General features: G+C 37.4%; 66 protein-coding genes and 1 pseudogene (2 of these 67 running past the window's edge). 8 read left to right on the top strand and 59 right to left on the bottom strand.

From position 1 onward, the window contains the following. Positions 1-199, bottom strand: the beginning of a protein-coding gene (locus EM4838_RS04425; RefSeq protein ID WP_071866067.1) for an NCS2 family permease. It extends 1238 nt beyond the left edge of the window; only the first 199 of its 1437 coding nucleotides appear in the window; it begins with the start codon at positions 197-199; its stop codon lies off the left edge, out of view. 291 nt (positions 200-490) lie between these two features. Between EM4838_RS04425 and EM4838_RS04420 the strand changes: the two genes are divergently transcribed. Next, the gene (locus EM4838_RS04420; RefSeq protein ID WP_010735846.1) at positions 491-1300 is read left to right on the top strand and encodes a Cof-type HAD-IIB family hydrolase; all 810 of its coding nucleotides are present in this window, start codon (positions 491-493) and stop codon (positions 1298-1300) included. Between the two features lie 154 nt (positions 1301-1454). On the opposite strand, the gene EM4838_RS04415 is transcribed toward EM4838_RS04420, so the two are convergent. The 7 genes from EM4838_RS04415 to EM4838_RS04380 all read right to left on the bottom strand — a co-directional run bounded on the left by EM4838_RS04415 (position 1455) and on the right by EM4838_RS04380 (position 10765). Beyond that, positions 1455-3611, bottom strand: a complete 2157-nt coding sequence (locus EM4838_RS04415; RefSeq protein WP_041684181.1) for a peptidoglycan D,D-transpeptidase FtsI family protein — start codon at positions 3609-3611, stop codon at positions 1455-1457. 254 nt (positions 3612-3865) lie between these two features. After that, positions 3866-4711 carry a MurR/RpiR family transcriptional regulator gene (locus EM4838_RS04410; RefSeq protein ID WP_034688402.1) on the bottom strand — a complete coding sequence of 282 codons (846 nt, stop codon included), beginning with the start codon at positions 4709-4711 and terminating at the stop codon, positions 3866-3868. A gap of 282 nt (positions 4712-4993) precedes the next feature. After that, positions 4994-5398 carry a VOC family protein gene (locus EM4838_RS04405; protein ID WP_071866066.1) on the bottom strand — a complete coding sequence of 135 codons (405 nt, stop codon included), beginning with the start codon at positions 5396-5398 and terminating at the stop codon, positions 4994-4996. Positions 5399-5440: 42 nt separating this feature from the next. Further along, on the bottom strand, positions 5441-6244 hold the full coding sequence (locus tag EM4838_RS04400) for an AraC family transcriptional regulator (RefSeq protein WP_071866065.1): 804 nt from the start codon (positions 6242-6244) through the stop codon (positions 5441-5443). Between the two features lie 159 nt (positions 6245-6403). Next, the gene (gene thrS, locus EM4838_RS04395; protein ID WP_019723795.1) at positions 6404-8338 is read right to left on the bottom strand and encodes a threonine--tRNA ligase; all 1935 of its coding nucleotides are present in this window, start codon (positions 8336-8338) and stop codon (positions 6404-6406) included. A 325-nt stretch (positions 8339-8663) separates the two neighbouring features. Further along, positions 8664-8843 carry a 2-hydroxymuconate tautomerase gene (locus EM4838_RS04385; protein WP_002287649.1) on the bottom strand — a complete coding sequence of 60 codons (180 nt, stop codon included), beginning with the start codon at positions 8841-8843 and terminating at the stop codon, positions 8664-8666. 110 nt (positions 8844-8953) lie between these two features. Further along, on the bottom strand, positions 8954-10765 hold the full coding sequence (locus EM4838_RS04380) for a heavy metal translocating P-type ATPase (RefSeq protein WP_071866064.1): 1812 nt from the start codon (positions 10763-10765) through the stop codon (positions 8954-8956). Between the two features lie 196 nt (positions 10766-10961). Between EM4838_RS04380 and helD the strand changes: the two genes are divergently transcribed. Continuing rightward, positions 10962-13244, top strand: a complete 2283-nt coding sequence (gene helD / locus EM4838_RS04375) for an RNA polymerase recycling motor HelD (protein WP_071866063.1) — start codon at positions 10962-10964, stop codon at positions 13242-13244. Positions 13245-13442: 198 nt separating this feature from the next. Here the strand turns inward: helD and EM4838_RS04370 are convergent, their stop codons facing one another. Then, on the bottom strand, positions 13443-14081 hold the full coding sequence (locus EM4838_RS04370) for a hypothetical protein (protein ID WP_071866062.1): 639 nt from the start codon (positions 14079-14081) through the stop codon (positions 13443-13445). A gap of 768 nt (positions 14082-14849) precedes the next feature. Between EM4838_RS04370 and EM4838_RS04365 the strand changes: the two genes are divergently transcribed. The 4 genes from EM4838_RS04365 (at position 14850) to EM4838_RS04350 (ending at position 18077) form a co-directional block, all read left to right on the top strand. Beyond that, the gene (locus EM4838_RS04365) at positions 14850-15482 is read left to right on the top strand and encodes an SHOCT domain-containing protein (protein WP_081367402.1); all 633 of its coding nucleotides are present in this window, start codon (positions 14850-14852) and stop codon (positions 15480-15482) included. A gap of 94 nt (positions 15483-15576) precedes the next feature. Next, positions 15577-15882, top strand: coding sequence for a DUF5960 family protein (locus EM4838_RS04360; RefSeq protein ID WP_071866060.1), 306 nt, complete (start codon positions 15577-15579; stop codon positions 15880-15882). A gap of 480 nt (positions 15883-16362) precedes the next feature. Then, entirely contained in the window at positions 16363-16737 is a 375-nt protein-coding gene (locus EM4838_RS04355; RefSeq protein WP_071866059.1) for a hypothetical protein, read from the top strand. 47 nt (positions 16738-16784) lie between these two features. Then, positions 16785-18077: a D-serine ammonia-lyase gene (locus EM4838_RS04350; protein WP_071866058.1), complete on the top strand. Its 1293-nt coding sequence runs from the start codon at positions 16785-16787 to the stop codon at positions 18075-18077. A 125-nt stretch (positions 18078-18202) separates the two neighbouring features. On the opposite strand, the gene EM4838_RS04345 is transcribed toward EM4838_RS04350, so the two are convergent. From EM4838_RS04345 to EM4838_RS04165, 37 genes are all read right to left on the bottom strand, one after another. Next, positions 18203-18535, bottom strand: a complete 333-nt coding sequence (locus tag EM4838_RS04345; RefSeq protein WP_071866057.1) for a hypothetical protein — start codon at positions 18533-18535, stop codon at positions 18203-18205. A 1258-nt stretch (positions 18536-19793) separates the two neighbouring features. Continuing rightward, positions 19794-19940: a hypothetical protein gene (locus EM4838_RS16560; RefSeq protein ID WP_169823211.1), complete on the bottom strand. Its 147-nt coding sequence runs from the start codon at positions 19938-19940 to the stop codon at positions 19794-19796. 353 nt (positions 19941-20293) lie between these two features. Continuing rightward, positions 20294-20875, bottom strand: coding sequence for a phage holin family protein (locus EM4838_RS04335; protein ID WP_071866056.1), 582 nt, complete (start codon positions 20873-20875; stop codon positions 20294-20296). A gap of 245 nt (positions 20876-21120) precedes the next feature. Beyond that, complete coding sequence (locus tag EM4838_RS04330) at positions 21121-21939, bottom strand: DUF3037 domain-containing protein (protein ID WP_071866055.1); 819 nt, start codon at positions 21937-21939, stop codon at positions 21121-21123. 5 nt (positions 21940-21944) lie between these two features. Beyond that, a complete protein-coding gene (locus EM4838_RS04325) occupies positions 21945-22742 on the bottom strand; it encodes a HipA family kinase (RefSeq protein ID WP_071866054.1) in 798 nt (265 codons plus the stop codon). Positions 22743-22964: 222 nt separating this feature from the next. Beyond that, a complete protein-coding gene (locus EM4838_RS04320; RefSeq protein WP_071866053.1) occupies positions 22965-23858 on the bottom strand; it encodes a peptidoglycan recognition protein family protein in 894 nt (297 codons plus the stop codon). A gap of 68 nt (positions 23859-23926) precedes the next feature. Continuing rightward, entirely contained in the window at positions 23927-24184 is a 258-nt protein-coding gene (locus EM4838_RS04315) for a holin (protein WP_071866052.1), read from the bottom strand. A 1-nt stretch (position 24185) separates the two neighbouring features. Continuing rightward, positions 24186-24419 (bottom strand): hypothetical protein, encoded by a 234-nt coding sequence (locus EM4838_RS04310; protein WP_023520195.1) that lies wholly within the window; start codon positions 24417-24419, stop codon positions 24186-24188. Between the two features lie 10 nt (positions 24420-24429). Beyond that, positions 24430-24558, bottom strand: a complete 129-nt coding sequence (locus EM4838_RS04305; RefSeq protein WP_023520196.1) for an XkdX family protein — start codon at positions 24556-24558, stop codon at positions 24430-24432. After that, a complete protein-coding gene (locus EM4838_RS04300) occupies positions 24551-24898 on the bottom strand; it encodes a hypothetical protein (RefSeq protein WP_023519336.1) in 348 nt (115 codons plus the stop codon). Before EM4838_RS04300 ends, EM4838_RS04305 begins: the two co-directional genes overlap by 8 nt. A 12-nt stretch (positions 24899-24910) precedes the next feature. Further along, a complete protein-coding gene (locus EM4838_RS04295) occupies positions 24911-27073 on the bottom strand; it encodes a BppU family phage baseplate upper protein (RefSeq protein WP_157811371.1) in 2163 nt (720 codons plus the stop codon). A 24-nt stretch (positions 27074-27097) separates the two neighbouring features. Then, positions 27098-28144, bottom strand: a complete 1047-nt coding sequence (locus EM4838_RS04290) for a hypothetical protein (protein ID WP_071866050.1) — start codon at positions 28142-28144, stop codon at positions 27098-27100. Next, entirely contained in the window at positions 28144-29172 is a 1029-nt protein-coding gene (locus EM4838_RS04285) for a phage tail protein (RefSeq protein WP_071866049.1), read from the bottom strand. The genes EM4838_RS04290 and EM4838_RS04285 overlap by 1 nt, the downstream gene beginning before the upstream one ends. Before the next feature lie 8 nt (positions 29173-29180). Then, complete coding sequence (locus tag EM4838_RS04280; RefSeq protein WP_418255291.1) at positions 29181-30020, bottom strand: phage tail domain-containing protein; 840 nt, start codon at positions 30018-30020, stop codon at positions 29181-29183. Next, positions 30004-35043 (bottom strand): tape measure protein, encoded by a 5040-nt coding sequence (locus tag EM4838_RS04275; protein WP_071866047.1) that lies wholly within the window; start codon positions 35041-35043, stop codon positions 30004-30006. The genes EM4838_RS04280 and EM4838_RS04275 overlap by 17 nt, the downstream gene beginning before the upstream one ends. Beyond that, positions 35036-35605, bottom strand: a complete 570-nt coding sequence (locus EM4838_RS04270) for a Gp15 family bacteriophage protein (RefSeq protein ID WP_071866046.1) — start codon at positions 35603-35605, stop codon at positions 35036-35038. The genes EM4838_RS04275 and EM4838_RS04270 overlap by 8 nt, the downstream gene beginning before the upstream one ends. An 8-nt stretch (positions 35606-35613) precedes the next feature. Further along, positions 35614-36075 carry a hypothetical protein gene (locus tag EM4838_RS04265; protein WP_071866045.1) on the bottom strand — a complete coding sequence of 154 codons (462 nt, stop codon included), beginning with the start codon at positions 36073-36075 and terminating at the stop codon, positions 35614-35616. Positions 36076-36102: 27 nt separating this feature from the next. Beyond that, positions 36103-36264 (bottom strand): HeH/LEM domain-containing protein, encoded by a 162-nt coding sequence (locus EM4838_RS17145; RefSeq protein ID WP_081367401.1) that lies wholly within the window; start codon positions 36262-36264, stop codon positions 36103-36105. Continuing rightward, positions 36219-36695, bottom strand: coding sequence for a phage tail tube protein (locus EM4838_RS04255; protein WP_071866044.1), 477 nt, complete (start codon positions 36693-36695; stop codon positions 36219-36221). The genes EM4838_RS17145 and EM4838_RS04255 overlap by 46 nt, the downstream gene beginning before the upstream one ends. 10 nt (positions 36696-36705) lie before the next feature. Continuing rightward, complete coding sequence (locus EM4838_RS04250; RefSeq protein WP_071866043.1) at positions 36706-37083, bottom strand: minor capsid protein; 378 nt, start codon at positions 37081-37083, stop codon at positions 36706-36708. Further along, positions 37083-37445, bottom strand: coding sequence for a minor capsid protein (locus EM4838_RS04245; protein WP_157811370.1), 363 nt, complete (start codon positions 37443-37445; stop codon positions 37083-37085). Before EM4838_RS04245 ends, EM4838_RS04250 begins: the two co-directional genes overlap by 1 nt. Then, positions 37445-37780, bottom strand: a complete 336-nt coding sequence (locus EM4838_RS04240; protein ID WP_071866041.1) for a putative minor capsid protein — start codon at positions 37778-37780, stop codon at positions 37445-37447. The genes EM4838_RS04245 and EM4838_RS04240 overlap by 1 nt, the downstream gene beginning before the upstream one ends. Next, complete coding sequence (locus tag EM4838_RS04235; RefSeq protein ID WP_071866040.1) at positions 37777-38220, bottom strand: head-tail connector protein; 444 nt, start codon at positions 38218-38220, stop codon at positions 37777-37779. The genes EM4838_RS04240 and EM4838_RS04235 overlap by 4 nt, the downstream gene beginning before the upstream one ends. Positions 38221-38248: 28 nt before the next feature. Further along, entirely contained in the window at positions 38249-38434 is a 186-nt protein-coding gene (locus EM4838_RS04230; RefSeq protein WP_100917239.1) for a HeH/LEM domain-containing protein, read from the bottom strand. Beyond that, positions 38431-39318, bottom strand: a complete 888-nt coding sequence (locus EM4838_RS04225; RefSeq protein ID WP_071866039.1) for a capsid protein — start codon at positions 39316-39318, stop codon at positions 38431-38433. Before EM4838_RS04225 ends, EM4838_RS04230 begins: the two co-directional genes overlap by 4 nt. Before the next feature lie 14 nt (positions 39319-39332). After that, entirely contained in the window at positions 39333-39923 is a 591-nt protein-coding gene (locus EM4838_RS04220; protein ID WP_071866038.1) for a phage scaffolding protein, read from the bottom strand. 197 nt (positions 39924-40120) lie between these two features. Beyond that, positions 40121-41269: a phage minor capsid protein gene (locus EM4838_RS04215; RefSeq protein ID WP_071866037.1), complete on the bottom strand. Its 1149-nt coding sequence runs from the start codon at positions 41267-41269 to the stop codon at positions 40121-40123. Positions 41270-41273: 4 nt separating this feature from the next. Further along, the gene (locus EM4838_RS04210) at positions 41274-42812 is read right to left on the bottom strand and encodes a phage portal protein (protein WP_071866036.1); all 1539 of its coding nucleotides are present in this window, start codon (positions 42810-42812) and stop codon (positions 41274-41276) included. A 14-nt stretch (positions 42813-42826) separates the two neighbouring features. Then, positions 42827-44122 (bottom strand): PBSX family phage terminase large subunit, encoded by a 1296-nt coding sequence (locus EM4838_RS04205; RefSeq protein ID WP_071866035.1) that lies wholly within the window; start codon positions 44120-44122, stop codon positions 42827-42829. Continuing rightward, complete coding sequence (terS, locus tag EM4838_RS04200) at positions 44097-44993, bottom strand: phage terminase small subunit (protein ID WP_071866034.1); 897 nt, start codon at positions 44991-44993, stop codon at positions 44097-44099. Before terS ends, EM4838_RS04205 begins: the two co-directional genes overlap by 26 nt. A 46-nt stretch (positions 44994-45039) precedes the next feature. Then, the gene (locus EM4838_RS04195) at positions 45040-45747 is read right to left on the bottom strand and encodes a DUF5677 domain-containing protein (RefSeq protein WP_192923783.1); all 708 of its coding nucleotides are present in this window, start codon (positions 45745-45747) and stop codon (positions 45040-45042) included. A gap of 33 nt (positions 45748-45780) precedes the next feature. Beyond that, positions 45781-45987: a hypothetical protein gene (locus EM4838_RS04190; RefSeq protein WP_071866032.1), complete on the bottom strand. Its 207-nt coding sequence runs from the start codon at positions 45985-45987 to the stop codon at positions 45781-45783. 139 nt (positions 45988-46126) lie between these two features. Beyond that, positions 46127-47398, bottom strand: coding sequence for a site-specific DNA-methyltransferase (locus EM4838_RS04185; protein ID WP_071866031.1), 1272 nt, complete (start codon positions 47396-47398; stop codon positions 46127-46129). After that, positions 47388-47630 (bottom strand): hypothetical protein, encoded by a 243-nt coding sequence (locus EM4838_RS04180; RefSeq protein ID WP_071866030.1) that lies wholly within the window; start codon positions 47628-47630, stop codon positions 47388-47390. The genes EM4838_RS04185 and EM4838_RS04180 overlap by 11 nt, the downstream gene beginning before the upstream one ends. Beyond that, positions 47630-47809 carry a hypothetical protein gene (locus EM4838_RS04175; RefSeq protein ID WP_071866029.1) on the bottom strand — a complete coding sequence of 60 codons (180 nt, stop codon included), beginning with the start codon at positions 47807-47809 and terminating at the stop codon, positions 47630-47632. The genes EM4838_RS04180 and EM4838_RS04175 overlap by 1 nt, the downstream gene beginning before the upstream one ends. An 804-nt stretch (positions 47810-48613) precedes the next feature. Then, positions 48614-48796: a hypothetical protein gene (locus EM4838_RS04170; protein WP_071866028.1), complete on the bottom strand. Its 183-nt coding sequence runs from the start codon at positions 48794-48796 to the stop codon at positions 48614-48616. Positions 48797-49362: 566 nt separating this feature from the next. After that, complete coding sequence (locus EM4838_RS04165) at positions 49363-49830, bottom strand: ArpU family phage packaging/lysis transcriptional regulator (RefSeq protein WP_071866027.1); 468 nt, start codon at positions 49828-49830, stop codon at positions 49363-49365. Positions 49831-50136: 306 nt separating this feature from the next. Here EM4838_RS04165 and EM4838_RS17110 point away from each other — a divergent pair, with 306 nt between their 5' ends. Beyond that, positions 50137-50388, top strand: coding sequence for a hypothetical protein (locus EM4838_RS17110; RefSeq protein WP_081367400.1), 252 nt, complete (start codon positions 50137-50139; stop codon positions 50386-50388). A gap of 52 nt (positions 50389-50440) precedes the next feature. Here EM4838_RS17110 and EM4838_RS17040 read toward each other — a convergent pair whose 3' ends face one another. From EM4838_RS17040 to EM4838_RS04150, 3 genes are all read right to left on the bottom strand, one after another. Beyond that, a complete protein-coding gene (locus tag EM4838_RS17040; RefSeq protein ID WP_254905428.1) occupies positions 50441-50563 on the bottom strand; it encodes a hypothetical protein in 123 nt (40 codons plus the stop codon). Between the two features lie 195 nt (positions 50564-50758). After that, complete coding sequence (locus EM4838_RS04155; protein WP_081367399.1) at positions 50759-51166, bottom strand: DUF1642 domain-containing protein; 408 nt, start codon at positions 51164-51166, stop codon at positions 50759-50761. A gap of 410 nt (positions 51167-51576) precedes the next feature. Beyond that, on the bottom strand, positions 51577-51954 hold the full coding sequence (locus EM4838_RS04150) for a YopX family protein (RefSeq protein ID WP_071866025.1): 378 nt from the start codon (positions 51952-51954) through the stop codon (positions 51577-51579). Between the two features lie 410 nt (positions 51955-52364). Between EM4838_RS04150 and EM4838_RS04145 the strand changes: the two genes are divergently transcribed. Beyond that, positions 52365-52610 (top strand): toxin-antitoxin system, toxin component, encoded by a 246-nt coding sequence (locus EM4838_RS04145; protein WP_071866024.1) that lies wholly within the window; start codon positions 52365-52367, stop codon positions 52608-52610. A gap of 213 nt (positions 52611-52823) precedes the next feature. On the opposite strand, the pseudogene EM4838_RS04140 reads toward EM4838_RS04145, so the two are convergent. The 10 genes and pseudogenes from EM4838_RS04140 to EM4838_RS17035 all read right to left on the bottom strand — a co-directional run. Then, positions 52824-53204: pseudogene (locus tag EM4838_RS04140) on the bottom strand (nucleoside triphosphate pyrophosphohydrolase family protein). After that, on the bottom strand, positions 53201-53509 hold the full coding sequence (locus EM4838_RS16795; RefSeq protein ID WP_071866080.1) for a hypothetical protein: 309 nt from the start codon (positions 53507-53509) through the stop codon (positions 53201-53203). Before EM4838_RS16795 ends, EM4838_RS04140 begins: the two are co-directional and overlap by 4 nt. After that, a complete protein-coding gene (locus EM4838_RS04130) occupies positions 53502-53816 on the bottom strand; it encodes a hypothetical protein (RefSeq protein ID WP_071866023.1) in 315 nt (104 codons plus the stop codon). The genes EM4838_RS16795 and EM4838_RS04130 overlap by 8 nt, the downstream gene beginning before the upstream one ends. Beyond that, positions 53810-53974, bottom strand: a complete 165-nt coding sequence (locus tag EM4838_RS16555; protein WP_169823210.1) for a hypothetical protein — start codon at positions 53972-53974, stop codon at positions 53810-53812. Before EM4838_RS16555 ends, EM4838_RS04130 begins: the two co-directional genes overlap by 7 nt. Then, positions 53964-54926, bottom strand: coding sequence for a phage replisome organizer N-terminal domain-containing protein (locus EM4838_RS04125; RefSeq protein WP_071866022.1), 963 nt, complete (start codon positions 54924-54926; stop codon positions 53964-53966). The genes EM4838_RS16555 and EM4838_RS04125 overlap by 11 nt, the downstream gene beginning before the upstream one ends. A gap of 18 nt (positions 54927-54944) precedes the next feature. Then, positions 54945-55631, bottom strand: coding sequence for a putative HNHc nuclease (locus EM4838_RS04120; protein ID WP_071866021.1), 687 nt, complete (start codon positions 55629-55631; stop codon positions 54945-54947). 32 nt (positions 55632-55663) lie between these two features. Beyond that, positions 55664-56548, bottom strand: coding sequence for a DUF1351 domain-containing protein (locus EM4838_RS04115; protein ID WP_071866020.1), 885 nt, complete (start codon positions 56546-56548; stop codon positions 55664-55666). Next, the gene (locus EM4838_RS04110) at positions 56549-57229 is read right to left on the bottom strand and encodes an ERF family protein (RefSeq protein ID WP_071866019.1); all 681 of its coding nucleotides are present in this window, start codon (positions 57227-57229) and stop codon (positions 56549-56551) included. Beyond that, positions 57226-57426, bottom strand: coding sequence for a hypothetical protein (locus EM4838_RS04105; protein ID WP_071866018.1), 201 nt, complete (start codon positions 57424-57426; stop codon positions 57226-57228). Before EM4838_RS04105 ends, EM4838_RS04110 begins: the two co-directional genes overlap by 4 nt. 218 nt (positions 57427-57644) lie before the next feature. Continuing rightward, a protein-coding gene (locus tag EM4838_RS17035) for a hypothetical protein (RefSeq protein WP_257790705.1) crosses the window boundary here: on the bottom strand, positions 57645-57671 show its final stretch. It continues 99 nt past the right edge of the window; only the last 27 of its 126 coding nucleotides appear in the window; its start codon lies off the right edge, out of view; its stop codon occupies positions 57645-57647.

Below are 57671 nucleotides of genomic sequence, written 5' to 3'. Positions count from 1 at the left end.
ATAATCCCATAACTAAAGTACCGATGATCGAAGCAATGATCGTCGCTAAAAAGACTGCCTGAAATGGCATGCCAGCAGCTGACAAGATCGTCGGATTAACAAATAATATATAACTCATGGCAAAAAATGTCGTGACACCCGCCATTATTTCTGTTGGTACATTTGTATTATTTTTCTTTAGTTGGAAAAACTTTTCCATAAAAATTTCCACTCCCTGATTTTTTCTAACGGACTATATAATATGTAAAAATAAATCCAAATATAATTTTCCGTCGAACATTTATAAATTATATAGACATTTCATTCGTTTTTCAACATAAATCTTTATGAAATACCATTTTAATCTTTTAATGTTCGTGTTTAGGTTGATTTCGTTTCTTATTTTCTATTTTTGCTTCAAAGCAATTATTTTTCAGAAAGATCTGCACCTTGTTTATTCATTGAAATATGCTAGACTAAAACAAATCGTTGTTTGAAAGGAATGACAGCATTGAACAAAAAATTGATTGCGATCGACTTGGATGGAACAACGTTGAATCCTGAGTCGATCATTACTTCTAAAACCCAAGAAACATTGAGAAAAGCCATTGATGCTGGCCATCATGTCAGTATTGCAACAGGACGTCCTTATCGAATGAGTTATCAATATTATCAACAGTTAGAATTGACAACACCGATGGTCAACTTTAACGGTGCGCTTGTGCATATCCCAAACCAACAATGGGCTGGGGAGCAAGAAACATTGATCAATAAAGAGATTGTTTTTGAGATCTTAGCGCAAAAAAATCAATTGAATCTAGATTTTATTGCTGCGGAGAATCGCGACACTTTCTTTATCGATACTTTTGATTTTTTTGACGCAAAATTCTTTGCTTCACCAAATCCTAAACCAGAAAACCTACTGTCTCCACGAAATCTAACAACTAACCCTACGTCCTTATTGGTACGTACAGAAAAACAATATGCTGAACAAGTTTCTGCCGAACTAACACGTCAATTTGGGAAGCATGTCGATGTAAGGACTTGGGGTGGCCCAATGGCGATACTGGAGATTGTTTCAAAAGGGATCGAAAAAGCGAAAGGAATCCATCAAGTAGCGAATTATCTATCGATCGAACAAAAAGATGTGATTGCTTTTGGTGATGAACACAATGACTTAGAACTTCTTGAATATGCGGGCTGGGGTGTGGCAATGGCTAATGGGACTGAGCAACTAAAAGGCGTAGCCAACGATGTCACTGAGCAAACAAATGAAGAAGACGGTTTGGCGAATTACCTTGAAAAATTACTTTCATTATAAAAAATCCATCTGGGGCATTCGTCCTCTCGCACCACTTAAAACCAAATAAACAGAGGGAGCAGAAGTAAGCTCTTCGAAAATAAGGCGCCATCCACAAAATCTTTGTGGATGACGCCTTATTTCTTGAGGCTAAATACTTCTGCTCTGACCTCTGTTATCTGTTTGCCATGAACATATCGTAATAAGCATTCATGATCTCTTTGGCTATGACCGAATTCATATGGTCTTTTTCATCTAGCAGGTTTGGTAAGACAACACTTACCGCAATCTCAGGATTTTCTGTTGGTCCGTAGGCCACGATATTACTATTGACTGTTACGATATCGGGATGACCTTCAGCGACTGTTTCGGCTGTCCCTGTTTTAGCAGAAAGATCCATTTTTGCATCTGCTAATGATCGAGCAGTCGTGTAGTTATTTGTTCCATGGACTACTTGATGGAATCCTTCACGTAAAAGGGCCATCTCTTCAGGAGACACGTCTACTGTATTTTCGACAACTGGTTCCATCTCTTTTTTCACTTCACCTAAGTTACCATTCTCGTCGTTTCCGTAAATGCCTTTGACAATGCGTGGTTGGATTCTTTTTCCACCGTTCGCCACCGTTGCAGCATATTGCGCTAACTGGATCGGGGTATACGTATCGAACTGGCCAAATGCCAAGTCAGTAAAGTTTCCTGGTGTGAACCAGTCTTGTCCGTTGTCTGCATTGAATTTCTTCATGTATTCAACAGAGTGTGAGATCCCCGCAGACTCATTTGGTAAATCGATCCCTGTGACTGTTCCAAGTCCAAATTGTTTAAAGCCGTCACGCAATTGTTCATACGCTTGTGCCTCTTCACTTAGACTAGGTAAGCCCATATTTGGTACGTACTCTAACCCTAGCATCTTCAACGCTACTTTGATCATATAGGTATTTGATGAAAGCTCTAACGCTTGGACCACATCCAACGGTACAGATCCAGTACGATTGAAGACGGAACTTTTTTCTGAAGAGCCCTGTAATCGAATTGGTTCATCTACTAATACTTGATTACCGCTGATCACGCCACTTTGCCAACCGGCGGCTAACGTACCTGCCTTTACAACAGATCCTGGAACAAAGGCATTCGTGATCGTACCAAGGGCATTTTCAGTCAACTCTTTTGAGCCTTGCTCATGGCTGAAACCCGTCATCGCTAATACTTCACCCGTTTGAGGATTCATCGCGACTACATACGCACCTGGTGAGTATTGGGCTTTTCCATTATCGACTAATTTTTGATAATTGTTTCTAAGAATTTCTTCGACCTTCGCTTGGAACTCTGCATTGATCGATAACATCAAATTCGATCCTTTTTCTCCTGCATACAACTCTTTTTGTTGGATGACATTTCCATTGTTATCTAAAGTGATTTCATATTGAGTCTTTGTTCCTTGCAAGACATCTTCATATTGTTTTTCTAAATAGCTTTGGCCTACTCGGTCATTACGTGAGTAGCCTTTTGCCAAGAATTCTTCTACTTGATCGGCAGGTAAGCCTTGTTTTTCTGACGTTACGCTTCCTAGAATACTCTTGATGGAATCCGCCGCATTATACTGACGTACCCAGTCAGTTCCTGTTGAAACACCTGGCAGGTCTGATGCATGTTCTGCCACAATCGCCAATTCTTGATCTGTAACACCAGAATTTTTGATGAAAACTGTATTCAATTCATAAGCATTATTCATTCGTTTAAAAATCGTTGCTGCTTTCAATTGTTCCTCATTGAAATTGATTTCCTCATCTGTCACTTTATCTACAGTTGCTTGGTATTGTTCACTCGTGCTCAAGCTTTTTTCTTTTGCCGATAGGCGTTCAGTCGCAGCTTTCAAATGATCGGGGTCTGCTAACCAAAAATCCTTCTTATCACGTGTAGTCAAGTTTTCATCCACTGGCATATCGATCAACTGTGTCAAGGTATTTGCTGTTTTCAGCAAATCCTCCGCTGTCATATTTCTGCCTCTCGTGAATGTGATTGCTTGGTTGGCTTGATTTGTCACCAAAGCTTTCCCAGTGGCATCATAGATCATGCCTCGGGGTGAACTTACTTGTACCGTTAGAGACGAAGATGATTTGACTTTTGCTTCTAGTTCCTCACTGTTTACGATCTGCAAATAACCTAATCGAGCAATCAATGACACGAACAACGTAAATATAATGAAAAAAAGGAAATTTAAACGAAAGGGAACATGTGAACGTCGAAACGTTTTATTTTTTGGTTCTTGTGTTCCTTTTTTTATTCGATCTAACCAAGAATTATTTGTATTTTTTTTCATAAAACTTTTCATCATTCCTTCTTTTTCGCCTACTTATAGGCTCCATTGTACCTAAAAAAAACAAAATTAAAAAGTAAAATCCTGATCCGCAAGAAATTCTTTAATTCTCGACCCAAAAAAGACTAGTTTGTTTCACAAACAAGCAATGTGTCACACAAATGGATTCTAAAAAACTTTAAAAAATATGGTTATTTTTGAAAATAAAGTTTTCTTTTACTGTGAAACAATGGAAACAAATATGACATTGTGGAAAACTATCATCTGTTATTTCATTTTTGTTTGACATAATTTTTGATCACTTCTTTGGTTTGAGTGACTTTCTCCGTTAATTTTTCATTCTTTGCCATATAAAGATAAAAAATGATATCAATCGTTGCAAATTGAGCCAATAATGAGTTAGTTGCTGCACTTCGGTTCGTGATTTCTTTTGGTCTTGATGTCTGGACAACGACATCGGCCAATTTACTTAATCGGTTATTTCCAAATTGAGTCAATGCGATAACATCGATACCCATTTCTTTGGCTAACTGTCCGATCATCACCACTTCTTTGCTGTTTCCTGAGTTAGAGACAAGCCATAGGACTTTTTTGGTCTCATTACTCACTAATTGTGGCAATAAGACGTGAATGTCTTTTTCAAAAATGATTGGTTTTCCTACACGTGACCATTTTTGGAGGATATCCTCAACCACTAAAGAAGATGCGCCCACGCCATATAGATAAACTGTTTGTGCTTCTTCCAGACGCTCAACGACACGTTGGATCATCTCTTCTTCTAAAATATCCACGGTTTCTTTGATCGCCACTTGCGCATTATTCCCTAATTTATGTTTGATCGAATAAAATGATTCATTTGGTTCAATATCACTGAATCCTTCCACGATACCTGCTTGTAGTTCGGTGGAAATAGTGATTTTAAAATCCGTTAAACTTTGAAATCCAAGTTTTTTGGAGAAACGAACAACTGTGGGAGCGCTCAGGCCCGCCGCTTCTGCTAGCTCATTGGCTGTCATCGTTGGTATTTTTTCTACATGTGTTACGATATAATCTGCTAGTTTTCTTTCGGCAGAAGAATAGTCATTCATCATACTTTCAATGCGACTCACTACGCTCATCTCATACACATCCCTTTTTCTAAATGTCTATGTCATTATATCATACTCAAAGGCAAACAATTCTCATACTAAACAAGAAAATAGAGAATATCCTTTGTTCTCTGCCTGCTCAACCGATTACTGTTATTCCTAAAAATCAATCGCTAAAAAAAGAAGCCAAGGTATAAGTGGCAACATGTCACACCCTTATCTTGGTTTCTTTTGACTTATCATTTATGGAATTTCACAGAACCAGCTATAAAAAACAAAATAAAAAAGAAAGAAGCAACATATAAAAAGAAACTAATATCCATCATTCAGTTCAAACAAATTGCCTTCTGGGTCTCTAAAGTAGGCACTGGTAAATCCTCCCCAAGCCTCTATTTTCTGAGGTTCACCTAAAAAAGTGACACCGTTGGCGGTTAACTTCGCATAGTCCTTTTGGATATCCTTCGTAGGTAATGTGATCACCACTGTATCAGATATTCCATTTTTAGCAGACTGTATATACCCTTTGACCAAAGACATTTCTTTTGCTAACGTCATATCAAAACAGTTAGGTTCTCCTTTTGCCATAGCAAATGACGTATACGGACCTTTTCGATCTCCCCATGTAGGAACCAATCCTAATTTTTTTGTGTAAAAATCATAACATTCCCCATAATCTTTTTGAATCAACAACCCGATTTTTGCCTGATTAAAGTTCATCTATTGACCACTCCTTTTTTAAGTTAGTTTTATTGTAGCAACTTAGGTTAGTAACGTATTGGATAGAAGCGACATTTTTCGCTGCTCACTCAACTTAACAAACTCAATGGGTGTGAGGCCAATATTTTTTTTGAACTCATTGATAAAATGGGACTGGTCATAATAATTTCCAACAAGCTCCCTTCGATCGGCAGGTTGTTTTAATAAAATGGTCAAACTATGATGAAATTTTATGGTCGATAGAGCCAATTGTGGGGTGAGACCGTAATGCTTTTTGAATAGCCGTTGGACATGCCTTGGACTAAGTCTCATATATTCGTATAATGCTTGTGGGGAAGCTAATTTTTTTATATATAGTTTTTCAAATAACTGAATGTATTCCGTCGAAGAGATACATTTGGCTAATCCGGATAAATAGCTGATCAGCGATTCTTTCATTTCTTCAATCGTGAGCGTAAAAAGAAGGGTTGTATCAAACCCAACATCTACTTCTTCAATGAACAACACTTGATCCATCGCTGCTGTTGCCTCTCGACCAGTTAAGGCAGAAAAAGCGCCTGGCTTTAAGCGAAAACCAATATAGTGTTCGGGAAACCTTGAGAGAAAGTTGAAGTCCGTTTTACTTGAACCGGTATAAAAAATAGATTGATCCAAGACATTGACAATTAAATCAATGCAACCATCGGCGATGATCACATCCTTGACCGTACCGCTAAAGTCAAATGAAATAGACTCCCACATACACACCAAGACATCTGCTAAGTCTGGGAGAACCGTTTCTTTATAATGTATTTTTTCTTCATATGCTTGATGAAACAGATGATGAGGTTGGATCGGTTGATACATTCTCTACGTTCCCCCTTATTTATCTAATACTTTTATTTTAGCATGATCAAGCGTTTTGACGTGTGTAATAAGTGCCTCATAAAAAAACAGGAAGGAACAATTCTTTGTTGTCCTTCCTGTTTTTATTAAATTAGGCGTTGGTTCTCTTGCGAACTCGTCTTAACGGCTGTAATTATGAACCTCTTCTGCCATTGCATCGACAAAGATATTCAAGTCCTCTACAGCAGTTTCTTTACTACCATATCGGCGGATATTGACTGTTGCATCTGCCACTTCTTTATCCCCAACCACGATTTGGTATGGGATTTTTTGCGTTTGTGAAGCACGGATCTTATAGCCCATTTTTTCATTGCGATCGTCGACTTCTACACGCAAGCCTTTCATTTGTAGACGTTCTTTGATTTCATACGCGTAATCTGAATGAGCATCAACTGAAACTGGGATGATCGTTGCTTGGATCGGTGCCAACCAAGTTGGAAATGCGCCTTTGTATACTTCTGTCAAATATGCCACGAAGCGTTCCATTGTTGAAACGATGCCTCGATGGATAACGACTGGACGATGATTATTTTCACCATCTTCTCCTACATAAGTCAAATCAAAACGTTCTGGTAGTAAGAAGTCTAATTGGATCGTTGATAATGTTTCTTCTGTTCCCAATGCTGTTTTAACTTGGACATCTAATTTTGGTCCATAGAAGGCTGCTTCTCCTTCCGCTTCGAAATAGTCAAGTTCCATTTCATCCATCGCAGCTTTTAACATGATCTGTGCTTTCTCCCACATGGCATCATCGTCAAAATATTTGTCTGTGTTGTTTGGATCACGGTAACTTAAACGGAAGCGATAGTCTGTAATATTGAAATCAGCGTAAACTGCGACCATCAACTCCAACGTACGTTTGAATTCATCTTTGATCTGATCAGGACGAACGAATGTGTGTCCGTCATTCAATGTCATTTCACGTACACGTTGTAATCCAGACAACGCACCTGATTTTTCATAACGGTGCATCATACCAAGTTCTGCGATACGGATCGGTAACTCACGGTATGAATGGATCGTATTTTTGTAGACCATCATGTGATGTGGGCAGTTCATTGGGCGTAGCACGAGCATCTCGCCATCTCCCATATCCATTGGCGGGAACATATCTTCTTGGTAATGATCCCAGTGTCCTGAAGTTTTGTATAACTCCACGTCACCCATGATCGGTGTATACACATGTTGATAGCCTAAGCTGATTTCTTTGTCTACGATGTATCGTTCGATCGTACGACGGATTGTTGCACCTTTTGGTAACCAGAAAGGTAAACCAGAGCCAACTTCAGGAGCTACCATGAATAATTCTAGCTCTTTTCCTAGTTTGCGATGGTCTCTTTCTTTTGCTTCTTCGCGCATTTGGATGAACGCTTTTAATGCTTTTTTATCAAAAAATGCTGTTCCATAAACACGTTGCATCATTTGGTTATTTGAATTTCCACGCCAGTAAGCCCCTGCCACAGATAATAATTTGAAGACTTGGATACGACCAGTTGATGGGACATGTGGGCCACGGCATAAATCGATGAATTCTCCTTGTTGGTAGGCAGTGATCACTTCGTCTTCTGGTAATTCGCTGATCAGTTCCACTTTGTAAGGGTCACTTGCAAAGATTTCTAATGCTTCTTGTTTTGATAACACACGACGTTCGATCGGCAAATTTTCTTTGACGATCGCCATCATTTCCGCTTCGATCGCTGGTAGGTCTTCGGCACTGACTTGGCTCTCACCGTTATCAGTATCGTAGTAAAATCCTGAATCGATTGCTGGTCCTACACCAAAGTGGATATTTGGATATAAACGGCGCATGGCTTGTGCCATCAAATGAGCACTTGAATGACGAATCAAAGCAAGTGCGTCTTCATGATCAGGTGTCACAATCTCGATTGAGCCATCCTCTTCGATCCCGCGGTTCAAGTCGATCAGTTCGCCATTCACTTTTCCAGCTAAGGCTTTTTTGGCTAAACTTTTAGAAATACTTTCTGCAATTTCTGCAGTGGTGATCCCTGGCGCAAACTCTTTGACTGCACCATCAGGAAATGTCATTTTTATCATAGGGGTTCCTCCTTTAAATTTCCGTTTTTAGCTTCGCCACCAATAAAAAAAAGTCCTAGTATCTGTACAGATACTAGGACGAAAAATTCGTGGTTCCACCTAATTTTGAATACGACATGCGTATTCCTCAAGCGTGATAACGGTACGACCGCCTCTGTTTCAACAAAGGTTTCGAAAGTGGTCATCCTTTGGTTTTCTCCTGGAAAAGTTTCAGCCTAGCTTTTCCTCTCTTATCGAAGACTCTCAAATTCAGTTGTCTTTCTCATCAATCATCTATGTGTTTATTTAACCACTATTATTTCAAAAAATCAAGTCTCGAATTCACTTATTTTTTCCATTCACCATTGACACCATACGTGCCTTTTTTCATTTCGTTGATAATTACATGAATGTGTTCTTTTGGTGCTTGCGTATTTTTATGGACCGCCTCGGTGATATCTTTCATCATGTTTTCTAATTGTTCTGGGCTACGTCCTTCGACTAATTCAACATGTACGAATGGCATGTTTTCAACTTCCTTTCATCGTTCACTTTTTTATTGATCAACTATTGCTTCTCTCTTTGCATCATACCGCAAAAAGATTTTGCTGAAAAGTCTCTTTTATCATTTTGCCTTTAATTTTGTGTGATCATGGCATGTTGTTTTTGTTTCGCTGATTTTTTTGCACGCAACGCACTTAAAATGGAAACTGTATCAACCACTTCTTGAAGCATCGCGCCAAACAATGCTGGAATAACTCCTGTACTGGCAACAATCATCAAAAAGACACAAACAAAGATACCGATCAAAACAGATTGTTTCGCTACTTTCATCGTTTCTCGAGAAATCATCACTGCTTCTGCCACTCGTTCTAAATCATCCTTTAAAATGACGACATCTGCACTTTCACTTGCAGCAGTTGAGCCATGTGCGCCCATGGCGATACCTACATCCGCGACAGTCAAGGCAGGAGCATCATTGACACCATCTCCTACCATCGTGACAGGCCGCTTTTCTTTGGGGATACTAGTTAAAATCGTTAATTTATCTTGTGGTAAACAACGAGCATGAACTTCGGTCAAGCCAACTTCCTCGGCAATTGCTTCTGCCACAGTACGTCCGTCCCCAGTGACCATCAGTAAATCGTTGATACCTTGAGCTTTCAAGCGAGCAATCGTTTTACTTGCTTCTGGACGGATCGTATCTGAAAAGTAGATCGTTCCGGCGTATTTTCCATCAATCGCCACATAGATCGCAGTCGTATCTGTTTTAGCTTCTGGAACATCAATAAAGCGTGCATTCCCTACTTTAACCTGCCTGCCATCAACCGTAGCTGTAATCCCTTGGCCTGAGATTTCTTTCAAATCAGTGACTGGCAACAATTGGGGAACTGCTTGAACTAAGGAACGGGCTAAGATATGGGCTGAGCCTTGTTCCGCACTCGCCGCTACACGTAATAATTCCGCTTCTGAAAACTCTTGAACTGGAGCAACGCCTGTCACTTCAAGCATCCCTTTGGTGATCGTTCCTGTCTTATCAAAGGCAATCGTTCTAGTCTCTGCTAATTTTTCTACAGCGGTACCAGTCTTGACAACGATCCCACTTTTACTTGAGCGACTCATCCCTGCAACTAATGCCACAGGTGCAGCCAAAATCAATGGACATGGAGAAGCTACAACTAGGACTTGTGCAAAGCGTACAGGATCACCACTGGCCCACCAAGCGATTCCGCCGATCAAGTAAGCGATCAAAGTAAAGGGAACAGCATAACGATCTGCTAGACGGACAAAACGTGCGGGTTTTTCTTTCGATTCTTCTACTAGTTTGATAATTAATTGATACTGGCTATCTTCTGCCCGTTTCTCAACCACCATTTTGACAGATGAGTCCCCATTGACCGAACCGGACATCAATTCATCACCGACTTTCTTGCTCATCGGTTTTGCTTCTCCAGTCAATGATGCTTCGTCAAAAGTAGATTCCCCCATGATCACTCGTCCATCAGCTGGAACGATTTCCCCTGGTTTGATCACCAGATGATCGCCGATCTCAAGTGTGTCTACCGCAACATCAAGTTGTTGATCTCCTTGCAATTTATGGGCAGTTCTTGGCGTATTATCTAATAGGGATTGCAATTCCTGACCTGCTTTTTTTTGCGCATAGTCTTCCAAACTTTCGCCACCTGTCAACATGATCAAAATCATCAAACTCGCCCAATATTCATTGACGAGCAATGTCGCAACAATAGCTGTAATCGCTAAAATATCGACCCCATATTTCCCTGAACGCAGTGTTTTGATCATTTCGACAAACATCAAGAAGGCGAGTGTGCCACCGGTGATAGCAATGATCATAAACGCAAGGCGAGGACGGTCGAACATAAACTCACTGATGAGGGCCACCGCTCCAATCAGTAGTGTCATGGCAAATTTTTTAAAATGTGTCATTTCGTTCAGCTCCTTTCTCCACATTTAGAATACCTGTTCTCTAAAGCCATTTAAACTAAAAACCCCTAAATGAAAACAACTATCACTCTCATGTAGTTTTGCGTTTATTTTTAGTTAACTCACTTGTGTACCTTTTTTAGTCAAACTGTGCTATACTTTTAATTCGTTATTTACGGCGGAAGGAGTAAACGATGCAATGAATGAAAGACAATTAGAACAACAGCATGTGGAAGAAACCACACAAATGATCCAACTTGAACAACGCCTATTGAATCGCAAATTAAGCGACTTGACTGAAAAAATGAATGACTCCACAAAAGAAACAGCTAATCACAAAATACGTAGCGGCTCCAACGAGTCTTTTTATGAGTCAGTGGTCGAATACCGCCAACATGAACAAGAATTGCTTTTAAAATACCACACATTAGAATCTCAGCAAAAACGTCTGCAAACATTAGAAGTAATGAAAGAAAGTCCTTACTTTGCTCGCATCGATTTCAAAGAAGAAGCGGAAAAAGAAACCCTCTATCTAGGAATCGCCTCATTGAGAGATACAGAAGAAGAAACCATCGTGATCGACTGGCGTGCACCGATCGCTAACCTGTATTACGAAGGAGAAATCGGCCCTGCTTTTTATGAAACAGATGTCGAAAAAATCGACGTCGAACTTCTCTTGAAACGACAGTTCAAAATCGTTGAAGGAAAAATCGTCTCCATGGTCGATACATCTGAAGTCATCAATGATGATTTTCTATTAGAAATCTTGGATGACGCATCAAGTGCTCACATGAAAAACATCGTGTCGACGATCCAAAAAGCACAAAATGCCATTATCCGTGACACCAACAGTAAAGTGATGCTGATCGAAGGAATTGCTGGAAGCGGTAAGACTTCAGCATTACTTCAACGTATCGCATTCATCCTTTATCACAATCGGAAATGGCTAGATGCTGAGAACGTCTTATTGTTCTCACCAAACCATCTGTTTTCTGATTACATCTCCACTGTTTTACCATCTCTTGGTGAAAGTGGTGTTCCGACACAAACCTTCAAAAATTATTTACAGCAATTGGTTCCTGAATTTGAGTTGACTGAAGAAGAACAACAAGAAGTCGGTTTCCTTTCTGGTGCCGATGACCCGATAAAAACGTTGAAATCCGGATTGACTTTCGTTGATCACCTGGAGACTTACATCCAGACGATCACTGATTTTGGGCCATTGTTCCGTGAGATGAAAATCAATGGTCGAACGATCCTATCCAAAGAAGCAATCCGAAAATGGTACCAAGAAACCAATGAACTACTTCCATTGCATCAACGTCTATCTTTATTACAGACAAAGTTATTGAAAAAATTAGGCGGTCTGCAAAAGGATGAAACCCGTCAGAAGTGGGTCAAAGAGCTTGCTGAAGAACAACTTCAAGAACTATATGCAACCGATCCAAATTTAGAATACACCGAACAAAAAGAAAAATCATTGCGTAAAAAACTCACGAATCAAATCGTGAAAAAAAGATTCCGTAAAGTTCACCGAGGAATTTTACATTATCAATTCGTCAACTTACCGAAACAGTTTCTTCACTTTTTACAAACGATTCCTAAAACGATGTTAACCGCACATGGAATCAGCGAAACTTCTTGGAACGAACATCTTCAAGAAGTCAAAATGAACTTACGGAAAAGAGAATTGCCGCAGGAAGACGCCGTCTTGTACTTCCTATTGATGCGTCGAATCCATCCCGTATCAGTCACACAAAAGGCAAGGTATATTTTCATTGATGAAATGCAAGATTTTGCTCCTTCGCAGGTCGCATTGCTGCAATCAATCTATCCAACTGCAAATCTAACATTTTGTGGGGATCTGAACCAAAATGTTTTTGGGAACGAGACGATCACTGGTTCGCTAGAGTCGCTTTTCCCAGAGAAAGAAGTGACCCAATTCCAATTGACGACGAGCTATCGCTCCACGAAGCAAATCACTGATTTTGCCAATCATTTCTTAGCTCACGACAATCTTGTAGAAACAACGGCTCGTGAAGGTCGCCTACCGTTGATCGTCCAAAGTGATTCATCTGTAAGTAAAATCAATTGGTTGGAACAAACGATCATTGACACGAAAGAGCAAGCAAAATATTGGCGTACTGCGATCATTGGTAAAACGATCGCTGAATGTGAAGTACTCTATGAACAATTGCCTAGTTCGCTAAAAGATCAAGTCCAATTGATTGCGGACGAGTCTGATTTTATGAAACGTTCAATTATTCTTCTTCCTGCTTATCTAGCAAAAGGATTAGAATTTGACCGAGTCTTTTTATGGAATGTCGATGATGCACATTTCAATTCAGGTCATGACAAACAAATCTTATATACGATGTGTACGCGTGCTATGCATGAATTGATCCTCTTCACATCAGCGAAAGACGCTTCTTTTCTACAAACAATGGCTACTGAAAATCATGAGTCTCTCGCTTTAGATTGATTCGTTATTAAAAATAAAAAGCATCAGGGGAATCAGTCCTCTCCCATCACTTTAAACTGAATATAAGGCGAGAACAGAAGTAACCTCTTCAAAAAATAAGGCGCCAGCCACAAAAATTGAAAAAAAATTTTCGTGGCTGGCGCCTTATTTCTCGAGGCTAAACACTTCTGTCTCTGCCTCTTTTTATTCATCTATCGGTCACAACATCAAATCTGTGTTTGGGTATTTCAAACGAACAAGTGAGACGATCATTCGCAATTCTTCGATATTTTCGGGATATTCTGGGTCAAATACTTTACTATGGCGACCAATCCCTCCATTATCGATCAGACGATAAATACGATTCCAATCCATAAATTGTTCGACTGTTTGGAAATTACTGATCGGGTAACCCCCACTATCCAATATTTCTGATACACGAAAAGCCAAATAAGCTGTATCAATGACTTTTTCTTTTTTCGTATCTACTTTTTGACTTGTCTCAATCAATATCTTTTCTGGTTGATGCTTCAGACTCCAGTCCAATAATAAAAAGAAAGCTTCCATTCGATAATCTTCTTCAAACAACTGAAATGCTGAGTCAGAACGTCGAAAAAGCAATGGAATCAAATATTTTTTTTTATAGATCAGCATGGGCGCGCGATCAACCATACATTCTAGGTAACGATTCAAATAGCCTGTGCCTATATAGTTTCCTAAACGATAGCCTTCTACCCCATAAGGTGCATATTTTTGTGCAAGCTTTGAGCAATCGGTGATATTGACTGCCAACTCTTCTACTTTTTGGTAACCGCTTAGAATACGTTCGAAAGGCTCTAGATTAATTTTTGCTTCCATTATTCTTTCCCCGCCTACATCAAATTACTATTCGTTTACTCACGATACTTTAATAATAACACAGGTTGAAATAGAAATGATAATAAATCACAAAAAAACTGTAACAAATAACACAGGATTTTTAATTTAGCTACTCTGTACTTGTTCTCTTTCTTTCACATCGTATGACTATACTTCATTTTTAGAATCGACAAAAAATCCCTTTACTAGAAAAAGTTGGATAAATAAAAGATCAAAAGCAAAACATGACAATGGCTTTTCAAACAGAATAACGGCTGTTTGTTTTTTAGGAAAATAAAAAAGTATCTGGCCATTCATCCTCTCGTAACACTTAAAACGGAACAAACGGCGGGAACAGAAGTATATCTTCAGAAATAAGGCGTCAGCCACAAAAATTTGAAAAACAATTTTCGTGGCTGGCGCCTTATTTCTCGAGGCTAAACACTTCTGCCATGGCCTCTTCTATCCGCTTTATTCAATTAATCTTCTAAGGCAACATTATGGAAGACATGTTGTTATACGCATTGCCTTTATAATACATTGTTGTAAAAAGACTTATATATCCATGTTTTTATGCAGTCTAAAAATATATCATTGTAAAATAATATAAACTACTTGCCCCTTTTTTGCCCCTTGAAAAAGTTGTTTTGGTATGAATATTATTCTTGAAGCTATTTACAAAAAAATAGAAGTTGTTTAATACTGATAGGTTCTAAATTTAATTTCTGATACAATGAATTTATAAAATTATTGAAAAGAGGAATGGATATGGGTTTGTTTAGCAGCAAGGCAGATAAAGAAAAGGCGAAACGTGAAAAAGCAAATCGCAAAGCTGAAAATGAAAAAATACTAGAATACTTTAAGAACCATAGTGACTACAACGTTGGCGACATGTATTTCGATGATAAACATGGTAAAATTTTTATAAAGAAATCTCTTACAATGAACAGATCACAAGCTGTATACAATTACGATGAACTAATTAGCTACACTCCTATATTTGAAGGTGGAAAAATAAGAAAACATCACGGCATTACTCGTGCAATAGTTGGTGGAGTTATAGCTGGTCCTGTTGGTGCTGTTGTTGGAGCTGGGACTGGTGGAAAAGAATTCGATACTATTAAGCGATTAGGATTTATTCTTCACCTTACCAAAAACCGTTCTCAAAACTACATGCTTATTATTTCAGAATCTAAAACAGACAGTTTCTTAACAAAGTCTACATTGGAAGATTATAACAACATAGCAGCTAAACTAGATCAAATCATTTCTTCAAATACTAAAGAGTCCTTTTCCTCTGGAAGCGATGCCGATGAGTTACGAAAATTCAAAGGCCTTCTTGACGACGGAATAATCACTCAAGAAGAATTTGATGAAAAGAAAAAGGAATTGTTAGGTTAATAACTTTGGGCCTGTTCAACAGGCTTTTTTCTTTACCTTCTGTTCGCTTTACAAGAAGAACGTAAGTTCGCAAAATCGAACAAGGGGGAGAGAAATGATAATCCATAAAGAGGTAATGTTGTGGTTCTTTCATGATCCAAAGAAAAAATTTGAAAAAGAACTATATAAATACTGGAAATCCGAAATTGATTTCAAACTTGTCGAAAACAAACTGTTGGTCCACTTATACGAATCAAATAAAAACTATTTTATGCTACCTGCTTCTAAGACAAAAAATAATATGAAAGTATATTTTTTATTCGATATTGTCACAGATGTTCCTAATACAAGATTGCAGCATCGTAGGTATGATTTTAAGAAACGTTTGTTTATAAATTTTGATCAGGTCGAATTGTCATAAGTATCTGCCTGTTCAAAAAAAAACGCTCGAAAAGAGCGGGCTAACTTAGGATAAAGAATGTTCTGAATGTGGATACCTAAACTTTACTATCTTTTTAAATTTAGATTCAAATAATATGTTCGTTTATGTACCCCGCTCCAAAGAGCGGGTTGTGAAAAAGCAATGTTGTTAGGTGATACAATAAGATTACTATCATTTTAATTATTATTCAACTGTTTTGGTTTTCAGTGGTTGTATCTATTTTTTTAAAAGCAATCACTCTGAAAAGTAGCTGTCCTATTAAAAACCAAGACCTTCGAAATAAGTAAATTGTCTTAAGCTATAACAATTCTAGTGACTCTCAAATGAAGCTTTCCAATCATACAGACCTTTTTATCTTTTAATTCCTTACGAAAATGTAATGAATAAATTGGACAAAAAAATGGTTTGAAAAAAAATTTTTATAGATAATTAAATGTATCAAAATTAGGAGGTATTTATATGCCAATACTCAAATCTGCTAATCCTTTAAAAACAATCTCTTTATTACTAATCGGTGCTCTTGGCACAGCTATATCGGTATTGCACATCACTTGTATCTATATCTTTCATATGGGTGTTGCAGATCCGAACATCCCTCTGTTTGGATTTTTTGAAAAATTTGCTTCTGCTACTTCATCTATCCTTCACATTTCTTTCGACAATCTTTATTTATCATCTCTCTCGTTATTTATCATTTTTTCAATTATTGGATTATTTTTCAATATCTTCACTAATAATAATAAATTGATTTCCATTTGGATTTTAGGAATAAATTTACTTTTTTCTCTCCCTACACTCTTTTATTTCTTCGTTGCATGGGGGATGAATCAGTAATTCTTCCATTGTTAGCACAAATTAAGAAATAGAAAGAGGGTTCCAAAATGACTAATAAAACAGATCGTTTATTAATAGCATTGCAATCATATCAAGAAGTTTGCTGGATAAATCCAAATTTTGGAGAAAGAAAAACTTCATGTTTTACCATAAATGATGTGATAGACGCTTCTAAAAGGCTACAAAGGTTTGCTCCATACATTGCTAAAGTTTTTCCTGAGACTAAAGCTACTGGTGGTATCATCGAGTCAGAATTAGTTGAGATTCCTAACATGTTGGATAAAATAAAAGAAAAAGAACATTTCGAAACAAACAGTAAACTATATTTTAAATGTGACAATAATCTCCCTGTATCTGGTTCAATTAAAGCCAGAGATGGAATCTATGAAGTTTTGACGTTTGCTGAAAAAGTTGCGCTGGATTCTGGAAAACTAACAATTGATAGTAATTATGCTATTCTAGCAAATGATGAATTCAAAAATATTTTTTCTAATTATTCAATCGCTGTGGGTTCTACAGGGAATTTAGGTCTTAGTGTCGGAATCATGGGAGCAAAGTTAGGGTTTCAGACGACTGTCCACATGTCTAATGAAGCAAAAAGCTGGAAAAAGCGTTTATTGAGAGAAATAGGCGTTGTTGTCAAAGAGTACGAAGGTGATTTTAGCAAAGCTGTAGCTTTAGGGCGAGCAGAAACAGTAAACAAATTCCACAGTTATTTCATCGATGATGAAGCTTCAAAAGATTTATTTCTAGGATACTCTGTAGCTGCACTGAGACTACAAACTCAATTAAAAGAAAAAAATATTGAAGTATCTGAAGATCATCCTCTATATGTCCATCTTCCTTGTGGTGTAGGTGGTAGTCCAGGTGGAATTGCCTTTGGATTGTCCTGCATTTTTGGTGATGCTGTAAAAATATTTTTTGTAGAACCTACTCACGCTCCGTCAATGTTACTTGGCCTGTACACAGGATTACACGACAAAATTTCAGTGCAAGATATTGCAATCGATGGTAAGACAGCTGCTGATGGATTAGCCGTCGGGCGCCCCTCACATTTAGTCGGCAAGATCATAGAACCGATTTTATATGCTACTTCTACTGTTCAAGATGAAAGATTATATCAATATCTAACATTGCTTGCGGATAGTGAAAACATCTATGTGGAACCTTCATCCGCTGCTGGGATTGCATCATTTGTGAATATAAATCGAGCATTCGCATTGAAAAAAACTTGGATAAAGTCTGGCACACACATAATTTGGGGAACGGGTGGTAATATGGTTCCAGAAGAAGAAATGGCTCAATATTACAAAAAAGGATTGTCTTTACTTAATTTCTAATTATGTAACAATAACAGCAAGTTCAAGTCATTAATCTCGCTAAAAGAACATCGATAACAAAAATACTCAGTTATCGATGTTCTTTTTTTTGGCAATGCTGGGTTACTAGATCATCGCAGGCTAATCTAGCTTACATTTGCTAGATTATTATGATTTGATTCTTTGTTCGTAATATTTGTTTTTTTTCTATTTTGAGAATTGCTTTCATTTTTTGGTTTTACTTTTTGGCTCTTCTTTTCTTTACTATCACTTGACTGTTTATTCTCCTGTTCATTTCTCTTGTTATTAGATTTTTCTTTTTTCTTAGTACCATTTGTGTCACTACTTTGTTTTTTTCTTGGGATCTGTTGTGATTGCTTTGGCGAATGGCTCTTTGGCTTTTCTGACACTTTAGGACCACACGCTGCAAAACTAACTGTCGCTAAAATTCCTAAACATGCTAATAAAAATTTCTTCATATTGACCACTCCTATTATTTTTTTTTGGTACACTTAGAGTGTATAAAAAAGAATAAATTAAACGATGCCTATTTGCTTAAACCATTAATAAGAAACGCTTACATTACTGTCACATTACTTTTTAAACATCCATAGATATGTTTAAATAATTAAGAATATTTCTATTTAGCACTTTACAGAAGTAAACAAATTCATCTCTTTACAAAATATGAACTTTTTATGAAATTTTTTTGTTTTAAATAGTTTCACTAAATTTAGTTTTTTTGCTATCCGAAATGATTCATTAGCTCTAAACTTTTATAAAGAAAATTAGGAGGTTATTGTATTGAACGCTAATCGATTAAATACTTCGTCTACACCGATCATCTTATTTTTTATCAGCGGATTAGGTACACTGTTTTCTTTTTTCAATCTAGCTGATTTTCTAGTTTTTAATGTAGGAATATTGGAACCGTCAATGCCAATACATGTTTATAACTTTTATCATATCTTATCAGTATATGCTGCTAAACTTTTATTTTTTTCAGCCAATCAAATATATTTGGTTCTAATTGTTCTTACAATCACGCTTCCAGTTGTTATGCTCTTAATAAATATTAAACAAAATAACTTGAAATCAGATTCAATATTTTTACTCCTATTAAATCTAATTTTTTCACTTCCAATCATTTATCTACTATTTTTTCTTTAAATGAATGGTCAATTTCCGTTGACAACTATGAGTGAGAAAGCTAATCCAAAATATACGTATAGTCAAATTGACATTATATATTCTGTAAAACTAACTATATTATTATAGTAAAAAGACCCACTCCGCAGAGTAGGCAATTAAAAAAAACGTATGGTTAGAATTGTATAATTCCTTTGTTGTCTAAATTACGTATGTTATAATTAGTAAAGAGAGTATCGATATGCACGCTATAGACTTCCCCAAAAGTTCTAGCTATCGATACTCTCTTTTCATAATCACGCCTACAGCTAGTTTAAGGTTAACCTAATGATAATGCAAGCGTTTTGCTAGATTATGAAACATAAAAAAGACCCACTCCGAAAAGTGGGCAAATGATAATATCCTAATCAATGGTTTCAAGGACACTTTTAGATTACTATTATTTTATTTATTGTTCAAGTCATGTGCTTTTCTTATCGCTTGTTCTCTTATAATGGTTAGGTGCCGATTGAAGATTTGAGCGAGTTACTACAATCGATTAAAAAACAAAAATTTCCTGTCTAACTAAGGACTGGACTTCTAGTATTTTTATTTTTTTGTTCTTTGCTTACTACGCTGATTACTTTTCTTCACTGCTTTTGCAGCAACAACGCTTGATAACAAACCGTCGCCCATTACTTTATCTGTAGCTTTTTTTGCACCTTTATATTTCACTGCTGATTTCAAAATACTCAATAGCACGCACCTCCTCTTATACATTCAAATAATATGATAGATTTAAGAATTTTATATGAAATTTGAGATAATTTAACTATAAATTGTAAAATATTGTTATATTATTTGAGATGATTTTTTTCTTAATTTTTATTCTATACTTTTTTAACTTTCACGATGTTTACAACCGATTGGATAATTTATCAGAAAAAACTTGATGTTGATCAATCAAATTGAAGCGTATTCATGATATATTGTATACTATTTTTGCTATTAATATTAGGCTTTGATTCGGAATAAAACGAGTTGCTACAATTAATTGAAGAACGTAAAAAAGACCTCAACCAAGAATGATTGGTTGAGGTTTTTACTATCTATAAAATATCAGTTATTACGATATCTTTTAAATGTTCTTTACCATTGATATCAACAAAAACTGCTTCAAGATGTAAAGTTCCATCCTCTCTTATATATCTTTTACTTACATCAGATAAATACTTAATATCTTCACAATACTTTTTTCCTACCATCCCAGGTTGAATAAATTCAAGTTTTGGATTTTCAACAAGTTGGCTAATTTCCTCAATATAATCATCTTTATCAGCACCTTGAGGTCTAATCCCCATAAACGAAATCGCAATTGGTTTTGCGCTATGATTATACGCATATACTTCAATACTACTAAATTGGCCATACATATTAATTCCTTCTGGAGATACTGTTTCTTTACGTAATTTTTTAACTACTATTGCAACTTTTACCTTTTTTTCATCAAAAACAATCCATAACGAAACCCATACAGCACCTATTGTCCCAACAGCACTTAACCATTCTGCAAGCAACCCTGACAGACTAAAATCAATACCAAATAGAATAAAAACTATGAAACTCCCCAAAATACCACATAAAAAAGATTGAAAATTATTATTTTTAAAAAGACTAACTATTTTATCCACAACATCACCTCCATATTATTATAAGCAATAATATGATTAAAAACGATCATTTTTATTTTTATATACCGACTTTTTATTACATAAAAAAAGACCCACTTCGAAAAGTGGGCAAATGATTAAATCCTTATCATTGGTTAGGTTTTGAATGGAAATATGGGCGAGTTGATACAATTAATTGTATAACGTAAAAATCAACACCAAGAACGATTTTTGAGTTTTTACAGTCTCAAATTTACATTTTATTTCTAATTTAATCCTTGAAAAATTAAATTATTAGTATATTCCCCAATTGAAATAATTTCTATATTAGGGGCCAAACAGCATAATTTTTTTTTAACAGAGTCCATAAAATCTTCATCATAAAATTCAGAATTCCCCATAACAACTTTGATGTTTTTTTTATAAAAGTAATCGTGATTTTCTAACATATCAATTTGAAATTTATTAATTTGATCAATTATATCAGTTTTCCTTTTATAATCGAAGCTCAATACCTTAACTAAAGTAGTGTTATACTCAAAATCAACTACTTCTCGTTCTGCCAAATCGTGTATCTTCGGTACTTTAACATGCTCTTTTAAATTCAAGTTTCTAAGTTCTTTACTCAATAATCGTTTAACTTCTGGTGTCGTAATCCTCTCTGACTTAGGTCTATCGTAATACAGATAAGTCCTTATTAAATCATTAATATCTTCTAATAAAGCAGCCCGAGAGGAAACGAGTTCTCTCACTTCTGAAAATTTAAATTCATTAACATAATATTTTGTTATATTAGAAATAAAATTATCAGAATGTATATTATCGAATCGTTCCTCATCATAATCTTCTAACTCCAAAGAAGGATAATCAAAGTAGTAAGAGAATGTCTCACTCATTAATTCCATATAATCTTTATCAAATTCGTCATCAAAAGATTTAAGCCTATTAATATTCTTAGTCCTATGAAATTTAGAATACTCTTCAGAAGGGCAGTGAATAACAATACCAAAAATTACGGATTCTTGTCGAATTATACTGGGAATATAATTACATATAGAATAATTTATTTTTATTGCGTCATTCATAATTATTACCCTCCTTTTCTTTTTGAGTACGCATTCTGTAACTGGATCGTAATACCTTCAATTTGTTTCATTTGTTCCCATATTAACTCAAATGAACTCTCTATTTCTTCTAGTTTTATTCCCCAATCATCGGGAATATCTTGAAATACAGATTGAACATCTGTTTTATTTAAATTTTTTATTTTATCTTTAGTATTATTATAGCAGTTGTAACCTGTAAGCTGTGAAGAAAATGCCCGATAATTTCTCCCAAGTAAATTATCTACCACCATAGGACTTTTTCCTTTTAACTGTCTAAGCTCGTTTGCAGACCAAATCTCTCCGTTAATAAATATGTGAGAATGATCAATTGCCAAAACTTTTTTCTCTTTTTTATCATAATACAAATTCCCATCATTTTTAGCTCTATCATTATTCAAAATTATTTGATCAAAAACTAAAATCTTAGAAATATCTGCTCCATTAATAGTGTTTCGTGCTAAAATAGGTGAAATTTTTGGAGTACCAGCTCTATATTCGCTTAGAAAGCAAGTACAAGCGAGGGCATTCGTTTCTAACAAATGCGGTGTTTTAGAAATGACGGCTTCAGATAATTCAGCAACCATACAATCAGGCATTGGAATTTCAAGCAATTTTCCAAGCCTGTAAGCGATCAACTCATTATATAAAATTTTAGCACTGCAAAAGTCATGTAAATATTTCATTACATAAACTTTTCCATCATCAGCCTGTACTCGAACAGGTTGTGTTACTCCATTTGGAATCCGCCCTAAATAATTCGTAACTTTTCGTATTGTACTCACCCGATTTCATCTTGTCAATATTATATTAAAAATTATAATATTGTTTAACATTATTAACAATACGGAACATATGTTTAAACTCAACATAGATTTTCTAGCTTGAATAAGTATTTAGATAATTTATATTTTCTATGTACCACCCCTCAATTGATATGCATTCCAAAAAAATTAGAATTAAATTCTAATTTAAAGTTATGTTCATCAGGTGAGAGGCTATGTTTTTTATCGCTTAGGAATCGTCAAAACATACTCAGGAAAACGAATATCCACTGTTTGTCCATTGATTGTATTTCCGTTCGGATCGTTTGTTCGTCGTAACATCGGAAAGACCCTTTTCCCTGCAAATTTACGGATATCTAGTGTGCCATCCAAACCAAATCGTAGGCCACTAGGTAATCCATATGCTGCATTCACATCATCTCTGATAATACCGGCTGATTTACAACGCCCAATTTCAACATCCGGATTGTCGGCATCCATCCAGAAAACGTATCCTTGATTTAAATACGCTGCACCATTTTGCGGAACCAACCATCCAGCAATCCGGAATGTACCTAAGACTAGCTCGTTAAACACTTCTAACTTACCTACATAGTTTCCGCTCGTTTTTGGTGGGCTCGCTAAAATAATTTGATCATGGGTTAAGTTATTCCCCGCTCGTAATCGTTCACGAACCGTATTCATGTTAATACCTGGGCAGATATTCGAGGCATGACCACTGAATTCGTTATGCCCTAATACATCGTTGACAGATAAACCAAAACGTTGCATGGCCGCTTTTGCTCGTTCTTCAAATGCTTTTTCTTGTTCAGCTGTAAATGAACCATTACCAACAAGGCAAATATGGTAAGTCGGTGTATTATGTCCCCCCACACCATTTGTCACATCATTATCGAAGTAGCACCATTGTACGGTACCATCTCGTAAAATGATTTCATGATAGCCACCTGTTCCCCAGCCTAATGTGCCATTCCAATGGTTCTGAAACGCCCAAACGTCTCCAGTAGTTGTTGCAGAATGGTGACGAGCAATTTTAGTTACTTGAGAAACATTTCTTTTGGCATTGGTTGGTCCTAAAATTCTTGAATCGCCTCTTAAATCTACAATTTTTGTCATAATCAATTCCTCCTAATTTTTTATATAAAAAAACAGCCCTTTGGCTGTGTTTTTCCTTTGCTAATTTGTCATTCTTCCGACTGAATGACACTGTTTCCTAAATCAAATAATCCACCAGCGGCTAACCCTGATACAGCCCCAGCCCATGCGTAGATTGCTAAATCTTGTGGTGCTAGGGTCGCTGCATATAGCACGCCTAACAAAATACCCGCAATCACATTGATCACGGGTAAGAGTTTGTAATCCTTCATTTGTGTTTTAATTAACCCTGTGACACCGACTACTAGTGGTGTAATAATACTTGCAGCAGCTAAGATTTCTGTCATTTTATTTTCTCCCCTTTCCAATTTGTTTAAAAATGGATCTGATTTGTTCTTCAATAATTGAAAGCCGATTGCCATAGTCAATCTGACTTTTTTCTACCCGAATGATCGTCTTTTCTAATTTTCCTAACGTGTGATCAAGTTTCGTGAACATCGCATAAAATTTCGCCACACCTACAATCAATGTGCCGCCGAGTGTTATGATCGCGATCCACTCCCCGATAGTAATTCCTTCCATAAGTCACCGCCTATTCTACTTCTCTCAGTAGTTTTTTTAATTGTTTTTCAGAAATTGCTAACGGCACAAACATTCTGACTTGTTCGGCAGTGAAAAAACCTTGGCGATACATTCGTTCAATTTGTTCATAACTAAACATCTTGGAGCGCCTCCTTTACTTCGGCCAACTGATTGGCAAGTTGAATATCGTTCATCATAAGTGTGGCATTCAGTTGTCCCATCTGTTGAATCTGTTCGCCTTTGCATTCATCTTGCTTTTTTAATTCTTCATACAAACATTCAAGATTTTCTAATTTTTCACGAAGTGTTGCGTTTTCTAATTCTTGCCAACGGTTTTCTGTCGGAATAAAAAACTGATCTGCTAATTCAATTCCTTTTAATGGTGGGACATCTGTATACGGAACAGATATCACACTATCATCTAAGACTTCCCCAACATATTTCCCGCCTGTTCGTCCATACTGCCAAATTGATTTCATATTTTCCTCCTTTTATGTTGCCAAAACTTCTTTGATATACACCTGATCAACACCCCAATTATTCACTGAAGCAGTGGTAAAATTAGTTTCTGTCACAAGCGTGACACGTTCTCCAGCATTAAACTTTCTTACACAAAACCAGCCAACATCATTGCGCCAATTTAACGTTCCTGCTATACCAGCTACACGCCAGTCGCTCGCTCCGTTTACACGCATCCCAAGATAAGCATAGTAACTGGCATCGTTCGTTTGACAAGTAAATTTACCGACAAATTGTAGCGCACAGTTTTTTAGAATCGTTAAAGTTTTATTATCTTCAGATAGTGTAAATAAATCATTCGTTTTTGATCGTTCATTATCATAAGCATACGGATTACCCCAATTTAAAATAGTGTTATTTGAAACAGGTACTCCTACTAATCTTCCACCAATTAAGGATATTCCAAACTTTTCAGTTGGTATGCGTTCACCTTTAATTAAAGGCTGATCACGAAAATCCTTTGTCCCTTCAATAGACTGTGGCTCTGTCAGACTTACTTTGTCGTTCAATCTTTTTTCAGTGTACTCAGGTGTAACATCCCAACTATAGTCGTATGGATTATTACTGTCTTTCAAACCTTCACCAAAGTATTTGTAGAAAGTGATTGGTGGTGTTGCCGTGTCTCCTTTTTCTATTTTTAACCAATCAATTCTGACAGCCCCTGTTGTTCCAGAAGGCATCTGATATATCCGCAAGTTACTTGGTGAGGCACTACCTGTTAGGTTATCCGCTGTTGGTGTAAAAGTAATTCTCCAAGTATCTGCTACACCCTCTACTGGTAACATATCATCTATCCTACATCTACTCTCTTGACCTGTAATGTATACTCTAAATGATTGTGTGGTAGGTTTTGTTCCTTTCAATGTTAACGTATAGGGTTGTCCTACAATAAAGTTTTCTGTCATATCCTTAGCGTAAAAAAGCCAAGCATTAGATGAGTATGGGAAGGGTTGTTCCTTATTACCCAAATTAGCATTCAATGGTACTTTTGAAATCTGATAAGGTGCAATTAATAGATTAGGTTGATGCGGTGTAGCATCTGCACCTTCTTCTATTTTTAGCTTTCTTATTTTAAGTGTTCCTGTTGGGATTGTCGTGTTACTTACCGTTTGCCAAGTAAAATATAATACTTTAGGCTCACGGCCTTGATAATCTATAGTTGAAGTCCCTTTTACCACAACCCATGTATTTCTTGGCACATCACGTGGTAATCGTGAAGTTTGTATAAGAACTTGTCCACCATCTGTATAAGCATAGTTAGCAAAAACTTGTGTAACATCGCCTGTATAATCAGCACCCACATACATTTCGCAACTCATCGTATACTGTGTTTTATCCTTTAAGTACACACTTGTTTCCGGGTTAGTATTCCATTTGACTAATCTTCCACTACCGTCCATTACAACGGTATATTCACCGTTTTCATATGTTACCACACCACCGTCTCCCCATTTAAATGTATCTGAGTCAGTCATAGCTAGGTTAGCATTCCCTGAATAGTCGTAATTACCGAACTCAATACTGTTTGAGTACATCCGTTTTAGATTACCCAGCTCGTTGATTTGTTGCTCAGTTTGATTGATTTTTTCATCCAGCATTTTTACCTTTTCTTCCAAACTAACCGATTGGTCATTTGCTCGAGCAAATAGTTTTTCAATCTCCTGTTTGGTTGAATCCGTCAATTCTTCGACTTGCTGGGCAAACCAATTAAACCCATTAAAGTAATAGGCATCAATTTCGTTTGTCGTTTCTTCCAAAGGACTACGATGGATCCTAAACCTAAATCGTCCAGCAGTATCAAGGGACTGTTGATTTGGAAAGTTTACATAAACAGAACCCTCTACAACTCCCTGATACCCTAAAATATTCTCTTCTAATACAATATGCACACGACCATTGACCGGATCATCTACTACAGCTAAATAATCATGTCTCGCTAGCCCATCCTCGGCCGTCTCTAAAGGAAACGTTAATCGAATCGGAATTAGTGTTCCTTGTGGGATAGAAAAAGCTACTCCTTCATTTTTTAAAAAGAACTCAATTTTTGCCGTTCCACGGTCATGAGAATAAAAAGTGGTCCCATTGTCGATGATAGCTTGTTGGACCGTATCAATAACAATGGGTTTGTTTGCCACCTTAAAAAACTGATTTTCTTCCATTTACAACACCGTCCCTTTAGTTACAATCAATCCGACACCTGCAGTTTGAGTCGCTGTACTAGCAAAACCGGAAGGCGTGTTTCCTCTCAAAGTCGCTGAATCACAACGAAAACCTACGGTATTTCCAGAACCCGAAATATCTCCCACGTTAATTTCTGCCATAAGTCGTGAATGAATCGCGAGTGCTTGGTTCACAAAAGTAGTTCGTCCATAAACATTCATCTTTGATGCCCCGCCACAGTAAAGCGCATTATAAGATGTTTGTTGGGTAGACTCTCCAAATTTACAAGAAGCGATCGCCATATAACCGCCTTGCTCATTCATGATCCCATATCTTCTGCCTTGGAAAATAGGAGCATTCGCAGTATCCACTATTTGAATACCTAAAATTTGAAAATAGCCACTACAGAAGAAAAAGCCAATACTTCTGACTTTTACCGGCAAATCACGAGTAGCTGGAGCTAACGTTTCTTGACTTTGAATGGTGCGAATAACCAATGTACTCCCCTGAATATTCGCTAAGCGGACATCTTCTAAATACACCCCGTCTTCTACCCAGATAGTAATCGAAGAAAGATTTAAAAGTGGAATCATATTGACGGCCATTTGGATGGTTTGAAAAGGCCGTTCCTCTGATCCAACTCCTGTCCGATCATCCCCTCGTGTAGCAGAAACGTAGATGTTTAATGTTGCTGCACTAGGTGAAAACAGTTGTTGAATGACTTCGTTAATCTGTTCGACTGAAGCCCCTTGATTGGCTAATTGAAGTTTTAGCTCACGCATACGCCTAGCAACGCCTTGTTCTCCGCTTAATAATCGATCGTTTAAGGTTGGGTGTGCCGTCCCCTCATGATCCACTCGTGCATCTACCACTTCAGTTGGTGAATTTCCTCCGACACTAAGGACCAGATTAGAAATCCGTTGGTTGATGGCACGCTGTTGTGTATGGATTGAGTCGACTTCTTGTTTTGTTTCACGGACATTATGGTTAAATAGTTTCTTCCATTCACTTGAAATTCGATTACTGACTAATTCTTTTAAATTCATTACACCATTCCTTTCTGTCGTAATTGAACCAATAGTTTCGTCATTGTTTTTTTAGTGTTCGAGAGGACCACCTCAGGTGGTTTGTTCGGTACTAAAGGAAATGTTTTAAGCCCAACTACTTGGATATACGTAGAAATTCCCATCGGCTCGTAAATAAAGGGAACGTGATCGCCTTTTTGTATTGGAGTCTTCCACTTCAACCTAACAACACCTGAAATATTTGGTGTATCTTGTAGTTCATTTCTTAAGCGTTCCATCATACTTTCCTGATGATGATAGCGTTCATCTCGAACAGGATCTTGAATTCGAATCCCCCATTTTACCGATTCTTGACTGGTAAGTGTGACTGGTGGGAAAACATAATCACTATCTCGAGGATCATCTGTTTCCACGCCTTCTTTCAGTGCGCCAAATCCTCGAATCTGGGTTTTTAAGTTGTACGTGTCGATATCGAATGTCACTTCATCCGTATTATGCTTAAATCGAATCGGCTCATGGACTTTTTTTCCAAACGCATCTGCGGACATAAAGTGTAAATGTTTATTGTCCGGAATAACAACTAAACGAAAGTCCTGTAAGACTTCATTGATCAACCGTAAATAATTCGCATCTCCAAAGTTTTCCTTGTCAGTTGCTGGAAACCCACCGCTTAACTGCCAAGTAAAACCACGAGCACCTGTTCCTAGTATATGCATCAAGAGTTGCATCGGGGTTCGCCGACCGGTTATTTTATTGTATTGATACCCATCTTGAATCGTGTAATAGACATGTGTGGCCACTACTCTTTTATACACCGCTTCTCCAACTGCCGACTCTTGCATTTCTTTGATGACAAATTGTTGGCCTTGAAAGATGACAGAAGACTCGTAAGTCACTAAATCATACACAACACTATTTCGAATTGTTTTTCGAATAACAAAACCAACTTCCCACGTTTCGTTCATTTGCCAGTTTTCATAAAAAGAGCCCTGATCGTAATCGGTCAGGAGTTCTTCTTGTGTTTCTTCATAATTTCGAATCGTTAACATTGGTTCACCTACTTATAAAGAAATCGGAAATCCCATTCGGATTTCACACGACTGATATTTTGTAATTCAATGTGATTTTCGCCGGGTGCTAATGTAATCACTCCATGGTTCGTATCAATGCCGCAAGAGACCCCATTTTTACGTGGATAGACACTTTCTAACACTAAAGATTCTCCGTAGCGACGATGCAGTGGTGGGTAATAAATAAAACGATCACCAGTGGTTCGATTGAACAAGATAAACTCTCCGTCTGATTCCCCTTCGATTCGAATCGTTAAGTCATGTTCTCTGGGATCAATCGTGAAATCTCCCCCGTTAAAAATAATAAACCGACTCGTTTCATGGGTATATTGATACTCTTCTGCCACTAAACCTTGTGAAAATTGCCAGTCCTCTTCTAAGTCAAAGTTAGACTGAGTACTTGCGATTGATTCGGAGCTCCCAGGGAACACCGTGAAAGAAAGGGCGAACATTCCTTTTTGAGGCATGATTTTTTGTACTTCCCAGGGCTCCGGAACAACTCTAAATCGTTTCCCAGGCTCTCCAGAATAGCAAATGTAGTAAGGATCCTCTCTGTAAAATAAACTTCTCATCTCGTTAACGACCAGTCGCCAATCGTACAGATTTCGCGAAGCCAATCGGAAAACCAAGAAGAATGGAAAGCTGTCGTAGGCAAAGTTAACCAGGCGACTTCCATCGCTTCCTGAAAATTGTTCAAAATGATACACAGGCTCAGGAGAACCCGGGCCCACATCTGCAATCCTTATCCCTTCAAATAAAGCGTTGAAATGGATAGTTCCTTCTTCACAGATTAAATAAATTTGTGTTTCATCATGCAAAACCCACACCCCCTGTGTATTGTCTTTTATACATTTGTCTTCCTAGAGATTGGTCAAAAGTACTGGAAATCTTCTCTCCATCTAGGATTGAGTTCACCTTGATTGGACGACTATTCAGCACCCGTGCCAACTCAGCCATATCTACTGATGGAGATTGGTGGACAATCGTTTGACTGATTTTTTCGTTGGAAAGCTCTCTCCACATACGTGCAGAACCTAAAGCAACTTCTGGCGTGGTAATTTTCAACATGCCCGCCGACAAGTTATCTATCTCTTGGTAAACAACTCCTGCATATTTTTCGATACCTGCGGCAACCCCCTCTGGAATCCACCGTCCAACCTCGTTCGCCATGACTTTCGAAGGACTATTTATATCCAATGCGCTTTTCATGGTGGCGGCAACCTGATTGGCAATTCTATTTGCGGTTGCCAATACAGATGCTGTACCGGCATTTAATCCAGCATTCAATCCAGCCATAGCATCACGACCCACTCCATTTAGCTGGTTAGACAATCCTGAAAAAGCAGATACAACCGCCGAGCTAGTTCTTGATGCAGTTAAAATAGGTTGACTTACAGATGAATTCATTCCACTATTTAATGAACTAATTGCGTTGCGACCTGTCATTTGCATCTGATTTGGCAACTGATTGAAGGATTGTACAATCCTATTTGATATATTTCTGGAAGTTGCGACAACCCTGCTCGACTCTGCCATCATTCCAGAATTCAACCGACTCATAATATTTCGACCAATCGATTGAAATTCACTTGGCGTATTAGTAAAGGTACGTATCAAATTGCTATTCAAAGCTTTCACAGTAGCTAATTGTACTTGCGATCCACTTTGGAAACTCATATTCATAGAATTCATACTATTGGAAGCTACCATAGGAAGCGCACTCAACGCGTTAGCTACATTAGGAACAACTTGATTAAAACTTACTGTCATATTTTTGATACCAATGTCAGTTTGTTTTACCATTTGGTCAACCAACTTATTTACTTCCGCAACAACCACTGGACTAGTGTCTGCGATTCCCGTTGCAAGACCTTCTCCCACTGCTTGTCCGTACTCAGCATAGATACCTTGGTTCATATGGCTAGATAGTTCATTATTTGGAGTGTCTGCGACAGCTTTAGCACTTTGTTGCACAGCCTCTTGACTGCTATCAATCCCTTGTGCTATCCCTCGACCTACCTCTGTTCCACTTTCCTTATTTTTTTCTGTAGTCATCTCAGCTTGAATAGTATTTTCTGGTATCATTCCTATAGCTTTGGCTGCTAACTCAACATCGGCATTAGATTGATTAATTCCTTCACTTAATCCTTTACCTGTTTCTTGACCAGTCGGAATATAACGATTTGCTTGTATGGTTTCCTGAAACATTGTTTCTGGAGTTTGTGCTACTTCTTTAGAAGCTTCTTCTACTGAAGTAATATTATCTAAAATTCCTTGCCCCAATTTTGTTGGTGGTGCTGTACCCATTGAGGCGTAGTCTGTTTGTTCTAGTTGAGGGCCCATAACTCTCTCTGGCGTTTGAGCAACTTCCTTTGCTGCTTCCTCTACTTTGGGGGTTGCTTCTACCATCCCATCCCCAATTTCTTCGACAGGTTGACGTCCCCACTGTGCAAAGTCTCGCCCCTCTGTTCCTCTCCGTAAAGATGCCTCACTTTTTTCTGGAATTAATCCAAATTTTTCAGCAACAGTTTCCGTTTCTTCACCAACGATATTCCCCATACTCGCCATCGCTTGCTTCATCGTTGCATCCGCAGTCCCATTTAAATCACTAATGTGCTGTTGTGCAGTTTCTGGTAATTTACCTAATTCAAGATCTAAATTTTCAACAAACCACGCCGATTGTTCAGCTGACATTTTTGGTAGGTCCTCCATATGAAGACCCATTTGTTCCAGCAGTTTTTTTGTATGTTCTCCACCTAACTCCGCTAATGAACTAAGATTTAACCCCATCTCATCTACCATCTGTTGCGTTTGTAATGCACCTGCTGGACCTAATTTTTCAAGTTGCATAATAATGCCATCATCTACACCGGCCTTCGCCAAAATGGCAACATTGGTAGACCACGTTCTCATAGCTTCAGCATTTTTTTGTAGATTTTCTTTCATTTGATCTAAGCTTATCGCTTCTTGTTGTTCAATCTGCTTAAAAGCATTCCCTGATTCTTCTACCAGCTTTTTGTACATGCTATTCATAGATTCCAAGGCAGCTTGTTGTGCATCAGATAGAACATTCCATGAAGTAATCATCTGAGAATTAGCTTCTGAGACTGTCTCTGCGACTGCTCGCCTTTTTTCTTGCTCCTCCGTGTACAATTGATTTCGTTCAGATTGATTTTCAACAAGTAAACTTTGAAGTTCATCTTCCTTCTGAGACAGTCCTTCCAGCGATTCTTTGACTTTTTTCTTTCCATCCACGCCAGATTCTGAAGCTTCTTGCTCCAATCTCATACGTTCTTTGGCTACTTCAGTTAATGAGGATTCAATGTCTGCAGCTTCTTGATTCAACGTCTTTTGTCGTTCAGTTAGCCGATTAACTTCTTCCATTCCTTTAGAAGCTTCAATTCGTTTGTTTATTTCTTCTGTGGTTGCATTAAGCAGGCCTGTTTCTTCGTCGTAAGAGAGATTTAGACCAGTCACTGAATTATTCAGTTCATCAACCGTATCAGCCATCAATTTTTTATCCGCAGCCGATTTATCTTCAATTGCTGAAAGCCTTTGTAATTCAGCTGCTAGATCCTTGTTTCTTTCTGTATTCGACTCGATCATTTTAGCTTGTAATTCAAATTCTTTTGCACTGGACTGGGTTGACTTTCCGACATTATCTAGATCGTCTTTTAATCCATCTAATTCACTTGCTAATTCCTTAGTTTTTTTTCGAGCATCAAAGAAGTTCATTCCCATCTTGGTAGCTGCGTATCCTGCTGCACCTAACGCCACTAGCCCTAGAGCTAATGCAGGATTTAGTATTAATGCTTTAGCTACTCCAAGTGCTTTTGTAGCTGCTACAGAAGCATTAGTTGCAATAGCATAAATTTTTTGTGCTGCAATTGCACCTTTAAGTGAAGCCGCATTGGTTGTATTAGCTCCTGACGCCAACTTAGTTGCAACTGTATTAACATTTGTAGCCATTGTGGCAGCAGAAGTAGCTCCAGTTAAATATTTCAACATTTGGATAAAACTTGTTGTTCCTATAGCTACTTTCTGTACAATAAGTAGTCCACCAAATGCAGTTCCTAATCCGATAATCACTGGTGAAGCCGTCACAGCTGCGTTCTTCACAGCAATAACCCCACCGGTCATCGTATCAACAGCCGAAACAACAGGAGGGATTACACCAGCAATCCCATTTAGCGCACCTTCAAATGTTTTACCAAATCCTTGGATGTTTTCTTTCATCGAGCCAAAACGTGTTTCTGAGAATGCCTCGTCCATAGATGCGATAATATTTGCTGTTCCTCGGCTTGTTGCAGTAGCCATATTGGCAAACGATCCTGCCCAAGTATCCCCAGCTTGTTGAGCCATCCCAGAAACCGATGTGAATTCATTCCCACCATCACGCATAGCCTGTTCAACCGTATCAAAAAACTCATTGGCACTAATTTCGCCATCACGCAACGCATCACGAATACTTTGCATACTCATACCAGTCGCATCTTCATAGATTTTCCAAGGATCTACTCCACGGCGAACCATACGATCCATTTGCGCCATATTAACGCTTCCGGTTGCTCGCATCTGGATCATTGCATCCATCACATTATCCATTGTTTCTGCAGCGCCATCACCATACATCGCAACTGCATCACCCCAGATTTGATAACTTTTTGTCGATTGTTCTAATGAACCATTTTGCATCACTAAGCGCTGCACGGTCTGAGCCGCACTATCAAGCATATAGTTTGTACCAACTACAACATCTCGAACGCCTTCCATCCCTGCAGCTGCTTCTTCTGAGCTACTTGTTAAACGGGTCATCGTATTTTCAAAGTTATTCAAAGTATCAATACGACCAAATGCACCATCTAATGAACCTTTAGCCATCGTTAGTGCTGTAGTTGCTCCTTTTGTGATCAACATCGCTGCACTTAGTTTGCCCACAGAGCCTGTTAACAAATTGGCTTTTGACTCTGGTTGAGAAAAGGAGGTACTCATTTTAGCACCAGCCTTTTCTGCTTCATCACCTAATGACGTAAGATCCTTTTTCATCGCATCAACCGCATCACTGACAGTCTTCGCTCCGTCTTTGGAACCAGCTTCTAAACTAGTCGCAATGCTCTTTCCTGCCTTAGTTGCTGATAATTCAACAGGAGGAACCATCTGCGCAGAGGACTTTTCTATTGATCCAAGAGCGCTAGCTGCTTGCTTGGAACCTGCTTCAAACGAATTACCGATGCTTCTACCTGCCTTAGGTGACGTCGCTTCAATACTGGCTAACATGTTACTGCTTGATTTCCCGATACCATCTAAAGCGCTAGTCGCCTCTTTGGCACCAGATTGAAAGGAGCTACCAAGCTCTTTACCAATTTTAGGTGCAGAAGATTCCACAGAAGAAACCAAGCTTGTGACTGATTTAACGACACTATCATTGGCCTGATTGGCATCTTTGGCGCCAGAATCAAAGGATTCACCCATGATACGTCCCGACTTAGCTAGTTCAGTGCTCGTTGTGGCGGTTAGATCCGCCACTCCTTTAGCCACGCTATCTGTTGCGGTATTAGCGGCCTTAGATCCCACTTCGAAGTTTTCGCTTAATGATTTCCCAGCTTTGACAGTAGCCGTATCAGTCGATCTTCCCAAATCAGTCATCGACTGTTCAACTGAATCCACTGCTTGATTAGCAACTTTCGCTCCTGTCTCAGTATTGGCGCCCATATTATTACCAATTTTTTTTGTAATATCATCAGCATTTTTTCCTAACTGTCCAAAGTTTTTTTCAATTGAACTTATTACATTAGGAACCTGCTTGGCGTCGACATCAATCAGAATACTTATTTTGCCATCTTTAGTCATTATCTTTCTCCTCTCTATCCGTATTTAAGGCATAGTATCTTTGTAAATCTGTCATATCTCGCTTATATTCTTCTGAATCTTTATTTCCTGGTTTCCAAGCTCGAATCTGCATAATTCGTTTAAGTGGAGTGTCTGAAGGCAGATTATGTAAAAGAGCTCTAAATTTGGACCAAGTTAGTATTCCCTGTTTATCAATTAAATCGATGTTATATGCTTGGATAAAAGAAGCGTAAATAGTCTCTGCATCCGCAGATATATCTATTAATTGTTCGTGCTCTTCCACAGAAAGTGGCTCTCCGTAAAAACTATATTTAATGAACGGTGGAACTTCCTTATGAATAAATTGGTCGTAAATAAATACCCATAGACTAAGTGCATCCTCAGATTGATAGCAACCTTCTCCAATTAATAAGTCTAGACATAGACAAGCTTTCTCATAATCAGTGAATATTGCCTCGTTTAACACATCAAAAGCATCTAATACAATGTCAAATGACAAATTAATCAAATACTCACGTTCTTTATAAAAAAAGGAAGTGACTTCTGGGTCATTTAACCTCATGTCACCACCTACTTTTTATTTGCTACTTTTTGCTTTTTCTTGTTATGAAACTCTTTAGTTAACTTTTCTGCTGCAAGCTCTCTATCCTTTTGTCTTTTTTTTGCTTGTTGTTCGACTTTTTTAGCAATAGCTCTGATAGTTGGTTCATAAGCACGTTCAAGTGCATCGAAATCTGGTACACATTCATATAATTTTTCAAATGTTCCTTTACCAAAGAAAAAATCATATTGATATTCAAGAGTTCCTTTAGCATGTTCTATGACTGTTTCAACATTAGTTTCGTGGATAGAATCTTCTTTAAGTTTTTGTTCGTATATGTCGAATTCCTCATAGTTTTCTTCTACAATAATTCGTTTTAAATTTTCCAATGAGCTATCAAACCAGATTTCAATACGCTCACCAGTAATTGGATTTGTAAACCCTACTGGAAAGCCAGAGAGTTCAATATCGATATCAAGTGTTTGTTTCATAATTACCTCCATACAAAAAAGAGAAGGCTATAAAGCCTCCCCCAATATTTTAGTTAGTTCATCTTTCTTAGCGTTTGACGGGTATTCTATATTTTTACTATCAAGTGTTTGTTTTAATTCTGGAATAGTTAGCCCAGTAGCTTTCAGTTCTTCTGACTCTGGGCTGTCTGCTTTGAATAAGGGTCCCATTTAGGTGTAGTATCATATAGAACAGTAAATTCAATATTACCAAATTCAGTAGCCCCTCCAGTTTTCGTTTGAGGACTTGATAAAGTTGCAATTCCTTCCCTTTTCTTTTTGGGATTATCTCGATCATCTGTTACTCGAAAACCAATTTTCCGATCATCTCCAAATAAACCAATCATTTCATCAATTAATTCGGATGCTTCATCACCCTCAAAGTATTCACCCGTAAAACTATAGCCTAGTCGATGAGAGGTGATCGTTTGTTCTGGTTCTCCCGACCCATCAAAGAAACCGTCTCCATCGTCAACTTCTTCTTGTGAGGCATCAGAAACACTCTTGATTTTTTTTAAACGAACCCAACCATCTTCAGTAATTTTTCCATCTTTCAATTTTTGAATTTCAAATCCAATTAGCGCAATTTTTTTTCGTTTCATAATATTCCTCCTATTTATCAAAATATAATGTTGCTTTGATTGCTAATCGATAATACAGAAATTTTTTGTCGTCATAACCTGTAAAAAAAGGTTCATCTACAATAGTTATTCCAACAAATTGATAACTATTGTTACTAGATGGAATATCTTCTTGTTCCTCTAGTAACTCACCTAGTTCAATCATTATCCGATCTGCATTTTCACATTTCGTTTTATAGACAAATTCATAATTTAGTTCTTTTTGTTTTGATCCATCCATAAAAGTTTCGACCGTTTTACCTCCAGGTAATGCGGTTAGACGCATCGACTCGTCTTTATCTAAAGAATGAATACGAATTAGTACTGGTATTTGGTTCGATACTTCTAGCAACTGATCAATAAAATCCATTACCAATTCGCTCCCCTCTTGAATGCTTCTAACCAACTAGACATAAATATAGATTTTGCTTCTTTATCCCAATATGGACCAGTTCCCGGTGTAGTATAATTAGAAAATATTACCTGTGTTCCAAACTTATTTGTAAACCCTCCGTGATAATGAGCCAAAGCATATCGAGCATTCCAAGTAATCTTTTCTCCGTTACTTTCAACAAAAGACATTTCTCTCAAATGTTGGCTCCTCATAGGAACAAATCTTTCATTCATATCTAAATGAGCTTTATTTGCCATTTCATGCCGTCCATTTTGTATAGATGAATGACTTAATTTTATTTTTGCTCGACTTAAATCAATTCTTACAGATGCTCCCACTAAACTACCTCCAATTCATAGCCGAATGGTTCAGGCGAGTCAGCAATCAACGGAACGATTTTTGTTATTGTGTATTGTTTACCAAAGATTTCAACTTGATCTGCAACGGAAAAATCCGGCAATGCTTCAGTGTATTTCTTTACCATAGAGATCAATGCATTTGGGGTTTGTATTTTCCCATCAATATCCTTTGGCTCAAATTTGACTGTGTCATTAAAGCGGACATGATCAATCACAAGATCCTCTTCAAGAATTGGCTCACCTCGTGGACCCATTCCGTTTTTCTTGCGATAGATCATCGCATGAGGGAAAAAACGTTTTGGTGGCACTCTCATCGGCTCACCCCACGATATAACAGACCTGTCCCAGATAACTGCAGCATAGCGTCCCCAGAAAGAAGGGATACTTCGTTACTCCCTTTGCCTTTAGAAACGCTCATCCGTCCAATGGACCAGCTATCAGGCTCTTGCATTCCAAACGTTGTAGTGGCCTCAGCCTCATGCATGTACTCAATTTGATAAGCAACAGCCAACTTGAATGCATCGCGCCGCATCGGAATATCTGACTCGAGATCATTCCTCTGATAAAAACGTCTCGTTTGGATGTCCAACAATGCACTAGCTTTTCTCAGAAGCTTTCGGAAATCTTTTTCAGTCAGTTCTGTTTCTTTATCCACCAAGCGTTTATACTCTTTAAGAGACAAGTAGCCACATGGCACGATGCTTTCCTGATCATCAAAGATTTCGTTCAACGCCTTACGTCTTATTCGTTCCATGGTTTCACCTCCATGAAAAAGAGAGTGGTTATTCACTCTCTTTTAACAACTCAATTAATTCTGATTTTTTGACAGTAGATGGATACTCGATTCCGAGGCGATCCAACTCGGCTTTAAGCTCATCAATCTTCATATCATCGATAACTAATGACCGACCTTCTGATCCAGAACCGTATTCATTCTCGTCAGACTTCCCCGGTTTTTCCGGGGTCATGCTTTTGGGTCATCGTAAGAGATATAAATCGCAGGGCGCGCTTTCTTAAGTACCAAGCAATCGTAATAATCCAACCCTTTGATGGTATCGCGATAACCCCCTCGATCCTGTTCTGCAGGAACCAAATCAATCGTATTGTACTTCTCGATTGGCTTGGCAACGGTGATAGGTGTCATGATGAAATTAATACGCTTGTCTTCATCCACCTGTAATCGGTTTTCGGCAACTTTTTGGATGATGATATTCGTGCCATCAAGCATCTCAACACGTCGATCGATACCATTGAATTGAACAGTGTTGGTAGTAAAAGTCTTAGAGACACCATCTGCATTTTTCAATGCTTTGTATGCATCACTAGACATAAATGCTACGAATTGACCAATTACTTCCGCATCAGTCATGTATGCTTCAGCATCATCAAAGCTATCTAAAATATTTGCTTTAGTAATGGCTTCTTTGACTGTTTTCCCTTTATAAACTTCATCAGAGGTATCAAAACCAGCTTCAAGCAAACGAGCTACTGCAGTTTGGTCTTTTTCAGGGATCGTAACCAATCGAGTGTGCTCTTCAATAATAGCACCTACTTGATATGCTGCATTTTCCGATTGATCTAAGCGGTCCATATCGTAACCCATCCAGCGCTCTTGCTCCAATTTCAAAGTTGATTTTTCAACCGTGATATTGTTGCGTTCGTTTTCTTTATTCCGCTTATAATCAGCAGCTGTAAAACCTTGCATCTCGTTCACCCGAACTTCTTTCACTCCGACAAAATCTTCTTCGGTAATATCTTTTGCTCCTTGGGTCAATACTTCCCATACTTGCGACTCAGCTGCAAATTCCTTATCAATTTTTGCTAAATCTTTACTATCTAAAACTACTCCCATGTTAATTCACTCTCCTAATCAGTTTTTATTTTTGCGATATTCTCGGCTAGATTATCTTTCCAGCTTTTTTCTTTAGGTGGTTCGCCACCGCCTGTATTCCCAGCAGCCACAAATTGCTTTTTCTTCGTCTGTGGTGCAGGATTGCTGGATTGAAACAAATAATCTTCGTCTTTTTTCAGTGCGGCTACTTTATCATCTAATCCCTTGACACCTTCGTCAGTCATTTCCAACTCATCCGCCTTCAACAAAGCTTTCACAGCTGTAATGTTCTTAGCCCCAGCTTGTGTTAAAGCTAATTCGATCGCAGCATTCTTACGATCTGCTAGTCTTTCAGCGGTTACGGTTTCTAACTGATTTTTATAGTCATCAATTTGTTTTTGCAGATCTTCATTTCCACTGTTCGATGCTTTCAACTGCTCAACAAGCGCATTTGCGGCGGTTAAATCTTCGTTTGCCGTTTTTAGCTTTTGAGACTTATCATTAAAATCAGCTTTAGGCACAGCATTTTTCGGAAATTCTGATTTTATTTCTTTTGTCGCTCCGTCTAGATCAAACTTCCCATCCTCTCCGACGTGTTTTGATAAAATTTCTTTGATCCATTCCATGATTCATTCTCCGTTCCTTTTTATTCTGGTTGGTACCAGTTTAGAGTGTGAGTTATACCGCTCACTCGGTAGATAAACAGTTTAATGTCATATTCAGGACAAAATAAAAGCCTAGCAAGCTAGACTAAACAAACCAAAATCCTCAAACTTCAAAGCAAGACCAATTTGCTTTAATCCTTCAACCAGGCTTCCTCCTTTTATGAATATACTTGCTCTCTAGAATAATCCCGGCGTAACAATTGATCATGCTCATTGATAAAAGTACGCAGTGCTGCTTGACGTCGTCTGACTAGTTGTTTGAAGTGCAGAACATCTTCTTTGTTGTCCATTGTCGTTGCTGCGTTCAATTGCCGCTTAGCACGACGAATAGCGACTTCCATGCGGCGCTGTTTTGCAACTAAGTCCGCATTGTCAATCGCTTGTTTTGGATTATACTGCTTCATGTGAATATCAAGATCCGGATCATAGATTTGGATGTACAATCGATGTCGACAATTAATACCTTGGGTTCCGTCAGGCTCACCGTATCCATAATCATAGATCGATGAAATATGACGTAATTCTTCCGGCGCATCCTCTTTACGGACAAGCAAGACCCATCCGCCTTGGATATGGGCACAGTGTGGTCGTGCAGCCATATGGCTACTCATTAGCGCTGTGACAATTCCATACTCTAACCCTCGCTTAAGTCGTAGATCCTGATAAACTCGATGAGTTGTGGTTTTCAAAACCATCCGAACGTAGCGCTCAAGGCTCCATTCACGTCCTGATTTGTCGACAAAGGTCGTCATCACCCCTTTTTCCACCATCGCATAGATCGATTCTCTAAGCGCCTGTTGTAGCGTTTTAGTACCGCCAATGATTTTGGCTACAGTATCGTTTAAAACTTGTTGATACATCTTAGCCAGTGGATTATTCGGATAATTAGTGTCGATCAGCGTTTGATTGACATGATTGTCGAGATCTCGCCATTGCTGATTGAAATACGACTCCATCACATTGTCAATCTCAGTTCGTGATGGCGGTTCTTTTCCAGTTTGTTGAGATAAGTTTTTGTCAAGATCTGAAATGACTTCAAACCCCATATCCACGATGATTTTACGTAGCTGATCATAAGAATACTGACTTGTTTCATTGACCAATTGCTGCAACGATTGCGGATTCAAAAGGTTTAATTGCTGCATCTTTTCAATTTTCCAACGAAAAGCGTTGTCCTCATTCAAAGGCATTCGAGTTGGCATTTTCAAATGATTAACAAGCATCCTCATGATCTCATCTTCCATCGCCATATAAGCATCTTGAATGTAAGAAGCCTCAATATCTAACTGGTTAGGTGTAATGGCCATTCAATCACTCCTCGTAGTCTTCGTATCCAGAATCTCGTATTTCACCAGTAGTCTCATCAACTACATCTAATTGCGCTTGTCGGTAAAGATCTTTTGCCTTACTTTCAGGCAACTTCATTATTTTGGCTAAAGTTAACCATCCGGGAATCAGCCCATCGTTTTTCAGTTCACGATAATAATCAGATTCTGACTTTTTATCTAAGAAGATGCCATCATCAAAATTCACACCTATCTCTTCACGATTTGGAGATTCACCACTAAATAGTGGTTTCCCATCAACTTCTGTGGCTCGACCTAGCTCACACAGCGCTAGCACAACATCCCGAATGAATTCCTCTAATTCGGTTGTTTGTTGGTTCCTTGATTGATACGTTTGCGAGTTCTCGCTGATTACCTCAGTTGCCGTCTTATTCGTAGTACGTACCCCGGCACCATCGAAAACGAACGTACCAGTCGACAGCCCCACTTCCATTTCTAGAAGTCGCAAGCGATGATTAATTGCTCCGATGTATTGTTCTGTTCGAATATCATGAGTTAAATCAGTAATTTTAAATTCATCAGGGTCCGTACCAGGAACAATGACATAGAAGTCATCATCTTTATCAAAGGTTAATTTCGTTTCGCCTGTTCCCTTGTCAGAAATTCCACTTAGCATAGATTCAGGAAAGGCCGCTCTTCTCTTACCCACGTCAATTTCATGATCGAACGCATCAAGTGCTTTGTTTAATCGATCAAGTGTTCGTTTACAGTTATCGTACACACCAACACCAAGTGGTGAGTATGGATTGATATTGTTAAAACCTGCTGTCTTAAAATAAGAGAAGATTGGACGTTCAATTTCTTCACCATGAACAGCCACCTCAAACTCTTCGTACTGCTTTAATGTGTTTAAAGATACTTGCATCCCCAACACATTAGATTTTTCACTTTCGTATAGTTCCATAGAGACCCAATACTCACCATCGATCCACTCATGGAATTCTAACAAGGTATAATAGAACGTTTTGTTCCCTTGGGTTTTGATCGTTTTAAATGCCATTGCACACTGACTGATCTTATTTGTACTGCTTTCCAATGGAAAGAAAGCATCCGGGAGCGCCCATGAAAATTCCACTTGTCCTGATTGATCATTGAAATAAGGTCGCACAACTAAGCCACCAAGAGCCATTGCTGGTTCAAGATACTTACTGAGATTACGCTTGAAGTCATTATGTTGAAACACAGACTCTATCCAAGCGCTAGCTTCATCATATTTTTTTGATTTATCGTCTTTTCCGATCGTGATTTCTGCCTGTTCATTGAACATTACCTTCGCATATTCAGTAGCAACCTTGCGGGCCATATTGATATTCGCCTTTGCTCTCTGATCAGAATTACAATGCGTGTACCCTTGGTAATAAAGCAAGCTGTTTTGAATACGATCATATTCTTCACGACTCATTTGAATCTTTGGATGATCTAAAATACTTTGTAGCTCTTTTTTCGCTCCTATCGCAACCGCCCCCTTTCCAAAAACTCTTTTTATTGCTTGCCAAAATGACACCTGATCACCTCCTGCTAAAGAACATAGCGTTTCGTAAAATAATTAATCGCATAACGACATTCGTCTAATGCATGGTTGTTTTTATCCACTGGGTAGCCAGAATCATTCCGAACGTACATTCCTAATTCTTTGATGAAATGATAGTGACCATACTTGCCATCATGATCGTAAAGAAAAAAGCGTCCTTTTGAAAAGGCGCTTTGCATACGTTCGATACCTATTTCAATTTTAGTGCCATTGCTGGTTACTTTGTCTTTTGAGTTGTTGTCTGCTTTTGTTGTGACGATTCCTAACACACGTAATTCCTCACTCAATGACTTACAGGCTGGATCGACAAAGAATTTTGAATGTTTAGGCAGCCATGACCACTCTTTATAACACCATTCTTTAAACTGCTTAATTTCCTTGGCATACTCACTCATCGCTTTCGTGACACCCGTGTCGGCACCACTATGGTAGAAGTTAGCCATTCGATAGAGATAATATTCTCCATCTTTCCACGTAACAAGGTTTAAGGAACAGGTAGTTGCATCACTTTGTCCGCCGTCTGCACTAAAGAACGCTTCTACAGACTTGCCAATGATTTCCTTCGACAGATGAGTATCTTCGTTAAACATTGAATAGATCACACCTTCAGGCATCACACGATCACCTAGCCAATCTCGTTTGTAAAGATACTCGGAGACTTTACATTCAGCTTTCCATTCTTTCAAAGCTTGTTTCGTTAAAATAGGATTATCTTGTGGTCGCCAATGACGAAACTTAAAAGACCCAGTTTCTATAAAGGGTTTAAGAGTTTCTAGGTTCGGATGATTTGGTGCTGGCGGATTCTGTTCAGCGAGATGATAACGAAAGCTAGAAGCTTTAGTCCGACGAAAAGCCTCCTCTATGACCGCTTTGTTAAGCAGATTGAATTCCAAAAAAGTGACTGTTCCAAATGACATCCCAGTGATAGCGCCGACAGCATTCACTTTTCCGCCGCCTTTATAATAGATCCGCTTTTCTCCCTCTGGTAGATTGATCCATAAATGATCTCCATGTTCATCGTGTCGAATTTCAGCACAGCTGGCAAAGATATGTTCTAGTCCGAACCCTTCACAATCCATAAACATTCTGTAGGCTTGTTCTTGGTTATAAGCAAGAACAAGATGATTCGTATCGGGATGTCCTGCGTATATTAACGCCATCTTTTGAGCATCTGACATCGTCTTACCAGAACGAATCGTTCCCTCGTTCATCTCCATCCGAATTCCTTTAAGTGGTTGAAAAATATTCTCTTTTTGTTTAGTCGATAGTTTCAACTGACTCATCTGTTTCACTCTCCTCATCTTCTTCTATTGGACCAATAATCGCTTGGCCAATATCAATAAGGCCTTGAACTTTACTTTGCTCACCTTGTTTAAGAATAAGTTTAGAGACTTTATGTTCGAGAATATCCGCTTCAAAGGCTATTTTCCGTTTTTGCTCTTCCATTAATACAACTTTTCCTCCTAATAGGGATAATTCATTTAGTTGTTTAATCGATTTTGTCAACTGGTTACTAATCCGAGTTAGTGAATCTTCAATTGAAAGAATATCATCAATTTTACGGTATACTTTTCTACTTACTTGGATATCTTGCATTGCTTCACGTTTGATTTCTAGCTTTTTACCATCTTTTTCTATAGGAGTTTTTATTTTTCTTAGCTGTTGCAGCCGCTCAACTTCTTCCTCATTTAACCCTTCTTCGGCTTTTTTGATTCTTTTCATCATTCGTAGCTGTCGAATCTTCAGTAGCCGTATTTCTTCAGATAAAACACAAGAAGGATCATCATCCAAACTTGAATAGATGTCCTTCTCGTCATCGCTTAACGTATCAAAGAATATTGTTTCATATTCGCCAGTTTTCAAGGCGTTCTTATTGCCTGATGGCGGTGATGCGCTGCTATTCCCTTTATTCCCCATGGCATTCTGGTTACCGATAGGTGCGCCACCTTTATTTGCAGTACTACAATGATTATTTGAAGTACTACATTCATCTTTTTGCAGTACTTCATTCCATTTGTCACGTGATTTCCATGCTGAAATAGTTTTTTCTGGGACAGATAACTTTACAGAAATTTCTCGGTTAGTTATTGTTCCATTAGACTCTTCAAACAATTTGAAAGCTTCATCACGTCTTGGATCACGCTTTCTTGCCATTCAATATACACCACCTCACATTCTGATTAGGTTGAGTTTTGTTTTTCTAAGAAATCAAGTTTGCTAATTCTTTTCTTGTTTCATTCAGAATTTTACAACTTATACTACTAATTTGTTTTTCATTCAATATAGTTGGTTTTAATTTTGTCATACCATTATCTAACATTTCAAAATGTTTTAATCCATTATTCCCATGGGCTTCCATACATAAGTATCTATATATGCCATCGTACCAATCGGATTTACCCATACGTTCAAACAGCTTGTATATTCCTTTTGTACTTCCATCATCGTTATACCAAGGTACTAGCTTGTGCCCATAAAGTGAATCAAGTTCTTTTAAATATTGTTTTATTTTAGCTTCATCTTGTTCATATAAATCTGTTTGCTCTTTTAACCATTGATCTTGAGCAATCATTTTTTGTAGCTTTTTATTCTTTTTTTGAGCATCATATTGTTTTTTCACATCTCTATATACATTTAACTGATAAGCTCTGCTTCTTTTATTCGAATTCTTCTCCAATATATATTTCAAATATATATGATTTTCCATCATAGTTCTTATTAGGGATAAGATTCCCGTGTAATGTTTTCTATCTAATAGAATATTGATAGATAGTTTTAAATTCAAAATTTCAAAGCCAATGTCAGATGAAACCAAGAATTTCAGTTCATTTTCTTCTTCAGGTATTTTTGAAAAAACAATTTCTAATGTTTTTTCAAATTCAGTAATAGTCAGTTTATCATTATTCAAACTACTGATCTCCTTTTTTACATTGATTATCTCTCAATCATCAATATCTTTCAACATAAGATCAGCTTCAATCAATATCTTTAAATCGGAAACTTTATCTAACTTGATTTGTCCTGACTGGAGATTTTTAAGCCATTTCCCCAAAGCTATTCGAATGATTTTCTTATATTCATCAATAGACTCTGCTTTCTCCATCGCTTTTTCAATCTCATAGTCTAAATCAAATTTTTCGTTTTCCATTGTCTAAGCACCCCGACATCTGTTATGATGCTAAAAGATACAGAGGGTATCGAAAAACCACGCGTGGGCATTCTCTGTATCTTCGGGGGCTTAGTGTCCTCGTTGAAGTAGTCGAGTGTTTACGCACTCGGCTTCTTTTTTATTCTGAAACTAAAATTGCTTCGTTGCCTGTCGCTCGTTCCCATCTCTCAATAATTACATCACAAAATAGAGGATCTAATTCGAGAGTATAACAAATACGTTCTAACTGATCGCAGGTCATTAATGTACTACCAGAGCCACCAAATAAATCTAAAACGATATCCTGCCTTTTAGAACTATTTTTTACTGGTATAGCAATAAGTGATAATGGCTTTTGCGTCGGGTGATAATATGCATTCACATCATCTTTGGGAACTCTCCAAATGGTTGCTGGTAAATCTTCTAGTAAGTCGTCTTGCCAAACCGTTGTCTGTTTCCTATCTCCGTACCACGTAGGTGCATATCTTTCCTTATGTGCATAGAAAACTGGTTCATGTTGCCAACGATACTGACTCCAACCAAATGTTGCATTATTTTTAACCCAAATACACTGTGACCGAACTATAATTCCTGCGGCATTCATCCTATTTTCAAATTCTCGCTGATAAGAAGATCCATGAAAGACATAAATTGCCGAGTTGTCTTCCATTGCATTAGCATAGTTTTGGAATACAGACATTAAAAATTGATCAAACTCTTCATCACTCATATCGTCATTCATAATTTTATCTCGACCAGATTCGTTTAAATCTTTATTATCAGATTTCACCGCTACATTATATGGTGGATCAGTGACAACTAAATCCGCCTTTTTACCTTGTAGCAATCTTTCGACGTCGCTCGCTTTCGTAGCATCGCCACATAATAAATAATGCTTACCCAGCTTCCATAGTTGACCATATTTAGTTCTAGGATCAGAATGATTTTCTATAAATTCATTCACTTCGAATCCATCTTCTATTACAGGCTTTTCGGTATCTTCTTTATACTCAAACGCAGTAAGTAATTCTTCTACTTCTTCCGATTCAAACCCTGTTAAAACAATGGTTTCATTTTCTAATTCTTTCAACAAAACAGAAAGCTTTTCATCATCCCAATGACCAGTAATCTTATTGAGAGCCACATTAAGAGCTTTTTCCTTATCAAGTGGTAAATCAACGACAGATACGTCTATCTCTTCGTATAGGCCCAAATCTTTAGCCACAGCAACCCGTTGATGACCGCCTACGAGATTTCCTGTTCGTTTGTTAAAAATAGGTGGATCAACAAAGCCGAATTCCAAAATGGACTGTTTTAACTTCTCGTATTCGGCCATACCAGGTTCTAACTTAATTCTTGGATTATAATCAGCAGGCTTTAAGTCCTGTAACTTCATTACTTCAATTTGCATTTGTATCCCTCGAATTCTTGTTAATATTTTCTTCAATATGTGATTCATTAAAGTAGCCATATCCACAGTATCGAAGATTATATTTGTCAATTTCTTTCGGTGTCGCTTCTCTGGTCATTTCTACAATGGAGTATTTCTTTTTGATCTGAACTGACTGGACGACTCTAACTAGATCACCTTCATTCGGCTGTGGATACCTATTAGATAGTGATACGTACCAGTAGTTTCTCATCACGTGGCCTTCTCTCTATCTGAGATCAAATCATTGTAAAGAGCAGTAGCTCGTTCCTTTCCAACACGTAATCTACGTTGAATAGTTCCAATCGTAAATACTTGACCTTGACCAACTTCTTCAAAGCCCTTCTTTAATTGTTTCATTTCCTCAAAATCTTTATCAGTGTATTGTTTCATGAGTTCATTCCTCCTTAAGACAAAATAAAAAAGACCTCTCAACGAGCGATCTTATGTAACTACACAGAGAAGTGTGTTTGATTTTCTTATAAATGGGCAATAATGATTTCACTAGACATTAATGCTCGTTTTTTGTAAACTGTTTTTTACTATAGTCATTTGCCTATACTAGCGGAAACTAGTATAGGCTTTTTTGATATAATTTGATTATTGGCCTCTGACGCATCTTGGATTAGCGTGTAATCTTTCTCCAAATTATTTGCCTCGTTTTCATAATTCCCTCCTAAGATATTGGTAGCAAGACTCTGTAACATCCAAGTTTATCTCATACATTCTAAGTGACAGACTTGTGTAAACAGTCCTCCCTAGACAATACACTTTGATCAAATGTTGTAAAAAAATGTAGCTTGTATTGCTTACGAGTCTTTACCTTGTCCCTTCTAATCATTCATCTGATTTAACTTTTTCATGACTTTTTATCCTTTCGCTGTATAATAGAGTAAAAAAGAGAGGTAAGTAAAATGCCTTACTATGTGATCAAAAAGAAAAAGTTAAAAATATCGAATAATCGATTCGTCATTCACGAATGCACTTGCCATCGTATTAAACAAAAAGATGAAATCACTGCTATCGGGTATCATACAGAACATAATGATGCTCTTCTCTCTATTAGCTTAAAAAGACCCTCAGACGAATTTTTATTTTGTAGCTTTTGTTGCAAAACTCGAATTATAAGTAAATAGGCCCTACAATCTGCCAGATTTGATACCGGCAAATTTTTTTCTCAAAACAAAAAGCTATCCTTTATAGGACAGCTTCTCTAATATCTTTTAACTTAACTACAGCTACCTTATTGCTGTCGTCCACTAACTCGACGACTGCTGTTCTTTCTAAAATATTACGAATTTTGATTTTATAAAGTTCTTTTTCTCCGAATACTTTAGCCATGTAGATGCCATCTTTTTTCAATTCACTAGTTTCCAACATAAATCGTTTCACCTCTGAGAACATTTTCCATACAGGATAAACAATTTTTGATAATTAGTAAAGCATGTTCATATTGTAGATACAAACAAATCCAACAACCTTACACAAGCCTGACAACCGCTTCTCTTCCCTACCACAGCCTCAGTTGCTATTGTTATGGGTCAGATACTTATTACACTGACCAGTGTTAAATAAGTCCTCCCAAAGTCACTGGAGTGGGATTGCACTACACACAAGAACCTACTAGGTTCTCACGAGGTTATTCACCATTGACCGTTGCGTCTCCTACTTCCGCCACAGCGACATAATAAGAATAGACAGCAACATATGAACTATCCGCAGGAGCTGAACCCCACATCCTTTAGTTTATTTGCTGCTGTCTATCGAAGCTTAATTACAACGATGAGGGAGATTTCCTCCCTTCAAATTGTTTTTGTCGAAGTCCTGTTTCCTAATCTTTCGACACTATCATAATAAATCATTTGCTAGGTAGTTGATCGGTACAAAAAAGGTATAAAAAGGAAAGCTTCTGGGTAGTAAATGGGTATAAAAAGTGTAAAAACTGGCTACTTAAAAGCAACCAGTTCTAAGGAAGAAGCAAATTGAATGATGATTTTGTTCGATTCTGCTTTTACAGATTCCTCGCTCGTATTATTTCTTTGAGCAGTTACATAAATCGACATACCGTTGATATAACGATCATAGAATATCTTTTTCCGTCTTTCTGTTACATCAGGTTTATGCGGATGCTGAATTGCTGAATAGCCACGAATAAATAATTTGTGCAAGTACTCAAATTCTTGTTGTGCTTCCTCTTTCTCAATCATCATTCGTTCTGCTTCAAATGTATTATTTGCAGTAGAAGGTGGAACCAAGGAGTAAGATGCTGTTACTTTAGGCTCACGAGGTTGACCTACCCTACATCTAGCTGACAGATATGCTGAAAGGAAAACACCAACATTATGTTTTGTGCGATCCATATCCACATCTTTTGCCTCTGGTGTCTCATACTTCTTTACATCGAAAAGTACCATCCATTGATTCCTCCATTTATGATATAATAATTGTGTCAGAATTATTAATTAAGGTCGGAGGAATCCGGCTTTTTTTATACCCATGCTTATGCTAAGCTTTTCAAGTAGCGAGGTTGCACTCGTTACCCATATACATGTTGAGCTATCTGGCGGAAAACAGATGGCTCACTTTTTCAATATTCTGCTAAGGACAGCCAGTGGTCGGCTGTCTTTTTTATATTTAATGAGAAGCCTTACTTATTTTTTTATCTTTATTACGAAAAATGATATTATCTATTGATAATAAAGCGTATAGGAGATGGTTGAGTGACTATGTGGAGCATGCTGTTATTTTGGATTCCCGTTTGTATTGGTGTTGTCGCGTTTTGTTACTTTGTCAAACACTCTAGAACAAATAAGCTCCTCATGTTATCTTTTTTACCTATAGTATTTTTTATTGTACAAATTGTTAAACATACCTATATTGAATCGCAAGAAATATTCATTTTTTATGTGGTAGGTTTATTTATCTCTGTGGTCTTTTTCATAATGATACTTTCCTATTTTTATAGAAAATAAATTTTTCTCTTAGAAGTACATTCTTTCGCTGTTTATATAGTCTTCATATCCTCTAATTGAGCAACTGCAATATTCGCTTTGCTCTTTGCCAGTCCTCTATAAAATTTGTTACTTTCTCAAAATTCATTGTTGATCCGTCTTTATTCCATATAATTAAGCTTTTAGCTTTTTCCATCTTGACACTCCTATTCCAATTGTTAAAAATTTTTGTGCTACTTGCCTCTAGACAAGTAACTTTTTATTCGTTTGGTTTCTTCATCGAAAAACTTTTGCAACCATTTATTAAGTATTCTTAAATGGAATTTCATTACGAGAAAGGAAACAATAAAAGAAGTTATTGTAGAGACTAAAATGACTATTATCAATCCCCTCATCCTTCCACCTCTTTCACTGGCACAGCAAATGGCCAGAAGCGTTCGTCATTCCCTTTGATTTCCTTTTCAGTAAAAGTTGGAATATGTGCTTTGTTATTTGTATAATCAGCGTTTCCTTCTTCATCTAAAAAAGTATATTTCCATCCACCTTTATTTTCACTCAATATCACATAATACATCGGCTCTTTCTCGACCTCGTAGCCATCTTTCATGCGAATGAGTGTTTCGATTGGATTTTTTTTCGAATTGGCAAACCATTGATGAAATTCATTACGATATTCTTTGCAAATCTCCATCGCTCTAACACATTCGTAGAATATTGGAATTTCTAAATTATCCTTTGCATCCTCAAACCACTTAGCTACAAACTCAGGCAACACTGGCTTTTGCTGTTCCTCCTTCATAAAAACTAACCAATGTGTTTTTGTTCACTTGCTTGAATATATCTGAGTTTCAATCTTATTATTCGTCTCTAAATCTCTAACGTGTTAGCGTTAATTTGTGGGGGGATTTAGGGGGTGGCTCATTTGTTTATAACTGCAAAGGTTATCTTTTGGGTGATAGTTATTCTTTTCGTCCTAGTTATTTGTAGATTTGCAAAATGAAATGATCAATGTTACACAATGTTTCTTTTTGCAAATCCGATTTTTTATTTTATATCTAAAATCTTTAACTATGGACTTGATCAATCGTTATCTATTTTTATTAGATATTTGATTAGCCTATTTCTCGCAGTTGTTACTTTTATCGCATATCTAATCTATCGCTTTAAAAAGTAACAACTAAACCAGTCTATATGGCTGGTTTCTTACGTCTACTCCTCTAATAGATCACTATTCTCCCAAATATTCCCGATTACCTCTTCTTCACCCGTCCAAGAATAGCCATTATTTAGCCCTGAAAGATACCATGCTGGCATACCACCGATAAACGTCCCGCCATACTCCTCTAACCAAATGACTTCATGAGGACAACCACTAGTACATTTGATAATATCGCCTTGATAAACGTCTACACCGTTCTTATCCTTCAGTCCTGTAGATTGCATGAGTATGGTATCGACTTCAAAGCTGTACCAATCACCTCTACCGTCTTCTATCGATAAATAGCCTATATTATCAATAAAATCTATTAATTCAACTTCATGCATTGTCTTGTTTTTCTTATCCCATGCCCGAAATTTCAGTATCATCTGCTGTCTTCCTCCATATTCTGAAAAATAATAATAGCTTTCTCTGTATCTTTTGTAGCTTAAGTGTACAGGTAACTTCTTAAGCGACGTATGGCTTTGCTAATCATTACTCTTTTCATTATCCTTTTCCCAATCACTCATTTGCTGGCCTCTACCCCAAACCGCAACTTGGCAAGTCCGATGATCAGTAGGTATTGTTTGTCGTACTCGTTGTCTCCGTGAGTCTCTTTCAGTTTGTGTAAACTCATATAGATTGGCATCATCCAAAGAATCTCACTACGGTTTTTAACCTCAGTATCGTCGGAGACCCATTCACTTTATCTCATTTATTTCACAATGAATGTATAGAATTATAAAACACACTACTATTCATCAATTATGTGTTAAACTTATATAAAGGAGTGAAATTTATGTTAAAAACACAAGTTGATATTGTATCAATAATGAAAACTGTCTCATTACAAGTAGCAGATTCTTTTGACAGTGCTTCAATTATTGCAGAATTCGATACACCCAATGAACTAATTGAGTATTCAGAAAAAAATTTTGATTTAACATCAAAAAAATTTATAGAAGAGTTTGAAAAAAAATTTCAAGAAACTTATGTTGCTGAAGTAATTAAACAATTAAAAGAGCAAAGTGTGAGTTTTAATTAGCCTCTACTCAGAAAGGGGCTTTTCTATCTCAGCAAAATACGGTAAATTTTCCTTTTACGACTTCCTTTACAATAATTGCTAATCTCTAACAGATGAGAATGGCAGCGAGATTATCTATCCCTTGGCTTACTTTTCAAGAAACTCTTGTAAATTAACGACGTGCCGATTAACTAAAAACCATTCCTATAGTCACAATGAGCATAATTAGTTTTTTCATTTGCTGTCCTCCAGATCACTAGACTTTACAAACACCCCATCAACCATTTGCCCAGTACGTCCTTTAATTTCGTTCTAAGCCTGTACTAAGTACTCCTCAGCAGTCAACCCATGCTGCATAGCTGAAATGATAAGAGTAACAAGCGTGTCTCCGATACCATCTTTTACGGCTTTTAAATTGCCACGAGCCATACCAGCTCCGACCTTTCCAAGTTCCTCAATTACCTTCAACATCTGTTTCTCTGGTTGTGCCTGATCCAATCCAGCTCCGACCTTTCCAAGTTCCTCAATTACCTTCAACATCTGTTTCTCTGGTTGTGCCTGATCCAATCCTTTATTTTTAGCCCATTTCTCAATATTTATTGTCAGTTCGTTCATTTTTCTTCCTCCATGTATTTAAATTGACGGCCCTTAGAGTCAATATCCATGTGCTTCGCTCTGCTCCATATGATATTTTTTGACAGCCCAGTAATTTCTGCTAACTGTTCAGCTGTACCTGTAACTAGAATTCTGTCGCCATGCCAAATCGCTATTTTTCGACCTGGTCGTTTTCGTCCAGACTTTTCCTTGGGCCAAATCGTTTTAGCGATTCTCTGAACTTCCGCGACTGCCTCATCATTTTCTTGCCACTTCTCCGAACACGTCAGCGCAGCAATTCGTTTGATTTTTGCTTTCTTATTTATTTTTTACACCTTCAATCTCACATTCACTCTCAAAGTGTCTAGCGATACGCTCAAGAGCCTTTTTATACTCGATAATACTTTTTATCACGCGACCTTCTCTCATCACGTAGTCACGCTGTATGGCTCTTAAACACATAGTCAGTGTTTGATAGTAGCCAACAAATGAAGTCGCTTCTTCCTGCGCGCCTTTAGCACTTTCGGTATATTGGATCTTTCCAGACTCATCACGTACGACACGTGAGAGAACGATATTTTTGCAATCACTTGTAGTTGTGATCCGATAGTCCTCTATTCGCATATCTAACATTCTTCCTGCGCCTCCTTTATTATTTTTAGTACATGTGCTAGTGCGCTCTCACGTCCCGTATGGAACGCATTGAGCCACTCATCGTCATAAGCTAAACTTCGTCTTAACTCTTCGACACGCATCATTTCAAGTTGTGCAATAAAGTGGTTAACAGTCATCTTCTTTTTCCTCTTGAGCTTTCTGTGCCAAATATGCTTTGAAACGTGCATCGATTTCTGCTTTTTGTTGTGGATCAAGTTCTTTTTCTTCTTGCGATTTATTTGCCCATTCTGGTAATTTCTCACGACGGACATTTTTTTGATAACTCCGACTTATAGATTTTACTTGCTGACTTTTTCGCATTTCTTCTTCTCCCTCAATGGCAGATTTACTAAATAGTCGTTTATTAAAACGATTCTTAAGGATTCCTTCTAGATAATTCCATCGACGGTTATTATTTTCTATTGCTGTATTTACACCATGGATCATCCAGGCATCTGCTTGCTCAATGGTTAGGCCAGCTTCTTCCAAGTCTTTTAACCAAAAATTGATATTATCCCCCATAGTATTTCCATAAGGACTACCAAACCCATTTTTTTCAATATACGAATATATTTGAATCGAATACTGTTTTAATTCAGGAGCATCTTGTTTTTCTATGTCTTTGTCTTTCTCTAACTCTTTCTCTATATCTAACTCTTTCTCTAACTCTGGGCGACCTTTTCCAGACAGCTTCTGGACATTGTCCTCCCTTGCTCTTTGAACTCGTTTTTGTCTTGCATATTCTGTTTCTGAACCTACTAATTCGCTTAGTTGGTTGAGATATATTTCTCCACTATCTAATATTTTTATTAACCCAATTTTATTGAATAGATCCATAGCTACTTTCACTGTGTCTGCATTTGAACTTGTTAATCTTGCCAAGGATTCAGGATCGTAGGGAATCATTAAATTTCCTACATTCCTAACTAATAGACCTTCTGTTTTTAAAGATTTAAGACAGAGTTTTAGATAAAATAAGCAATATTCCTTACCGTTAGGTTGTTCTTCTAACCATTCGATAGTATCTTCTTCAAAAAAATCTTCTTTTAATTTGAGCCAGTAATAACGTTTCTTTTGTTTGTCTGACAATTCAATACCACCTTTTTCTTATCCGCCGATATTTAATTTATTGCTCGTTTCTTGATTTAACTTAATCCCTTTGATTTGATACTTATTTTTAAAATTAGCCACACCTAATTGATGTTTTTCCGTGTGATGGATTCTACAAAGTGCTGCGAACGTGTAATCTGAATGATCAATTTTCTTACGTTTCCGTCTACCCAAGGCTTTATCGAAGTGATCAATGTCAGCTCCTGTTCTTCCACAAATACAACAGACTCTTTTCGTAATACACTTGTAGAAGTAGTATTCTTGATTCGCTGGTAAAATTTCATATCCTTCTTTGAATGGAATATGATGTTCAAAGATGAAATCTAAGATGATATTTGCTAGGATGTTTACGTCACTTACAGTTGTATCCGATTCGTCTTTGAGGCTTATTTTTCGCCCTGTGACACCTTCAAAACGAAAGTAGAAGAATTCCTTCCAGAAGTCTGTTGGTGTGCCTGTGTCGATAAAGATATCGCCTATAAGTGCATATATGAAGTTTCTTTGCTGGACTGTGAAGCGACGTGGATCGATGAAACGTACTTCAATGATCCGATCACCTTCATAGCCTTCGTACATTGTTCTTAAACGTTCGATATTTACTTCTTCGTTGATTGTTGCGCTAATTTCTTGTCCTTTAAAATGCTTCAATATTGCAGAATATGAATCAATTAGCGGTTTAAACAATTAAATCACTTCTTTTTCTTCTGATTCGTTGATCAATTCATATCAACAGAGTACTCTACACCTAAGTTCTCAACAGTTTTCTTAATGACTGATAATTGTTTAGCAGTACCTGTAATATTTAGAGTGAAAGAGTACTTTGGTTCATTAGTGTTTGTTTCTTCGGAAGTTGCTATAGTTATTTCTGGCGTTACTGTTTGTTTTATTTCTTGTTCCGCCTCTTCTATTTCTTTCTCTTCTTTTTCCCTTAATTCTTTGACAGCTTGATCTATTTTTGGAAAAATCTGTGCTGCAGTTAGTCCTTCATCAATTAAAGAGATCCAAGCCATTGGCTCAAGGTCATAAGCTTTTACATAGCTTTCAACCAAAGATTTTTGCTGTGTGTAGTTTTCTTTTTCTTGTTTTATTGCTATACATTCAGTAATTATTTCTTCTTCAATTTTTCTCGTTAAATTATTTTTGGCTGTAAAACTTGAAGCATTCAGCCAATTACTTTGGAGGCTAATTTCATTAGGCTCAATCTCAGCCTTACTTGCTTGTTTTTTAATAAATGCTAAAACAATTGTTTTTCGTTCTTCCTTTGTTTTAGCTTCAAATTCTTTGATTTGTTCAGCAATACCTTTGGATGCTAGCTTGATCTCATCACTGTAAATTTTAATTTGATTTTCAAATGTAGTAAGAGGTTCACTAAATTCCTTCTTTACTTCTTTTCTTTTCGAATCAATCAAATCAAAAATTCGATTTAGTTCCGCTCTTGCTTTCTTAGCATCTGCAATATCATCTTCTTTAAAAATCAAATTTTCAAAACGCTTAACAGTTACATTGATCAAATTCGCTAGTTGATCTTCATTAATAATTTCAATTACACTTGGTTGATAATTAACATCAAAGATGACTTCTGTTGATAGTTCATTGCTCATTTATAAATCCTCCCAAGATGGTTTTTTGACGGTGCGTTTCTGTTGGTTAGGCTCATCATTGAATTTTTGGGCTGCTCTTTTCGCTGAAAGCTTCAAATAGCCTATTAGGTCTGAATAAAATTCATCAGTTACTTGTTCTAAACTATCGAATCCTTTCTTTCCTAGTGAATTCGCAGCAACCACTTCTTTTGGTAAATTAGTGACATTCGCTATCTCTTGGACATATTTATCGAAAGTTTTTAAAAATTCTTCACGCAAATTTTTTGCTTCTTTATTTTCTTGGGGCAACGCATCTGCATCTTTAGCATCGTCAATTAAATACAGACCGTTTAAAGCATACTTTCGAGCATATGAAGAAGCAGATCCTGTTACTTGGCTATCGTCCATCTTTGTTCTTGATTCAGCCTCTCTCGCATATGCAGTAATACTTAGCACTTCTTTTCCATCTGTTAATAGTGCGGTTGCTTTAATATAGAAACGATTCCCAATTACAACAGGTTCATCTGTAAGTGTCAGTAACAATCCCATTTTTTGATTTAATGGTTTAACAGCTTTTAGGATGTCCTCACAATTTCTATAGTTATAATTGCCGTACTCACTATACTGACTTTTAGGAGCTTTCAGCTCATTTTGAACAGAGATCACTTTCTCGTTGAAAGACACTTCATTCATCTCTTTCATATTTCCACCGGCTTTCCGACACTACTTTCTATAAACGCTTTTAAATCATTTTCTCGAACATATTCATTATCAATTGAATAAACTGTTTCTCCCGAATAAAGAGGTTCTCCTTGCCAATCAAATGCTTTAATTTCTGTGGAACAATCAGTTTTCTGATTAGTCAAATATCGATCTAAACTGGAAAGTTCATTCTTCATATGCTAAAATCTCCTTAGATATGTTTAGTTTGTGACTCATTGCTTTGGACGGCTGAGTCACTTTTTTTGTATTTTTTCTCCACACTTTGGACAATACGGTCCATCCCATGGATGACACTGTTGTAGTAACTTATTACTAAGGCGTAATGTATAGCGACAATCAAGACAATAAAAAACATGTCTGTAAAATAGATACTCTTTTATTTTTTGTCTTAGTTTCATTTGATCTCCTGCCATTTCTTTTG

This window comes from Enterococcus mundtii (assembly GCF_002813755.1).
GTDB lineage: Bacteria > Bacillota > Bacilli > Lactobacillales > Enterococcaceae > Enterococcus_B > Enterococcus_B mundtii.
The sequence above is the reverse complement of the archived record's forward strand: the minus strand, read 5'-3'. Positions and strand labels throughout refer to the sequence as shown.

Excerpts from the sequence above, each read along its gene's own strand:
- EM4838_RS04415 (WP_041684181.1), bottom strand. The coding sequence starts at position 3,611 with ATGATGAAAAGTTTTATGAAAAAAAATACAAATAATTCTTGGTTAGAT.
- EM4838_RS04410 (WP_034688402.1), bottom strand. The coding sequence starts at position 4,711 with ATGAGCGTAGTGAGTCGCATTGAAAGTATGATGAATGACTATTCTTCT.
- EM4838_RS04405 (WP_071866066.1), bottom strand. The coding sequence starts at position 5,398 with ATGAACTTTAATCAGGCAAAAATCGGGTTGTTGATTCAAAAAGATTAT.
- EM4838_RS04400 (WP_071866065.1), bottom strand. The coding sequence starts at position 6,244 with ATGTATCAACCGATCCAACCTCATCATCTGTTTCATCAAGCATATGAA.
- thrS (WP_019723795.1), bottom strand. The coding sequence starts at position 8,338 with ATGATAAAAATGACATTTCCTGATGGTGCAGTCAAAGAGTTTGCGCCA.
- EM4838_RS04385 (WP_002287649.1), bottom strand. The coding sequence starts at position 8,843 with ATGCCATTCGTACATGTTGAATTAGTCGAAGGACGTAGCCCAGAACAA.
- EM4838_RS04380 (WP_071866064.1), bottom strand. The coding sequence starts at position 10,765 with ATGACACATTTTAAAAAATTTGCCATGACACTACTGATTGGAGCGGTG.
- helD (WP_071866063.1), top strand. The coding sequence starts at position 10,962 with ATGAATGAAAGACAATTAGAACAACAGCATGTGGAAGAAACCACACAA.
- EM4838_RS04370 (WP_071866062.1), bottom strand. The coding sequence starts at position 14,081 with ATGGAAGCAAAAATTAATCTAGAGCCTTTCGAACGTATTCTAAGCGGT.
- EM4838_RS04365 (WP_081367402.1), top strand. The coding sequence starts at position 14,850 with ATGGGTTTGTTTAGCAGCAAGGCAGATAAAGAAAAGGCGAAACGTGAA.
- EM4838_RS04360 (WP_071866060.1), top strand. The coding sequence starts at position 15,577 with ATGATAATCCATAAAGAGGTAATGTTGTGGTTCTTTCATGATCCAAAG.
- EM4838_RS04355 (WP_071866059.1), top strand. The coding sequence starts at position 16,363 with ATGCCAATACTCAAATCTGCTAATCCTTTAAAAACAATCTCTTTATTA.
- EM4838_RS04350 (WP_071866058.1), top strand. The coding sequence starts at position 16,785 with ATGACTAATAAAACAGATCGTTTATTAATAGCATTGCAATCATATCAA.
- EM4838_RS04345 (WP_071866057.1), bottom strand. The coding sequence starts at position 18,535 with ATGAAGAAATTTTTATTAGCATGTTTAGGAATTTTAGCGACAGTTAGT.
- EM4838_RS04330 (WP_071866055.1), bottom strand. The coding sequence starts at position 21,939 with ATGAATGACGCAATAAAAATAAATTATTCTATATGTAATTATATTCCC.
- EM4838_RS04320 (WP_071866053.1), bottom strand. The coding sequence starts at position 23,858 with ATGACAAAAATTGTAGATTTAAGAGGCGATTCAAGAATTTTAGGACCA.
- EM4838_RS04315 (WP_071866052.1), bottom strand. The coding sequence starts at position 24,184 with ATGACAGAAATCTTAGCTGCTGCAAGTATTATTACACCACTAGTAGTC.
- EM4838_RS04310 (WP_023520195.1), bottom strand. The coding sequence starts at position 24,419 with ATGGAAGGAATTACTATCGGGGAGTGGATCGCGATCATAACACTCGGC.
- EM4838_RS04305 (WP_023520196.1), bottom strand. The coding sequence starts at position 24,558 with ATGTTTAGTTATGAACAAATTGAACGAATGTATCGCCAAGGTTTTTTC.
- EM4838_RS04300 (WP_023519336.1), bottom strand. The coding sequence starts at position 24,898 with ATGAAATCAATTTGGCAGTATGGACGAACAGGCGGGAAATATGTTGGG.
- EM4838_RS04290 (WP_071866050.1), bottom strand. The coding sequence starts at position 28,144 with ATGAATTTAAAAGAATTAGTCAGTAATCGAATTTCAAGTGAATGGAAG.
- EM4838_RS04285 (WP_071866049.1), bottom strand. The coding sequence starts at position 29,172 with ATGTTAACGATTCGAAATTATGAAGAAACACAAGAAGAACTCCTGACC.
- EM4838_RS04275 (WP_071866047.1), bottom strand. The coding sequence starts at position 35,043 with ATGACTAAAGATGGCAAAATAAGTATTCTGATTGATGTCGACGCCAAG.
- EM4838_RS04270 (WP_071866046.1), bottom strand. The coding sequence starts at position 35,605 with ATGAGGTTAAATGACCCAGAAGTCACTTCCTTTTTTTATAAAGAACGT.
- EM4838_RS04265 (WP_071866045.1), bottom strand. The coding sequence starts at position 36,075 with ATGAAACAAACACTTGATATCGATATTGAACTCTCTGGCTTTCCAGTA.
- EM4838_RS17145 (WP_081367401.1), bottom strand. The coding sequence starts at position 36,264 with ATGGGACCCTTATTCAAAGCAGACAGCCCAGAGTCAGAAGAACTGAAA.
- EM4838_RS04255 (WP_071866044.1), bottom strand. The coding sequence starts at position 36,695 with ATGAAACGAAAAAAAATTGCGCTAATTGGATTTGAAATTCAAAAATTG.
- EM4838_RS04250 (WP_071866043.1), bottom strand. The coding sequence starts at position 37,083 with ATGGATTTTATTGATCAGTTGCTAGAAGTATCGAACCAAATACCAGTA.
- EM4838_RS04240 (WP_071866041.1), bottom strand. The coding sequence starts at position 37,780 with ATGAGAGTGCCACCAAAACGTTTTTTCCCTCATGCGATGATCTATCGC.
- EM4838_RS04235 (WP_071866040.1), bottom strand. The coding sequence starts at position 38,220 with ATGGAACGAATAAGACGTAAGGCGTTGAACGAAATCTTTGATGATCAG.
- EM4838_RS04230 (WP_100917239.1), bottom strand. The coding sequence starts at position 38,434 with ATGACCCCGGAAAAACCGGGGAAGTCTGACGAGAATGAATACGGTTCT.
- EM4838_RS04225 (WP_071866039.1), bottom strand. The coding sequence starts at position 39,318 with ATGGGAGTAGTTTTAGATAGTAAAGATTTAGCAAAAATTGATAAGGAA.
- EM4838_RS04220 (WP_071866038.1), bottom strand. The coding sequence starts at position 39,923 with ATGGAATGGATCAAAGAAATTTTATCAAAACACGTCGGAGAGGATGGG.
- EM4838_RS04215 (WP_071866037.1), bottom strand. The coding sequence starts at position 41,269 with ATGGCCATTACACCTAACCAGTTAGATATTGAGGCTTCTTACATTCAA.
- EM4838_RS04205 (WP_071866035.1), bottom strand. The coding sequence starts at position 44,122 with ATGAGTCAGTTGAAACTATCGACTAAACAAAAAGAGAATATTTTTCAA.
- terS (WP_071866034.1), bottom strand. The coding sequence starts at position 44,993 with ATGGCAAGAAAGCGTGATCCAAGACGTGATGAAGCTTTCAAATTGTTT.
- EM4838_RS04190 (WP_071866032.1), bottom strand. The coding sequence starts at position 45,987 with ATGGAAAACGAAAAATTTGATTTAGACTATGAGATTGAAAAAGCGATG.
- EM4838_RS04185 (WP_071866031.1), bottom strand. The coding sequence starts at position 47,398 with ATGCAAATTGAAGTAATGAAGTTACAGGACTTAAAGCCTGCTGATTAT.
- EM4838_RS04180 (WP_071866030.1), bottom strand. The coding sequence starts at position 47,630 with ATGAGAAACTACTGGTACGTATCACTATCTAATAGGTATCCACAGCCG.
- EM4838_RS04175 (WP_071866029.1), bottom strand. The coding sequence starts at position 47,809 with ATGAAACAATACACTGATAAAGATTTTGAGGAAATGAAACAATTAAAG.
- EM4838_RS04170 (WP_071866028.1), bottom strand. The coding sequence starts at position 48,796 with ATGTTGGAAACTAGTGAATTGAAAAAAGATGGCATCTACATGGCTAAA.
- EM4838_RS04165 (WP_071866027.1), bottom strand. The coding sequence starts at position 49,830 with ATGGTACTTTTCGATGTAAAGAAGTATGAGACACCAGAGGCAAAAGAT.
- EM4838_RS17040 (WP_254905428.1), bottom strand. The coding sequence starts at position 50,563 with ATGGAAAAAGCTAAAAGCTTAATTATATGGAATAAAGACGGATCAACA.
- EM4838_RS04155 (WP_081367399.1), bottom strand. The coding sequence starts at position 51,166 with ATGAAGGAGGAACAGCAAAAGCCAGTGTTGCCTGAGTTTGTAGCTAAG.
- EM4838_RS04150 (WP_071866025.1), bottom strand. The coding sequence starts at position 51,954 with ATGATACTGAAATTTCGGGCATGGGATAAGAAAAACAAGACAATGCAT.
- EM4838_RS04145 (WP_071866024.1), top strand. The coding sequence starts at position 52,365 with ATGTTAAAAACACAAGTTGATATTGTATCAATAATGAAAACTGTCTCA.
- EM4838_RS04130 (WP_071866023.1), bottom strand. The coding sequence starts at position 53,816 with ATGTTAGATATGCGAATAGAGGACTATCGGATCACAACTACAAGTGAT.
- EM4838_RS16555 (WP_169823210.1), bottom strand. The coding sequence starts at position 53,974 with ATGACTGTTAACCACTTTATTGCACAACTTGAAATGATGCGTGTCGAA.
- EM4838_RS04115 (WP_071866020.1), bottom strand. The coding sequence starts at position 56,548 with ATGAGCAATGAACTATCAACAGAAGTCATCTTTGATGTTAATTATCAA.
- EM4838_RS04110 (WP_071866019.1), bottom strand. The coding sequence starts at position 57,229 with ATGAAAGAGATGAATGAAGTGTCTTTCAACGAGAAAGTGATCTCTGTT.
- EM4838_RS04105 (WP_071866018.1), bottom strand. The coding sequence starts at position 57,426 with ATGAAGAATGAACTTTCCAGTTTAGATCGATATTTGACTAATCAGAAA.